The organism is Nonomuraea sp. NPDC049419, assembly GCF_040676995.1.
GTDB classification, from domain to species: Bacteria; Actinomycetota; Actinomycetes; order Streptosporangiales; family Streptosporangiaceae; genus Nonomuraea; species Nonomuraea salmonea.
In genome coordinates this window covers 1-50,259 of the sequence record NZ_JBFAQB010000036.1, presented here as the reverse complement: position 1 = coordinate 50,259, position 50,259 = coordinate 1, and the positions used below count along the sequence as shown (strand labels likewise).

The 50,259-nt window shown below is 71.7% G+C and carries 47 protein-coding genes; 26 read left to right on the top strand and 21 right to left on the bottom strand.

The genetic code is table 11. From position 1 onward, the window contains the following. Positions 1-140: 140 nt before the first annotated feature. The gene (locus AB0K12_RS47270; protein WP_364575722.1) at positions 141-1,700 is read right to left on the bottom strand and encodes an efflux RND transporter periplasmic adaptor subunit; all 1,560 of its coding nucleotides are present in this window, start codon (positions 1,698-1,700) and stop codon (positions 141-143) included. A gap of 146 nt (positions 1,701-1,846) precedes the next feature. Between AB0K12_RS47270 and AB0K12_RS47265 the strand changes: the two genes are divergently transcribed. The 6 genes from AB0K12_RS47265 to AB0K12_RS47240 are packed head-to-tail and all read left to right on the top strand — an operon-like array spanning position 1,847 to position 7,697. Beyond that, the gene (locus tag AB0K12_RS47265; RefSeq protein ID WP_364575720.1) at positions 1,847-2,950 is read left to right on the top strand and encodes a biotin/lipoyl-binding protein; all 1,104 of its coding nucleotides are present in this window, start codon (positions 1,847-1,849) and stop codon (positions 2,948-2,950) included. Next, on the top strand, positions 2,947-3,702 hold the full coding sequence (locus AB0K12_RS47260; RefSeq protein ID WP_364575718.1) for an ABC transporter ATP-binding protein: 756 nt from the start codon (positions 2,947-2,949) through the stop codon (positions 3,700-3,702). The genes AB0K12_RS47265 and AB0K12_RS47260 overlap by 4 nt, the downstream gene beginning before the upstream one ends. After that, the gene (locus AB0K12_RS47255) at positions 3,699-4,949 is read left to right on the top strand and encodes an ABC transporter permease (protein ID WP_364575716.1); all 1,251 of its coding nucleotides are present in this window, start codon (positions 3,699-3,701) and stop codon (positions 4,947-4,949) included. Before AB0K12_RS47260 ends, AB0K12_RS47255 begins: the two co-directional genes overlap by 4 nt. Positions 4,950-4,960: 11 nt before the next feature. Further along, the gene (locus tag AB0K12_RS47250; RefSeq protein ID WP_364575714.1) at positions 4,961-5,527 is read left to right on the top strand and encodes a hypothetical protein; all 567 of its coding nucleotides are present in this window, start codon (positions 4,961-4,963) and stop codon (positions 5,525-5,527) included. Next, positions 5,524-6,216, top strand: coding sequence for a response regulator transcription factor (locus AB0K12_RS47245; RefSeq protein WP_364575712.1), 693 nt, complete (start codon positions 5,524-5,526; stop codon positions 6,214-6,216). The genes AB0K12_RS47250 and AB0K12_RS47245 overlap by 4 nt, the downstream gene beginning before the upstream one ends. A gap of 5 nt (positions 6,217-6,221) precedes the next feature. Next, a complete protein-coding gene (locus tag AB0K12_RS47240) occupies positions 6,222-7,697 on the top strand; it encodes a HAMP domain-containing sensor histidine kinase (protein WP_364575710.1) in 1,476 nt (491 codons plus the stop codon). A gap of 28 nt (positions 7,698-7,725) precedes the next feature. On the opposite strand, the gene AB0K12_RS47235 is transcribed toward AB0K12_RS47240, so the two are convergent. Then, positions 7,726-9,108 (bottom strand): FG-GAP and VCBS repeat-containing protein, encoded by a 1,383-nt coding sequence (locus AB0K12_RS47235; RefSeq protein ID WP_364575708.1) that lies wholly within the window; start codon positions 9,106-9,108, stop codon positions 7,726-7,728. A 163-nt stretch (positions 9,109-9,271) separates the two neighbouring features. Between AB0K12_RS47235 and AB0K12_RS47230 the strand changes: the two genes are divergently transcribed. Continuing rightward, positions 9,272-10,504 (top strand): cytochrome P450, encoded by a 1,233-nt coding sequence (locus tag AB0K12_RS47230; protein ID WP_364575706.1) that lies wholly within the window; start codon positions 9,272-9,274, stop codon positions 10,502-10,504. Positions 10,505-10,513: 9 nt separating this feature from the next. On the opposite strand, the gene AB0K12_RS47225 is transcribed toward AB0K12_RS47230, so the two are convergent. From AB0K12_RS47225 to AB0K12_RS47205, 5 genes are all read right to left on the bottom strand, one after another. Beyond that, positions 10,514-11,929: an MFS transporter gene (locus AB0K12_RS47225; RefSeq protein WP_364575704.1), complete on the bottom strand. Its 1,416-nt coding sequence runs from the start codon at positions 11,927-11,929 to the stop codon at positions 10,514-10,516. 18 nt (positions 11,930-11,947) lie between these two features. Next, positions 11,948-12,544 carry a TetR/AcrR family transcriptional regulator gene (locus AB0K12_RS47220; protein ID WP_364575702.1) on the bottom strand — a complete coding sequence of 199 codons (597 nt, stop codon included), beginning with the start codon at positions 12,542-12,544 and terminating at the stop codon, positions 11,948-11,950. 149 nt (positions 12,545-12,693) lie between these two features. Next, positions 12,694-13,374 carry a biliverdin-producing heme oxygenase gene (locus tag AB0K12_RS47215; protein ID WP_364575700.1) on the bottom strand — a complete coding sequence of 227 codons (681 nt, stop codon included), beginning with the start codon at positions 13,372-13,374 and terminating at the stop codon, positions 12,694-12,696. 99 nt (positions 13,375-13,473) lie between these two features. Continuing rightward, positions 13,474-14,484 (bottom strand): oligopeptide/dipeptide ABC transporter ATP-binding protein, encoded by a 1,011-nt coding sequence (locus tag AB0K12_RS47210; RefSeq protein ID WP_364366573.1) that lies wholly within the window; start codon positions 14,482-14,484, stop codon positions 13,474-13,476. Next, positions 14,468-15,466, bottom strand: a complete 999-nt coding sequence (locus AB0K12_RS47205; protein WP_364575697.1) for an ABC transporter ATP-binding protein — start codon at positions 15,464-15,466, stop codon at positions 14,468-14,470. The genes AB0K12_RS47210 and AB0K12_RS47205 overlap by 17 nt, the downstream gene beginning before the upstream one ends. A 129-nt stretch (positions 15,467-15,595) precedes the next feature. Here AB0K12_RS47205 and AB0K12_RS47200 point away from each other — a divergent pair, with 129 nt between their 5' ends. From AB0K12_RS47200 to AB0K12_RS47170, 7 genes are read left to right on the top strand one after another with little or no spacing between them, the layout of a single operon-like run. Next, the gene (locus tag AB0K12_RS47200; RefSeq protein WP_364575695.1) at positions 15,596-16,804 is read left to right on the top strand and encodes a membrane dipeptidase; all 1,209 of its coding nucleotides are present in this window, start codon (positions 15,596-15,598) and stop codon (positions 16,802-16,804) included. Next, on the top strand, positions 16,804-18,390 hold the full coding sequence (locus AB0K12_RS47195; protein WP_364575693.1) for an ABC transporter substrate-binding protein: 1,587 nt from the start codon (positions 16,804-16,806) through the stop codon (positions 18,388-18,390). The genes AB0K12_RS47200 and AB0K12_RS47195 overlap by 1 nt, the downstream gene beginning before the upstream one ends. A 4-nt stretch (positions 18,391-18,394) precedes the next feature. Continuing rightward, positions 18,395-19,348, top strand: a complete 954-nt coding sequence (locus tag AB0K12_RS47190; protein WP_345402048.1) for an ABC transporter permease — start codon at positions 18,395-18,397, stop codon at positions 19,346-19,348. Next, a complete protein-coding gene (locus AB0K12_RS47185) occupies positions 19,345-20,199 on the top strand; it encodes an ABC transporter permease (protein ID WP_345402051.1) in 855 nt (284 codons plus the stop codon). Before AB0K12_RS47190 ends, AB0K12_RS47185 begins: the two co-directional genes overlap by 4 nt. Next, entirely contained in the window at positions 20,196-21,365 is a 1,170-nt protein-coding gene (locus AB0K12_RS47180; protein ID WP_364575690.1) for a Xaa-Pro peptidase family protein, read from the top strand. Before AB0K12_RS47185 ends, AB0K12_RS47180 begins: the two co-directional genes overlap by 4 nt. A 21-nt stretch (positions 21,366-21,386) precedes the next feature. Beyond that, positions 21,387-22,250, top strand: coding sequence for an alpha/beta hydrolase (locus tag AB0K12_RS47175; RefSeq protein ID WP_364575688.1), 864 nt, complete (start codon positions 21,387-21,389; stop codon positions 22,248-22,250). A gap of 19 nt (positions 22,251-22,269) precedes the next feature. Beyond that, positions 22,270-23,262, top strand: a complete 993-nt coding sequence (locus AB0K12_RS47170) for an Lrp/AsnC family transcriptional regulator (protein ID WP_364575686.1) — start codon at positions 22,270-22,272, stop codon at positions 23,260-23,262. Positions 23,263-23,295: 33 nt separating this feature from the next. Here AB0K12_RS47170 and AB0K12_RS47165 read toward each other — a convergent pair whose 3' ends face one another. The 3 genes from AB0K12_RS47165 to AB0K12_RS47155 form a co-directional block, all read right to left on the bottom strand. After that, positions 23,296-24,654, bottom strand: coding sequence for a phenylacetate--CoA ligase family protein (locus tag AB0K12_RS47165; RefSeq protein ID WP_364575684.1), 1,359 nt, complete (start codon positions 24,652-24,654; stop codon positions 23,296-23,298). A 233-nt stretch (positions 24,655-24,887) separates the two neighbouring features. After that, complete coding sequence (locus AB0K12_RS47160) at positions 24,888-25,544, bottom strand: response regulator transcription factor (RefSeq protein WP_364575682.1); 657 nt, start codon at positions 25,542-25,544, stop codon at positions 24,888-24,890. After that, positions 25,541-27,121 (bottom strand): histidine kinase, encoded by a 1,581-nt coding sequence (locus AB0K12_RS47155; RefSeq protein WP_364575680.1) that lies wholly within the window; start codon positions 27,119-27,121, stop codon positions 25,541-25,543. Before AB0K12_RS47155 ends, AB0K12_RS47160 begins: the two co-directional genes overlap by 4 nt. A 237-nt stretch (positions 27,122-27,358) precedes the next feature. On the opposite strand from AB0K12_RS47155, the gene lon reads away from it, so the two are divergent. The 6 genes from lon (at position 27,359) to AB0K12_RS47125 (ending at position 35,636) form a co-directional block, all read left to right on the top strand. Continuing rightward, the gene (gene lon / locus AB0K12_RS47150) at positions 27,359-29,719 is read left to right on the top strand and encodes an endopeptidase La (protein ID WP_364575678.1); all 2,361 of its coding nucleotides are present in this window, start codon (positions 27,359-27,361) and stop codon (positions 29,717-29,719) included. A 425-nt stretch (positions 29,720-30,144) separates the two neighbouring features. Beyond that, a complete protein-coding gene (locus AB0K12_RS47145; protein WP_364575676.1) occupies positions 30,145-31,107 on the top strand; it encodes an ATP-binding cassette domain-containing protein in 963 nt (320 codons plus the stop codon). Then, on the top strand, positions 31,104-31,760 hold the full coding sequence (locus AB0K12_RS47140; RefSeq protein WP_364575674.1) for a methionine ABC transporter permease: 657 nt from the start codon (positions 31,104-31,106) through the stop codon (positions 31,758-31,760). The genes AB0K12_RS47145 and AB0K12_RS47140 overlap by 4 nt, the downstream gene beginning before the upstream one ends. Before the next feature lie 9 nt (positions 31,761-31,769). Then, the gene (locus tag AB0K12_RS47135; RefSeq protein ID WP_364366598.1) at positions 31,770-32,594 is read left to right on the top strand and encodes a MetQ/NlpA family ABC transporter substrate-binding protein; all 825 of its coding nucleotides are present in this window, start codon (positions 31,770-31,772) and stop codon (positions 32,592-32,594) included. 110 nt (positions 32,595-32,704) lie between these two features. After that, positions 32,705-34,240, top strand: coding sequence for an AMP-binding protein (locus tag AB0K12_RS47130; protein WP_364575672.1), 1,536 nt, complete (start codon positions 32,705-32,707; stop codon positions 34,238-34,240). Between the two features lie 157 nt (positions 34,241-34,397). Continuing rightward, complete coding sequence (locus AB0K12_RS47125) at positions 34,398-35,636, top strand: trypsin-like peptidase domain-containing protein (RefSeq protein WP_364575670.1); 1,239 nt, start codon at positions 34,398-34,400, stop codon at positions 35,634-35,636. Positions 35,637-35,719: 83 nt separating this feature from the next. Here the strand turns inward: AB0K12_RS47125 and AB0K12_RS47120 are convergent, their stop codons facing one another. The 8 genes from AB0K12_RS47120 to AB0K12_RS47085 all read right to left on the bottom strand — a co-directional run bounded on the left by AB0K12_RS47120 (position 35,720) and on the right by AB0K12_RS47085 (position 43,698). After that, positions 35,720-36,460 (bottom strand): ABC transporter permease, encoded by a 741-nt coding sequence (locus tag AB0K12_RS47120; RefSeq protein WP_364575668.1) that lies wholly within the window; start codon positions 36,458-36,460, stop codon positions 35,720-35,722. Then, positions 36,453-37,334 carry an ABC transporter ATP-binding protein gene (locus tag AB0K12_RS47115; protein ID WP_364575666.1) on the bottom strand — a complete coding sequence of 294 codons (882 nt, stop codon included), beginning with the start codon at positions 37,332-37,334 and terminating at the stop codon, positions 36,453-36,455. The genes AB0K12_RS47120 and AB0K12_RS47115 overlap by 8 nt, the downstream gene beginning before the upstream one ends. Further along, on the bottom strand, positions 37,331-37,669 hold the full coding sequence (locus AB0K12_RS47110; RefSeq protein ID WP_364575664.1) for a transcriptional regulator: 339 nt from the start codon (positions 37,667-37,669) through the stop codon (positions 37,331-37,333). Before AB0K12_RS47110 ends, AB0K12_RS47115 begins: the two co-directional genes overlap by 4 nt. Beyond that, positions 37,666-38,295: a hypothetical protein gene (locus AB0K12_RS47105; protein WP_364575662.1), complete on the bottom strand. Its 630-nt coding sequence runs from the start codon at positions 38,293-38,295 to the stop codon at positions 37,666-37,668. The genes AB0K12_RS47110 and AB0K12_RS47105 overlap by 4 nt, the downstream gene beginning before the upstream one ends. A 79-nt stretch (positions 38,296-38,374) precedes the next feature. Then, positions 38,375-40,057 carry a thiol reductant ABC exporter subunit CydC gene (cydC, locus tag AB0K12_RS47100; RefSeq protein ID WP_364575660.1) on the bottom strand — a complete coding sequence of 561 codons (1,683 nt, stop codon included), beginning with the start codon at positions 40,055-40,057 and terminating at the stop codon, positions 38,375-38,377. Beyond that, a complete protein-coding gene (cydD, locus tag AB0K12_RS47095; protein WP_364575658.1) occupies positions 40,054-41,697 on the bottom strand; it encodes a thiol reductant ABC exporter subunit CydD in 1,644 nt (547 codons plus the stop codon). Before cydD ends, cydC begins: the two co-directional genes overlap by 4 nt. A gap of 54 nt (positions 41,698-41,751) precedes the next feature. Beyond that, entirely contained in the window at positions 41,752-42,516 is a 765-nt protein-coding gene (locus AB0K12_RS47090) for a cytochrome d ubiquinol oxidase subunit II (protein WP_364575724.1), read from the bottom strand. Positions 42,517-42,528: 12 nt separating this feature from the next. Further along, positions 42,529-43,698 (bottom strand): cytochrome ubiquinol oxidase subunit I, encoded by a 1,170-nt coding sequence (locus AB0K12_RS47085; protein WP_364575656.1) that lies wholly within the window; start codon positions 43,696-43,698, stop codon positions 42,529-42,531. Between the two features lie 99 nt (positions 43,699-43,797). On the opposite strand from AB0K12_RS47085, the gene AB0K12_RS47080 reads away from it, so the two are divergent. After that, positions 43,798-44,145, top strand: a complete 348-nt coding sequence (locus AB0K12_RS47080; RefSeq protein ID WP_364575654.1) for a helix-turn-helix transcriptional regulator — start codon at positions 43,798-43,800, stop codon at positions 44,143-44,145. Positions 44,146-44,176: 31 nt separating this feature from the next. On the opposite strand, the gene AB0K12_RS47075 is transcribed toward AB0K12_RS47080, so the two are convergent. After that, on the bottom strand, positions 44,177-44,830 hold the full coding sequence (locus AB0K12_RS47075; protein ID WP_364575652.1) for a permease prefix domain 1-containing protein: 654 nt from the start codon (positions 44,828-44,830) through the stop codon (positions 44,177-44,179). Positions 44,831-44,938: 108 nt separating this feature from the next. Between AB0K12_RS47075 and AB0K12_RS47070 the strand changes: the two genes are divergently transcribed. Genes AB0K12_RS47070 through AB0K12_RS47060 form a run of 3 tightly spaced genes read left to right on the top strand, consistent with a single transcriptional unit; the run spans position 44,939 to position 46,072 of the window. Then, positions 44,939-45,292, top strand: a complete 354-nt coding sequence (locus AB0K12_RS47070) for a VOC family protein (protein ID WP_364575650.1) — start codon at positions 44,939-44,941, stop codon at positions 45,290-45,292. Continuing rightward, a complete protein-coding gene (locus AB0K12_RS47065; protein WP_364575648.1) occupies positions 45,289-45,651 on the top strand; it encodes a metalloregulator ArsR/SmtB family transcription factor in 363 nt (120 codons plus the stop codon). The genes AB0K12_RS47070 and AB0K12_RS47065 overlap by 4 nt, the downstream gene beginning before the upstream one ends. After that, on the top strand, positions 45,608-46,072 hold the full coding sequence (locus tag AB0K12_RS47060; RefSeq protein WP_364575646.1) for an SRPBCC domain-containing protein: 465 nt from the start codon (positions 45,608-45,610) through the stop codon (positions 46,070-46,072). The genes AB0K12_RS47065 and AB0K12_RS47060 overlap by 44 nt, the downstream gene beginning before the upstream one ends. Positions 46,073-46,132: 60 nt before the next feature. On the opposite strand, the gene AB0K12_RS47055 is transcribed toward AB0K12_RS47060, so the two are convergent. Continuing rightward, positions 46,133-47,527: a pentapeptide repeat-containing protein gene (locus AB0K12_RS47055; RefSeq protein ID WP_364575644.1), complete on the bottom strand. Its 1,395-nt coding sequence runs from the start codon at positions 47,525-47,527 to the stop codon at positions 46,133-46,135. A gap of 105 nt (positions 47,528-47,632) precedes the next feature. Here AB0K12_RS47055 and AB0K12_RS47050 point away from each other — a divergent pair, with 105 nt between their 5' ends. Beyond that, complete coding sequence (locus tag AB0K12_RS47050) at positions 47,633-49,429, top strand: ExeM/NucH family extracellular endonuclease (protein ID WP_364575642.1); 1,797 nt, start codon at positions 47,633-47,635, stop codon at positions 49,427-49,429. A gap of 118 nt (positions 49,430-49,547) precedes the next feature. Beyond that, complete coding sequence (locus AB0K12_RS47045) at positions 49,548-49,922, top strand: thioredoxin family protein (protein WP_345402140.1); 375 nt, start codon at positions 49,548-49,550, stop codon at positions 49,920-49,922. Positions 49,923-49,994: 72 nt separating this feature from the next. Here the strand turns inward: AB0K12_RS47045 and AB0K12_RS47040 are convergent. Further along, positions 49,995-50,259 (bottom strand): SAM-dependent methyltransferase (locus AB0K12_RS47040; protein WP_364575639.1); only part of this gene is annotated, 265 nt, incomplete at its 5' end.

The window sequence follows — 50,259 nt, the reverse complement described above, 5'->3', positions numbered from 1 at the left end:
GGTGCGGGGGGGTTCGCATGACGGGAGCTCTCCTACCGGATTCGGGTGGGTTTTTCCGGGCGACCACTCGCCGTTGAGCGGTTCGGGATCACCGGTGACCGGGCCGGGCGCGCGGGTGGCGGGCGCCCGGCCCGGCCGGCTCATGCGCCGGGCCAGCTCGCGTCGGGGAACTCGCCCGACGGGCCGCCCGACATGACCACCCGGTCCTGTTCACTCAGCCCCGAGGTGACCTGCACGTACTGGTCGCCGCGTACGCCCGTGCGGACGACCTTCGCCGAGTCCCTGCCGCCGGCGCGCACGGTGACGACCTGCGTCCCGTCGGGACGGCTGCGCACCGCGGACGCCGGCACATAGAGGGCGTCCCTGGCCTCGTCCGTGGTGATCGTCACCGACGCGGTCTGCCCGAGCATGAGCCGGGCGGGCGGCTTGTCGAAGGCCAGCGTCACCCCGTACCTGACCAGCCGGTCCGACACGGTGGCGGTCGGCGCGATGGCCGTGACCGTGCCCGTGTACCGCTCGCCCGCGCGGGTCGCCAGCGTGATCGCGGCGTGCTGGCCGACCTTCAGCCGGTTCACGTCGGACTCGGTGACCATGGCCTGGACCTGCAGCTCGTCCAGGTCGCCCAGGGTGATGAAGGTGCCGGTGCCCGCCTTGTCGCCGCTCGCGCCGGCGACCGACAGCACCGTGCCCGCCACCGGGGCGACGATCCTGGTCGCCCGTACGGCGTCCGCGGCCTGCTCGACGGCGGCCTCGGCGCGGTCCACGTTCACGGCGGCCTGCTCGGCGCTGAGCCCGCCCTTGCCCGTCGAGCCCTTGGTGCCGCCCGTCCTGGCCTGCCGGGTCCCGGTCCTGGCGCACTCGCCCGGCCTGGACGTCTTGGGCTGCCTCGCTACCGTCGGCCTCGCGGTGGTGGCGGGCTTCCTTGACGGCTTCGGGGAAGCGGTCGGCGAAGGCTCCGGGGTGTCGTCCACACCGACCATCCCCGGGGTGTCGTCACCAGGAAGGCCCCGCAAGCCGCCGCCGGACGGGTCAGGCGTGGGCACGGCGGGCGGGGGAGCAGCGGGGACGGTCGCGGTCACGGTCGCGGTGACCGTGGCCGTCACCGTGGCCGTCACCGTCGCGGTGGCCGTCGTGGTGGCCGTCGCGGTGACGGTGACGGTCGGCCGCGGCTCCGGGAGATCGGTCGGCTCAGGGGCGGGCGTGCGGGTCGGATGCGGGGTGAACGGCGCTTCGGGGCCGAGGACGGCACCGGCGGCGGGCACGCAGCCTGTCCCCGCGGTCCCGCCGCCGGTGGCTTCAGGGGCGGCCTCGGCGGCCGCGGTGGTCGCCGGGGCGCCGGTGGCTGATGAGGCTTGGTCCAGGGCCTCTTGGGCGGCGGCCAGGTCGGCCCTGGCCGCCTCGTACGCCTCCCGCGCCGCCCGCCCGTCGATCCTGGCCAGCACCTGGCCCTCGCGCACCCTGGCCCCGGCCTTGACGTACACCTTCGTCACCGTCCCAGCCGAGCCGAACGCCAGGTCGCGGCGGGAGCCGTCCACGGTGTTGCCCGCCGCGCTGACCGAGGCCGTGACCTGCCCGCGCTGCGCGGCGGCCAGCCGTACCTGGGCGGCCGGCCGGGGATCGTCGCGCGGCGCCAGCGCGAGGCCGGACCCGGCCACGAGCACGGCGAGCGCGAGCCCGCCCAGCACGAATCTCGGTCTCATGAGGGGACATCCTGGCCGAGCAGGTTGGCGGCAGCCTGCGCGCACCCTCAGAGTTTCCTGGACGCCGGATGGGCGCCGCCGCCGTCCAGCGAACGTTCAGCTTGCTCGCGGCTGCGTCGCAGCCTGGTGTGCGAGGGTCACCGCTCGTGAAGGTGTCGATCAGGCGCAGGGCGCTGTTGACCAACGGGGTGCTGACGGTGCTCCTGCTGGGCGGTGCCGGCCTCGTGTACGCGCAGCTCGGCACGGACCAGGCGGCGGGCGAGACGGCGGTGCGCACGGTGACAGCGGGACGCGGCTCGGTGACCGCGTCGGTGTCGGCGTCGGGCGCGGTGGAGAGCTCGCGGTCGCGCGCGCTGTCGTTCGGTACGAACGGGACCGTCGAGAAGATCTACGTCAAGGCCGGGGACAAGGTCGCCAAGGGCGACATCCTGGCCAGGCTGGACGACGCGGCGGCCCAGGAGAGCCTGACGGCGGCGAAGGCCGCGTACGACAGCGCCGTGTCGGACGGAACGGGCACGGCGCAGCTCTACGCCGCTTACATCAAGGCCCGCAACGCCTACCGCGAGGCCCAGCGCACGGTGGCGGCCACGGTCCTCAAGGCCCCGTTCAAGGGCACGATCACCGCGGTGAACGGCTCGGTGGGCGGCACGAGCACCGGCACCGGCACCGGCACCGGCACTGGCACCGGCAAGACACAGAACGGACAAGGGGCGGGCGCGAGCGTCGGCTTCATCGAGCTGGCCGACACCACGAAGCTCCAGCTCGTCGGCACCTTCACCGAGTCGGACGCGGGCCGGCTGAAGGAGGGCAGGCAGGCGGCGATCACGTTCGACGCGCTGCCCGGCGTGACCGCGACCGGCAAGGTGACGCAGATCGAGCCGGTCGCCGCCACCAGCGACAACGTCGTGCGCTACCCGGTGACGATCACGTTCACGAAAGTGCCGGACCAGGTCAGGCTGGGACAGACCGCCACGGTCGAGGTCGTCACCGGCCGGGCGGAGAACGTGGTCACCGTCCCCTCCACGGCGATCTCCACGAGCGGCGGCCGGACCACGGTCACCGTGCTGCGGGACGGCCGCCGGGTCAGGACCCCGGTCGAGGTCGGCGTCCAGGGCGCCGCGCTCACCGAGATCACCTCCGGCGTGTCCGAGGGGGACGAGATCGTGCCGCCGTCCACCCCGGCCACCGGCCAGGGGACCGGCGGCGGCCAGCGCTTCGGCGGCGGCTTCCCGGGCGGGGGCCGGCGGTGACAGCGGAGGGAAGGGCTGAGGGGACGGTCCCGGTCCTGCGGGTGCGGAACCTGGTCAAGGAGTACGGCGCGGGCGAGGCGAGGGTGCGCGCGCTGCGCGGCATCAGCCTGGACGTCGAGCGCGGCGACTACGTGGCCATCATGGGCGCGTCGGGCTCCGGCAAGTCCACGCTGATGAACATCCTCGGCTGCCTCGACGTCCCGACCTCGGGCACGTACCTGATCGACGGCGCCGACGTCGGCCACCTCGACGAGCACCGGCTCGCGCTGCTGCGCAACCGCCGCGTCGGCTTCGTCTTCCAGTCGTTCAACCTGATCCCGCGCATGAGCGCCCTCGCCAACGTGGAGCTGCCCCTCGTCTACGGCGGCGTGCGCCCGGCGGAGCGGCGCGCCCGCGCGCTGGCCGCGCTGGAGCAGGTCGGCCTGACCGACCGGGTGCACCACCAGCCGAACCAGCTCTCCGGCGGCCAGCAGCAGCGGGTCGCCGTGGCCAGAGCCCTGGTGACCGCGCCCGCGCTGCTGCTGGCGGACGAGCCGACCGGCAACCTCGACACCGCCTCGACCCGCGACGTCCTGGAGATCCTCGACCGGCTCAGCGCGTTGGGCCGCACGATCGTGCTCATCACCCACGAGGACGACGTGGCCGAGCACGCCAAGCGGGTGATCCGGCTGGTGGACGGCGAGATGGTGGACGACCGCCGTCAGGCTCCGGTGGACGGCCCGCCGCCCCGCCTGCTGGAGGCCGCCCCGTGAACCAGGTCGAGATCCTCCGCTTCGCCCTGCGCGGCCTGCTGGCCAACAAGATGCGCAGCGCGCTCACCACGCTCGGCATCCTCATCGGGGTGGCCGCCGTGATCATGCTGGTCGCCGTCGGCGAGGGCTCGTCACGCAGCATCCAGCAGAACATCCAGCGGCTCGGCGCGAACACGCTGACCATCTCGCCGTCCTTCTCCGGCGGCGGCGGTGGCGCCCAGCGTGGCCCTGGCAGGGGCGGCAACACCGGGCCGCGCACGCAGGCCAGGCAGCTCAGCCTGGCCGACGCCAAGGCGCTGGCGGACGCGACGCCGGCCCCGTCCGTGCGCAGCGTCTCGCCGGTGGTGACGATCTCGGCGGCCCCCGCCTCGTACGGCGCCGCCGCCCACCCGATCGCCCAGCTCGTCGGCACCTACCCGAGCTACTTCGAGGCCGTCAACAAGCCGGTCGCGAAGGGCGCCTACTTCTACAACGACGACGTACTGGCCGCCAGGAAGGTCATGGTGATCGGCCAGACCGTGGCGGACGAGCTGTTCGGCGCCGTCGACCCGATCGGCAGACAGGTGAGCGTGTCCGGGGTGCCGTTCACGGTGGTCGGGGTGCTCAAGGCGGCCGGGTCGAGCGGCGCGCAGGACGCCGACGACGTGGCCGTGGCGCCGCTGCCCGCCGTGCAGCAGAGCCTGAGCGGGTTCGGCTCGCTGGACCAGATCGTCGTGCAGGCGACGGGAGCGGGCACCACCTCGACGGCGCAGGCCGAGGTCACCGCTATCCTCAACCAACGACACGGCATCACGAACACCACCAACCCCGACTACCGCATCCTCAACCAGGCGACATTGCAGGAGACCGTCAGCGAGGCCACCGGCACCTTCACCGTGCTGCTCGCCGCGGTCGCCGCGATCTCGCTGCTCGTGGGCGGCATCGGCATCACCAACATCATGCTGGTGACGGTCACCGAGCGCACCCGCGAGATCGGCATCCGCAAGGCGCTGGGCGCGCCCAGGAGCGCCATCCTGGGCCAGTTCCTGATGGAGGCCACGCTGCTCAGCCTGGTCGGCGGCCTGTCGGGGGTGCTGGTGGCGTTCGCGGGGACCAGGTTCAGCATCGCCGGCATCGAGCCGGTCCTCGTGCCGTCGTCGGTCGCGCTGGCGCTGGGCGTCTCGGTGGGGATCGGGCTGTTCTTCGGCGGCTACCCGGCCAACCGGGCGGCCAAGCTCAGGCCGATCGAGGCCCTGCGCCACGAGTAAGGAGAGGGACATTGGACAAGCTGGACTCCTCGCCGTTCCCCGGCGACCTGCGGGAGGAGCTCGCCGTCCGGCCGGCGAGGGGCCTGTCGAAGGTCACGCTCGCGCTGGGCGCCGGGGTCGTGCTGGTGGCCGGGATCCTCGTCGGCATCCAGGCGCACAGCGCGTTCGGCTCGTCGGGCGGCTCGTCGGACCGGCCGCTGGACCGGCCGCTGGGCCGGTCGCTGGGCCGGTCGCTGGGCACGCCCCAGGCGGGCCCGTCACGACAGGCCGCGCCCGGCGAGCGGCCGGGCGGCATGGGCCGGGAGGGCCGCCGGCCGGGCGGCGCCGGCGGCGGCACGACCGGCACGGTCGAGAAGGTCGAGGACGGCACCGTGCACCTGAAGACCGTGACCGGCGAGAGCGTCACCGTCGCCACCACCGGCGAGACCACCGTGCAGATCTCCAAGCCGGGCAAGGTCGCCGACCTGAAGCCGGGCGCCACGGTCGTGGTGCGCGGCACGCCGGGCGAGGACGGCACGGTGACCGCCACCTCCATCACGCAGGGCGGCCCCGCCGCCCGGGGAGGCGGCCCGCGATGAGCGAACCAGAGGCCAGGCTGCTGGTGGTCGACGACGAGCCCAACATCAGGGAGTTGTTCTCGGCCAGCCTGCGCATGGCCGGGTTCGAGGTGCTGACGGCGGCCGACGGCAAGGAGGCGCTGCGGGTGGCCGAGGAGAGCACGCCTGACCTGGTGATGCTCGACGTGATGCTGCCCGATCTGGACGGCCTGGCGGTCGCGGGAAGGCTGCGGTCCCGCGGCCGCCGGGTTCCAGTGCTGTTCGTGACCGCCAAGGACACGCCCGAGGACCGCCTGGCCGGGCTGGGGCTCGGCGAGGACTACGTGACCAAGCCGTTCAGCCTGGAGGAGGTCATCGCGCGCATCAGGGCCGTGCTGCGCAGGACCCGCCGCGGCGCCCCGCCGCCGAACCGGTTCAGGGTCGCCGACGTTGAGCTGGACGACGAGACGCACGAGGTCTGGCGCGACGGCGTCCTCGTCCGGCTCTCGCCCACCGAGTTCCGCCTGCTGCGCTACTTCATGCTCAACGTCGGCCGGGTGCTGTCGAAGAAGCAGATCCTCGACCACGTCTGGAACGGCGACTGGCGCACCGACGTCGGGCTCGTCGAGTCGTACGTCTCCTACCTCCGCCGCAAGATCGACACCGGCGAGCAGAAATACCTGCACACCCTGCGCGGCGTCGGCTACATCCTGCGCCCGCCCCGCATATGAGGAAGATGCGCAAACACCTGTCCAGGGCGCCGCTCTGGCTGCGGCTCGTGTCGGCAACCCTGCTGCTGGTCACCCTCGCGATCACGCTCACCGGCCTGTTCGCCGTGCGGCTGCTGCGCAACTACCTCGTCGAACGCGTCGACCGCCAGCTCCACGTGGCCGCCGTGCCGCGCGAGACGCTGCCGCCGGTCGAGCCGCGCCCCGACGGGCGGCCGCAGCGCTTCTTCGGCCTGTTCCACGGCGTCGTCCTGGACCCGGGCGGCGAGCTGGTGCGCACCTTCAGCGAGTCCACCGAGGAGTACACGCCCGCCCTGCCCCGCCTGACCGGCCCCGAGGTGCGCGTCCGCGACGGGCGCCCCTTCACCGTCGAGTCGACCGTCGCGGGCGGCCCGAACTGGCGGGTCATCGCCGTGCCCACCCGCGCGGGCCAGACCAGGATGATGGCCATCAGCCTCGGCGAGGTGGACGCCACCGTCTCCCAGCTCGCCCTCATCGTGGCGGTGGGCGGCGGCGGCACGCTGGCCGTGCTCGGGCTCCTCTGCTATGGGCTGGTACGCAGGAGCCTGCGCCCGCTGGGCGAGATCGCGCGTACCGCGAACGACATCGCCGGCGGCGACCTGTCGCGCCGCGTGCCGCTCTGGGCCGGCACCACCGAGGTCGGCAAGCTCGGCCGCTCGCTCAACACCATGCTCGCCCGCATCGAGAGCGCGGTGCGCGAGCGCGAGGAGGCCGCCGAGTCGGCCCGCGCGTCCGCCACCGCCGCCCGCCGCTCGGAGGAGCTGATGCGCCGGTTCATGGCCGACGCCTCCCACGAGCTGCGCACGCCGCTCACCTCGATCAGGGGGTTCGCCGAGCTGTACCGGCTGGGGGAGACCAAGGACCTGGACGAGGCCGTACGGCTGCTCGGCCGCATCGAGGGCCAGGCCGCCAGGATGGGGCTGCTGGTGGAGGACATGCTGCTGCTGGCCAGGCTCGACCAGCGGCGCGAGCTGGCGATGCGGCCCGTGGACCTGCTGAGCCTGTGCGCCACCGCCGTCATCGACGCCCAGACCCTCGCCCCCGACCGGCGGATCGAGCTGGTACGCCTGTTCGGCGGCGACGGCGAGGTCGTCGTCACCGGCGACGAGACCCGGCTCGGGCAGGTGCTCAACAACCTCGTCACCAACGCGCTCACCCACACCCCGCCGGGCACCCCGTTCCAGGTGCGGGTGGGGGCCGACGGCGACCACGCCGTGGTGGAGGTGGCCGATGAGGGGCCGGGGTTCGCGCCCGAGGTGGCGGAGCGCGTGTTCGAACGCTTCTACCGGGCCGATCCGGCGCGCAGCGCGGGCGGGTCGGGGCTGGGGTTGTCGATCGCGGCGACGCTGGTGGAGGCGCACGGCGGGATCGTCATGGCCGAAGCGGAGCCGGGCAAGGGCGCGTTGTTCCGCGTCCTGCTGCCCCTCGACGCCCGCCCGCGCACCGGCGACGCCCGCCCCTGACCCCCTCCGGCTCTCGCCTGCCCCCAGGTCAGCCGAAGGCGTAGCCGTACAGGCCGGTGCCCTCGGCGAGGCGGCGGAGCTTGCCGAGCCTGACCCGGTCCGGGCCGCGCCGGCCCGGTGCGTACATGACCAGGCCCTGGTCGGGGGAGGCGATCACGAGCCCGTACACGGGACGGCGCTTCGCCGACAACGACCGGTACCGCTCCCATCCGGGCAGCGCCGACACCGACGCGCCGAAGTCCTGCCCCTTGCCCTTCACCAGCAGGTTCCCCTCGCGCGTCAGCCCGCCCGACCGGCGCCCGGCCAGCACCTGCACGGCCTTCTCTCCCGGCACGCCGATGGCCAGTTCGTCCACGCCGTCGCCGTTGAGGTCCGCGGCGGCGAGCGCCGTCCCGAACCGGTCGTAGTAGCGGGGGCGGCCGTCGAGGCTGTTCTGCGACCACGCCTCGGTCCTGTCCGTACGCAGCCCGCCGCCCGACCCGTAGAGCACGTCCACGACGCCGTCCCCGTAGTCCATGGCCCGCTGGTTCTCGGTGAGGCCCTCACCGGGCACGCCGACGGCGAGGTCGGCCCTGCCGTCGCCGTTGAAGTCGCCGGTGGCCAGGGCGGCGCCGAACCCGTCCCACTTCTCCTCGGCCCCATGGATGCCGGGCGTGGCCTGGGTGAGCAGGCGCGCCCGCCGCGCCCGTACGTCGACGACGGTGACCGAGCCCTGCCCGTCCTGCCGCACGCTGTCGGCGGGCGCCCCCACGACCAGCTCGTCCTTGCCGTCGCCGTCGAAGTCGCCGGTGGCCAGGGCGGCGCCCCACTGGTCGGTGACGGAGGCGCGCTGCCGTACCCAGGAGGTCTTCTGGCTGATCGCGACCGGCTTGCGGCCCTTGAGCCCGTACACCGTGACCTGGCCGCCCGAGCGGTGGCTGGGCGCGCCCACGACCAGCTCGTCCCTGCCGTCGCCGTCGAGGTCGCCGGCCGCCAGCGCCGCGCCGAACCGGTCGCTGGACGGCTTGGCCAGTGCCAGCTCCCGCCCCGGTACGAGCCCCCGAGGCGAGCCGTCGTACACCTGCACGACCCCGTTGCCGTCGCCGCCCGGCACCCGCTCGCCGGTGAACTCCTCCGACACCCCCACCGCCAGGTCGGCGCAGCGGTCCCCGTTGAAGTCGCCGACGGCCAGCGCCGACCCGAACGCGTCGCCCGGCTCCGCGCCGTCCTGGGTCAGCTCGGCGCGCTCACCCGACCCGTACATGACGGTCACGGAACCGGCCCTGTCGTGGGCGTAGGGGGCGGCCACGGCGAGGTCGGGGCGGCCGTCGGCGTCGAAGTCCAGCGGGTGCCCGCCGCACGCGCGGGCGGCGGCGGGAGCCGTACCTGTGGCGAGGGGAAGGACCAGGAGAGCGGCGAGCAGCGCGTTCATACCGCCAGTAAGACCAGACGGCGCGAATTGGGGCTTAACACCGCGAGAACGCGCCAGAAGGGCAGGATGCACATCCGTGTCCGGATCGCGCGGGCCCGTGACGGCAGGGGGTTCCGGTACGGCCGTCGATGGCCGGAGCGCCGTGGGACCGTGCCAGGATAGGATGGTGGACATCGACCTCGCTGATCTGGATTTCTGGCGCAAGCCGCTGAAAGAGCGGAATGAGGCTTTCGCCCGGCTCCGGCAACGGGAACACCCGGTGTTCTTCCCCGAGAAGAAGGTGCCGTTCCTGCGCTCCGGCAAGGGCTTCTACGCCCTCGTCCGCCACGCCGACGTCGTCGAGGCCAGCCGCAACGCGAAGGTCTTCTCCAGCGAGCCGGCCGTCACCAACCCCGAGCCGCCCGGCTGGGTCAAGCAGGTGTTCGGCGAGTCGATGGTCAACATGGACGACCCGCGCCACGCCCGCCTGCGCCGCATCGTGACCCGTTCGTTCAGCCCGAAGATGCTGGCCGGCCTGCAGAGCGACATCGAGGCCGCGTGCGCCCGCATCGTCGACGACGTCGTGAAGGACGGCCCGCGCGACTTCGTCTCCCAGGTGGCCGCCCGGCTGCCCATCCACGTCATCTGCGACATGCTCGACATCCCGCAGGAGCTGCGCGAGCAGGTGCACCGCCACGTCGACATCTCCACCGCCTACACCGGGGTGCGCCCCAGCCTGGCCCGTACCGTCCAGATGGCCGGCCAGAACATGATGGCGCTGTTCGCCCTCCAGCGCATGGTCATCAAGCTCGGCCACGAGCGCGCCGCCGCCCCCAAGGGCGACCTGGTGTCCCTGCTGGTCAACGCCAACCCCGACGGGGAGAAGCTCACCGACAAGGAGCTCGGCTCGTTCTTCTCGCTGCTGCTGGTGGCCGGCAACGAGACCGCGCGCAACACGATGGCCCACGGCATCAGGCTGCTCACCGAGCACCCCGCGCAGCGCGAGCTGCTCATGAGCGACTTCGACAGCCACGTCAACGGCGCCATCGAGGAGATGGTCCGCTACGTCTCGCCCATCATGCAGTTCCGCCGCACGGTCACCCAGGACTACTCGCTGCGCGGCCTGGAGCTGAAGAAGGGCGACAAGGTCGTGCTCTTCTACGGCTCCGCCAACCGCGACGAGACGGTCTTCCCCGACCCCGACACGTTCGACATCACCCGCGACACCAAGCCCCACGTCGGCTTCGGCGGCCCAGGCCCGCACTTCTGCCTGGGCGCCAACCTCGCGCGGCAGGAGATGCGGACGATGTTCCGCGAGCTGCTCACCCGGCTGCCGGGCATCCGCACGGTGGGTGAGCCCGAGCTGCTGTTGTCGAACTTCGACAACAGCGTCCGCAGCCAGCGCTTCACCTTCTAGCGCGGGGGGTCAGTCGGCGGCCAGCACGTTCGACCTGATCGTCACCCACGTGAGCACCGCCGCGACGACCATCATCGCCCCCGAGATCAGCATCGCCGTCCTGAACCCCGCGTCGAACACCGGCGGGTTCTGGAAGGCGTCGCCCACCAGCCCCACCAGCGGCGGCACCGCGGCCACCGCCAGCAGCCCGCCGGTACGCGCGACCGCGTTGTTGACACCGCTGGCCATGCCCGCGTGCCGCTCGTCGGCCGAGGCCAGCACGGTCGCGGTCAGCGGCGCGACCGTCGCCGACAGGCCCAGCCCGAACAAGGTGACCGCGGGCAGCACCTGGAAGGCGTAGGAGGCGCCGAACCCGATCGTGCTCATCGCCAGGAAGCCGCCGCCCGCCGCGAGCAGCCCGATCGTCATGGGGCGGCGCGGGCCGTACCGTTTGGCGAGCTCGCCGGCCCTGGCCGACAGCAGCATCATCAGGATCGTCGCCGGCAGCATCGCCATCCCGGCCGCGATGGGCGAGAACCCGGACACCACCTGGAGCTGCACCACCAGCAGGAAGAACACCACGCTCATGGCGGCGTACATGACGAGCGTCACGATGTTCACCGCCGTGAACACCCGGTCGCGGAAGATGCCCACCGGCACCAGCGCGGCCGGCGACCTGCGCACCTCGACGACCACGAACGCCGCCGCCAGCACCAGCCCTGCCACGAGCGGCACCGCCGCGCCCTTCTGGATCAGCCCGTACGTGATGCCGGCCAGCGCCAGCGCCGCCAGCACGGAACCGAGCACGTCGAACCGCCCTGCCGCCTCCTCGTCCCGGCTCTCCGGCACGTGCCGCAGCGTGACGATCACGATGAGCACCGCGAACGGCAGGTTGATGAGGAACGCCCACCGCCAGCCGGCCGCCTGCACCACCCAGCCGCCGAGCAGCGGCCCGACCGCGCTCGCCACGCCGCCCAGCCCGGACCACACGCCCACCGCGCGCGGCCGGTCGTGGCGCACGAAGCTGGCCTGGATGATCGCCAGCGACCCCGGCGTCAGCAGCGCCCCGCCGACACCCTGCAGGGCGCGCGCCGCGATGAGGGCCTCGATGTTCGGCGACAGGCCGCACAGCGCCGAGGCGATCGCGAACCAGACGACGCCGACCAGGAAGATCCGCCGTCGGCCGTACCGGTCACCGAGCGACCCGCCCAGGAGGATGAGCCCGGCCAGCGTCAGCGTGTACGCGTTGACCGTCCACTGCAGCCCGTCCATCTGCGCGCCGAGCTCGCGGCCGAGGAACGGCAACGCCACGTTCACCACCGTGCCGTCGAGCAGCGCCAGCCCCGACCCGAGCACCGTGGCCCCGAGAATCCACCGCCCCCGCGCCGACTTGACGGCGACCTGCCCGTTGACCTGCCCGTTGACCTGCCCGGCCGAATCACTCATGCGACCATGATCTCGCTGTCACCGAGGGGCCAAAGCCCTCAGGACGAACTCGGAGACCAGCTCCCCGGCCGCCTCCACCGTCACCTCACCACTGATCAGCGGCACCCGCTCAGCCCCGATGACCGCGAGCACCATCCGGGCGGTGGCCGCGACGTCGAGCACCCGGAACTCACCGGCCTCGACCCCGCTCTCCAGGATGTCCACCAGCACCCGCTGCATTGGCGCGACATGCTCGGCCAGCCGCTGGTAGGCATCGGGCCCCAGAGCCGCACTGAGATCAGCGGCTCCAGGATGCGGATGAGCAACGAGCCCGGCCAGCTGCAGCCGCACGAACCCCCGCAACCGCTCGGACGGCGACGCCCCGACCGGCAGCTCCCGCTCGTAACTCTCGATGAAGTAGTGCGTCACCCGCTCGGTGAAGGCCAGCAGCAGCGCCGCCTTGTCGGGAAAATAGTTGTACAGAACAGTCCGGGTGATCCCGGCCTCGTTGGCGACGTCGGTCATGGAGATCGCATCGATGCCCTGCACCCGCGACAGCCGCGACACGGCCTGCAGGATGCGGTCGCGCGTCTGAGCACGATGCTCACCGATGGTGGCGGCCTTGATCCGGGGCATACCCCCATCGTAGGCCGCCCCAAGCCCCCGCTCCCGCCCAACGCGGCCACCCATGACACGCGGAAACGACATAATGGATGAATCATTCATGCCTTTGACCGAATGATTCGTTCATGCGTTCATGGCGGGATCCGTACGCCTGACCGGGGTCAGGCGGCGGTTTTGACGAGGTGGCGGAGGTCGCTCAGGACTTCGGTGTTGAGCTGGTACGCCAGGCGGACCTCGGCGATCATGCGCTGCTGCTCGCGGTCGTCCAGATCCTGGCCGAGGGCGTCGAGGCGGGAGCGGTACTCCGTCTTGAAACGGGGGAGGCTGCCCAGGTCGTCGAAGATGTAGAAGTCGACGCCCCCGCCCTTGGCGTAGCCGTAGATCTTCTGCAGCTCCATGCGGATGAACTGGCCGCCGGACAGGTCGCCGAGGTAGCGGGTGTAGTGGTGGGCGACGTAGCCGCCCGGCCAGTCGGCGACCTGGTGGATGCGGGCCACGAGGGTGCGGGTGGCCTTCGACGGGGTGATGCGCTCGCGCCAGCCGGGGCCGTAGATGGTGGCGAGGTCGCGTTCGAGCGCCTGCTCGCGGTACAGCTCGGGGAAGACGAAGCGGCCCGCCACCGGGTGGCCGGCCAGCTCGCGGGAGACGCCGTCGAGCGCGGCGTACGCGAAGTAGTGCTGGGCCACCATCTCGCCGTAGTCGTGCTCGGTCAGGCGGCCGGCCATCAGCGCGGAGAGGTAGCCGTCGGACTCGGCGGACTCGTGGTCGGCCCACGTGGCGTTCCGCAGGGTTTCTGAGAAGGACGAGGTCACGGCCCACCTCTGCTCGTGCTGGTATTTCATGACGAAGTGTCACAAACGACGGCGGGCGGCGTCAAGCCGATGGCGACAGTGTGTCAGCAAAGCTTGCTCCCCTTCTCAGGTACCCCGGGAAAGGCCACGTCAAGACGGGCGTTCCGGGTAATGGCAGGCCGCGTAGTGCCCGGAGACGTCCTCCAGCACCGGCTCCACCTCCGCGCACCGGTCGGTGGCCTTCCAGCAGCGGGTGTGGAAGCGGCAGCCCGGGGGCGGCGCCACCGGGCTCGGCGGGTCGCCGGCCAGCATGATGCGGGAGCGGCCGCGCAGCGCCGGCTTCGGCACGGGCGCCGCCGACAGCAGCGCCATCGTGTACGGATGCGCCGGCGCCGAGTAGACGTCGGCCGCCGCGCCCAGCTCCGCCACCCGGCCCAGATACATCACGCCCACCCGGTGCGAGACGTGCCGGACCACGGCCAGGTCGTGCGCGATGAACACCAGGGCCACCCCGAGCGTACGCTGCAGCTCGGCGAAGAGGTTGACCACCTGCGCCTGCACCGACATGTCGAGCGCCGACACCGGCTCGTCGCAGACGATCACGTCGGGCTCGGTGGCCAGGGCGCGGGCGATGCCGATGCGCTGCCGCTGGCCGCCGGAGAACTCGTAAGGAAAGCGGCTCATCCGGTCGGGCGACAGGCCGACCAGGGTCAGCAGCTCGGCGACGCGGTCGCGCATGGCGCGGGAGTTCGGCGCGAGGCGGTGCACCCGCAGCGGCTCGGCCACGATGTCGTGCACGGTCATGCGCGGGTTGAGCGAGGTCAGCGGGTCCTGGAAGACCATCTGGACGCGGCGCCTGATGTCGCGCGGCACGCCGCCCCTGGTGAAGAACGGCCGGCCGCGGAAGGTGACCTCGCCCTGGTCGGGGCGTTCCAGGCCGACGAGCATCCGGGCCAGGGTGGACTTCCCGCAGCCGGACTCGCCGACGATGCCCAGCGTCTCGCCGGGGTGGAGGTCGAGGTCCACGCCGGCCACCGCGCGTACGGCGCCGCCCCTGGACAGCAGGCCGCCGCGGTACGTCTTGTGCAGGTTCGTGGCCCGCAGCACCGGCTCGCCCCGCTGTTCGAGGGGCTTGGGGGCGGCGTCAGGTGAGAGCGCCATCGAGCATCTCCTCCGCGTGGTGGCAGGCGACGGAACGGTCAGAGCCGGGCAGGACGGTCAGCGGCGGCCGGGTCGTGCCGCACACCTCGCTCGCCCGCGCGCACCGCGGCGCGAACGAGCAGCCCGGCGGCACCTCGGCGGGGCTGGGCGGCGCGCCGGGAATGGCGCGCAGCTCCGAGGCCGGGCTGTCCAGGTCGGGGATGGCGGCGAGCAGCGCCTCCGTGTACGGGTGCGCGGGCCGGTCGTACAGCTCGCCGACCTCGCCGCGTTCCACGATGCGCCCGGCGTACATGACCGCGATCCGGTCGCTGACCTCGGCCGCGACGCCGAGGTCGTGCGTGATGAGCAGGACCGCGGTGCCGAGCTCGCGCCGCAGCCGGTCGATGAGCTCCAGGATCTGCGCCTGGACGGTCACGTCGAGCGCGGTCGTCGGCTCGTCGGCGATGATCAGGTCCGGTTCGAGCGCCACCGCCATGGCGACGAGGATGCGCTGCCGCATGCCGCCGGAGAACTGGTGCGGGTAGTCGTCGATGCGCTTGGCGGCGGCGGGGATGCCGACCAGGTCGAGCATCTCGATCGAGCGGGCCCGTGCCTCCTTGCGTGACAGGCGGCGGTGCACGCGGTACAGCTCGCCGATCTGGTCGCCGATGCTGAGCACGGGGTTGAGTGCGGACAGCGCGTCCTGGAAGACCAGCGTCATCTCGCTGCCGCGCAGGGCTCTGAGCTGCTCGGCGTTCATGGCGAGCAGGTCGCGTCCGCCGAGCCTGGCCGTCTCGAAGCGTACGTGGGCGTTCGGCTGGTCGAGCAGCCCCATGACGGCTTTGGCGGTGACGGATTTGCCCGAGCCCGACTCGCCGAGCAGCGCGAGCGTCTGGCCGCGCTCGATGGTCAGGTCCACCCCGCGGACCGCCGGGATCTCGCGTCCCTGGGCGGTGAAGGTGACGTGGAGGCCGCGGATCTCCAGGGCCGGTGGTTCGCTCACCGCACCCCCTTCTCGATTGTGACGAATGCTGGCGCTGACTGGACTTCTGTTGCCGAAAAACAACTCGGATATTGTCTTTAGCGCCTGATCCTGGCAAACTTCCGGCAATCGGACAAGAGGGGATACCAGATGCTGGAAGCTGCGAAGAGCTACAAGGGCTACCGTTCGTACGAATACTTGGAGGAGGGCGTCGACTACCGGCACTTCGACCTGGCGCCTGAGATCGGCCGCGTCCCCGCGTACCAGGGCCCCGAGCTCACCACCGAGCAGACCGAGCGCGTCCGCCGCCTGCTCACCGACAGCCTGGTCGTCTCCCTGCACGACCACCCGTCGATCTTCCCCGACGACATCAGCCAGACCGTCGACTACAACAGGACCGCCCGCCACCGCACCGGCTACGAGGGCCTGGCCCGCTCCGGCATGACGGTCGTCTTCGACAACCTCATGGACGGCACCTGCTGCGTCACCAGCCAGGCCGGCTGGAAGTGGAACGACGTGATCGCCGACATCGGCATGCGCCTGTCGGACATCGCCCACCAGGACTACCTCATCAAGGTCGAGCGCCTGGCCGACGTGCACGAGGCGCACAGCAGCGGCCGCATGGGCCTCGTGCTCGCCCTGGAGGCGGCCACGATGATCGAGAACGAGGTCGACAGGATCGACATGCTGTACGGCTTCGGCGTACGGCAGATGGGCATCGCCTACAGCGAGGCCAACACGCTCGGCAGCGGCCTGAAGGAGCGCGGCGACGGCGGCCTGACCCTGTTCGGCGAGAGAGCCGTACGCCGCATGAACAAGCTCGGCATCGCCATCGACGTCTCCCACTCCGGCGACCAGACCTCGCTCGACACGATCAAGCACTCCACCAAGCCGATCCTCATCACCCACGCCGGCGCCCGCTCGGTCTGGCCCACGAACCGCATGAAGCCGGACTCCGTCATCAAGGCGGCGGCCGAGCGCGGCGGCGTCATCGGCCTGGAGGCGGCCCCGCACACCACGCTGTCGCCCGACCACCCCAGGCACACCCTGGAGTCGGTCATGGACCACTTCACGTACTGTGTGGACCTGGTCGGCATCGACCACGTGGCCTTCGGCCCCGACACGTTGTTCGGCGACCACGTCGGGCTGCACGAGACGTTCGCCGACCACCTGTCGATCAGGGAGGCGCACGCCGGGATCGACTACGACAAGGTCGCGTACGTGGACGGCCTGGAGAACCCGGCCGAATGCTTCTGGAACATCATCTCCTGGCTCGTCGCCCACGGATACTCCGACGACGAGATCACCAAGGTCGTCGGCGGCAACGTCATGCGGGTGCTGGAAGAGGTCTGGATCTGATGAGACGTGTCACCCTCGCCGCGGCGCTGGCCGCCGCACTTACCGCCATCTCCGCCTGCGCCCCGAGCGTCCCCGGCCAGTCGGGCTCCTCGTCGTCCGCCGAGCAGGACGCCCCGGCCTCGGCCGACCGGCTGACCATCGGCACGACCGCCGACGTCGTCAACTACAACCCGCTGGTCGGCAACAGCCGTACGGACTCCTGGGTCACCAGCCTCATGTACCCGCACCTCATGCAGATGGACGAGGCCGGCAAGCGCACGCCGTACCTGGCGACCGAGTGGTCGTACGCGGAGGACGGCAAGAGCGCCACCGTCAAGCTGCGCGACGACATGAAGTGGTCCGACGGCAAGCCGGTCAGCGCCGACGACGTGGTGTTCGCGGTGACCGCGGTGCAGAAGGAGAAGTTCGGCGTCGTCGCGGGGCTCATCACCGCCCTCGACGAGGCCGAGGCCGTCTCGCCCACCGAGGTGCGCTTCAAGCTGAGCCGCCCCGACGGGACGTTCCTCGACAACGTCGGCTTCTGGCTGCCGATCGTGCCCAAGCACGTGTTCGAGAAGGCGCCGAGCGTGCAGAAGTTCGCCAACGACAAGGACTGGGTGAGCGCGGGGCCGTACAAGCTGACCAAGGTCGAGCGCGGCCAGCGCTACATCATGGACCGCGTCGACGACTTCGGACCCGGCCAGCCGACCGTCAAGCAGGTCGTCTTCCGCGTCTTCCCCGACGTCAACACCGAGGTGCTGGCGCTGCGCAACGGCGAGATCGACATGATCGGCAACGTGCTGCCGCCCGCCACCGCGGCCGAGCTGAAGAACGACGCCAAGGTCAAGCTGCAGGAGATCCCGTCGCTCGGCTGGGCCCACCTGCAGTACAACACCAAGCGCAAGCCGCTGGACGACGTCCGCGTGCGGCAGGCGCTGGCCCACGCCGTGGACTACGAGGCCATCAGGAACATCGCGCTCAAGGGCTTCGCCAAGTCCTCCAACTCCAGCGTCCTGACCCCGACGCTGCCCGACTACGCCGACCCGAGCTCGAAGGAGTACGCCTTCGACCCCGAGCAGTCCAAGAAGCTGCTGGCCCAGGCCGGGCAGACGAACCTGAAGCTCGGCATGATCTACGACCAGGCCGACCCGAACATCGCCCGCTGGGCGCCCATGGTGCGCGACGCGGCGAAGAAGGCCGGGATCACGATCGAGCTGCAGGGCCTGGAGCGCAACACCTACCTCGACAAGACGACCAAGCGGGACTTCGACATCTACGCCGGGTCGTGGGCGGTCATGGACAACCCGCCCGCCAACCTGGGGCTGGCCTTCAAGAGCGGCGGGTTCATCAACTACGCCCAGGTCGAGGACCCCAAGCTGGACGACCTCATCGACAAGGCGCAGCGCGCGCTGACCGTCGAGGAGGCCAGGACCCCGATCCAGGAGGCCGCCCGCATCATCCACGACCAGGTCTACGACAACGTCCTGTACGTGGAGACGTTCAACATCGCGTACTCCGCGAAGTGGACCGGCTTCAAGCCGATGCCGAGCGAGCTGCTGTCCATCCTCAACCCGCTCTCCCTCGCCTCGGCGAAGCCGGCCGGATGATCGCATGAGGTTCATCGGCCTCCGGCTGGCCCGCGGCCTGCTCACCCTGTGGTTCGCGGTCACGGTGACGTTCTTCCTGGTCCGCCTGCTGCCGGGCGACCCGGTGCTGGCCGTGGCCGACCCGAACATGACCGAGGAGCTGCGCCAGAAGCTGCTCGCGGACTTCGGCCTGGACAAACCCCTCGCCGCACAGTACGTCGACTACCTCGGCCAGCTCCTGCACGGCAACCTCGGCATGTCGTTCCGCCAGTCGGTCCCCGTGACGACCGTGCTGATGGAACGGCTGCCGTGGACGCTGATCCTCACCATCTCGGCCATGGCGGTGACGATCGTGCTGGGCATCCCGCTCGGCGTGCTCGCCGCCACCAGGGCCAAGGGCTGGCTCGACCGCGTCATCCAGCTCACCGGCGTCACCGCGCAGTCGCTGTTCGTGCCCAGCGTCGGCATCTTCCTCATGTACGTGCTGGGCGTCTGGCTCGGCTGGTTCCCCATCGGCGGCGCGGTGGACCTCGACGCCACCGGCATCGGCGCCACCGTCAGCATGGTGCACCACCTGGTGCTGCCCTGCCTGTCGCTGGTGCTCATCCAGCTCGGCGGCTACGTGCTGACCATGCGGACCACGCTCATCGACGCGCTCGGCGAGGACTACGTCTCGCTGGCCAAGGCCAAGGGCGTACGGCCCGGCAAGGTCGTGTGGAAGCACGCGCTGCGCAACGCGCTGCTGCCCACCACGACCATCGCCGGCCTGCAGCTCGGCACCCTGGTCGGCGGCGCGGTGCTGACCGAGACCATCTACGCCTACCCGGGCATCGGCCGCGCCATCTACGAGGCGGTCGGCCAGCTCGACTTCCCCGTGCTGCAGGGCGCGTTCGTGCTGCTGGCGGCCGCCGTCGTGGTGGCCAACCTGATCACGGACGTGGCCTACGGCATCCTCGACCCGAGAGTGCGCACCTCATGACCGCCATCGCAGCGGAGCTCACCCCCCGCGCGCGGACCTGGAGTTCCTTCCGCCGCAACCCGCTCGGCATGGCCAGCGCCGTCGTGCTGCTCCTCATGCTCCTGGTCGCGATCTTCGCGCCGCTCATCGCGCCCTTCCCCGAAGGGTACGGCGCCGACACCTCCCAGCCACCGTCCGCGGCCCACTGGTTCGGCACCGACGACATCGGCCAGGACGTGTTCGCCCAGGTCGTCTGGGGTACGCGGGTCAGCATGGCGGTCGGGGTCAGCGCCTCGGTCCTCGCCATCGTCATCGGCCTGCTCATCGGCGTCAGCGCCGCGTACTTCCGCCGCCTGGACACCCCGCTCGGCGTCCTGGTCGACCTGTCGCTGTCGCTGCCCGTGCTGCCGCTGATGATCCTGGTCGCGGCGCTGGCCGGGCCCAGCGTGCGCACGCTGGCCGTGGTGATCGCGCTGTTCAGCTGGCCCGAGGTGGCCCGCGTGGTGCGCTCGCAGGCGCTGGCGATCGTGCCCATGCCGTTCGTGTCGGCGGCCAAGGTCGTCGGCGGCTCGTCGCTGTGGATCGTGCGCAAACACCTGCTGCCCGGCGTCGTCCCCGTCGTCGGCGTGTCCGTCGTGCTCACCACCTCCCGCGCCGTGCTGTCGGAGGCCGGGCTGTCCTTCCTGGGCCTGGGCGACCCCAACAGCTGGTCGTGGGGCACGATCCTGCACAAGGCGCAGCAGTCGGGCGCGCTCGCCTCCGCCTGGTGGACCACGCTGTTCCCGTCGCTGGCGATCCTGCTGCTGGTCCTGTCCACGACGCTGCTGTCCGTGGCCTACAACGACGCCCGCAACCACAGGAGCGACACATGACCTTCTCCCAGAAGCTGCCCGCCTCCTTCTACGCGGGCGCCCTCGACCGGGTACGCGCCCGCATGGCCGCGGACGGGCTGTCGGCGCTCCTGCTCGACGATCCGCTCGACGTCGCCTACCTCACCGGGTTCCACCACTTCCCGAACGAGCGGCCGGTCGCCTGCTGGCTGCCGCTCGACGGCGACCCGGTGCTGCTGGTGCCCGACCTCGAACGCGAGTACGCCGCCGACCAGGACGCCAGGGCCGAGATCCGCGCCTACCCCGAGTTCCCCGGCGTGCGCTCGCCGTTCGCGGTGCTCGCCGCGCACGTACCGGCCCCCGCCACGGCCGCCTACGCGCCCTCCACCTCCATCGGCCGTACGGCGGCGCTCGCGGCGGCGTTCCCCGGGACCCGGTGGAGCGTCTCCGACGCCGTCGGCCAGGTGCGGCTGCGCAAGCTCCCCGAGGAGATCGCGCTGCACGAGGAGGCCGCCCGCATCGCCGACCGGATGATCGAGGCCGGCGTCGAGCTGGTCAGGCAGGCCGTCGAGGACGGCGGCGAACTGCCCACCGAGACCGAGCTGGCCGGGCACGTCATCGCCTACGGCTCCCGCCTCATGTACGCCTCCCACGAGGACGTCGTGGTCGTCCCCATGCTGACCGGCGGCCTCGTCTACGGCGGCCCCAACTCCGCCCAGCCCCACCGCCTGCCCGGCGGCGACCGGCTCAAGGCGGGGGAGACGTTCATGCTCTCCCTCGGCTGCGCCGTCGGCGGCCGGTTCGTCGAGAGCGAGCGCACGTTCGTCATCGGCGAGCCCACCCCCGAGCAGGCCCGCTACTACGAGGCCGTACGCGAGGCGCAGGAGATCGGCACCGAGGCGCTCGTCCCCGGCGCCACCTGCGAGGAGGTCAACCGCCGCTGCCTGGCCGTCATCGAGGAGGCCGGCTACGGCGAGCACCTGCGCCACCGCCAGGGGCACGGCATCGGGCTCGGCTTCCACGAGCCGCCGTGGCTGTCCGACGGCGACGCCACCGAACTCGCCCCCGGCATGATCCTGTCCAGCGAGCCCGGCGTCTACGTGCCGGGCCACGCCGGCTACCGCATCTCCGACACCGTGCTCGTCACCGCGTCGGGGCCACGCCGGCTCACCGCGTACCCCCGAGAGCTCACCGACATCGTCATCTGACGGTCATCCGAGAGGACCCCTGTGCACGTCGACATCAACGGCAACCGCCTCAACGTCGAAATACTCGGCGACGGCGAGAACGTCGTCATCGCCCACCACGGCGCCCCAGGCCTCGGCTCGCTCGCCGAGCCCAAGGCCGGCTTCGGCCGCCTCGCCGACGCCTACCGGGTGGTCGTCTTCGACGCCAGAGGCTCCGGCGCGAGCGGCCTGACCGGGCCGTTCACCCACGAGCAGTGGGTGGCCGACGTCGAGGCGCTGCGCGAGTGGATCGGCGCCGAGCAGGTCGTCATCGCCGGCGGCTCGTACGGCGGCTTCATCGCCATGGAGTACGCCGCCCGCCACCCCGACCGCGTCTCCGCCGTCGTGCTGCGCGACACCTCGGCCGACAACGGCAACCAGGACCTCGCCATCCGCAACGCCGCCGCCTCCTCCCGCGTGGCGATCGACCGCGACAAGCTCGACCGCATCATGGCGGGCACCGTGCGCGACGACGACGACCTGCGCGACTGCTGGCGGGAGATCCTCCCCCTGTACGACCACGACTACGACCCCGCCAAGGTCGAGCAGCGCGTGGCCGCCACCCCGTACCACTACGAGACGCACAACTACGCCTTCGCTTACAACCAGCCGAACTACGACATCAAGCACCTGCTGCCCGGTATCACCGCGCCGACCCTCATCACCGTCGGCCGGCACGACTGGATCACGCCGCCCGAGTGCAGCGAGACCATCGCCCGCCTCATCCCCGGCTCCGAGCTGCGGATCTTCGAGAAGTCCGGCCACTCGCCGCAGGTCGAGGAGGCCGAGCTGTGGGAGGCCACCGTCCGCGACTTCCTCGCCCGGGCCCTGACCGGTGGCTCAGGACAGGTGCGAGAACGGCCCTGATCGCGCGATGATGCCCCCGATGGAAGATCTCGACGACCTCGACCGCAAGATCCTCGCCGCGCTCCACGTGAACGGCCGGGCGAGCTGGACCGACATCGCCCAGCTCATCGGCACCTCCACCACGACGGTGGCGCGGCGGGCCCAGCACCTGTTCGGCGCCGGCCTGGCCCGGGTCGCGGTGCTGCCGCACCTGGAGCACGAAGGGCCGGTCCACGTGTTCCTCGTCCGGCTGACCTGCGCGCCCGGCAGCCAGCTCAGGGTGGCGGGGCTGCTCGCCGCCAACCCCGACATCCGGTACGTCACCATCGTCACCGGGGGCTACGACATCGTGTTCGAGCTGGTCGCGCCCAAGCACCGCGACCTCTACTCGATGCTGGTCGACTTCGTCCAGACCATCCCGGGGGCGCAGCAGAGCAACGCCGACCTGGTGCTGCACACGTACAAGGTGAGCTACGACTGGAGCGCGCCCCTGCTCGGGCCCCAGGCGGCCGCGTTCGCCACGCCCAGGCCGCTCCACACCTGCGAGCGCGGGCACCTCGACGACGTCGACCGCGAGGTGCTGGCCGCGCTGCGCGACGACGGCCGGGCCGGTTTCCAGTCCGTCGGCCGCCGCGTCGGCATCAGCGAGAGCACCGCAAGGCGGCGCCTGGAGGCCATGCTCGACCGGGGGTGCGCCAGCGTCACCGCGTTCATCCCGGCCGCCGCGCTCGGCTACGAGGCCGAGATCCTGTTCTGGCTGTCGGTCGAGCCGAGCATGCAGGACAGCGTGGCCGAGCGGCTGTCCGGCGAGCGCGGCGTCCGCATGATCGCGTCCGTGCTGGGGCAGGCCTCGCTCATCTGCGAGGTCATCGTCCCCACCACCGCCGACCTCCACCACTTCACCTCCCGCACCCTGGCCTCCGTACCGGGCATCCAGTCGTGGACGGCCGGGGTGCAGGTGCTGACGGTCAAGCGCGGCTTCCTCATGGTCCCGTGGGCCGAGAACCGCATCGCCGCCGCCCTGGTGAACTGACCCGCGTGGGGGCGCTCCGGCTCCTCCCGGCGGTCAGCGGGTATAGCGGTGTTTGGCACCTGGAGGGAAGTACTCCGGGTCGCCGGCCTCCCGCAACCGGACGAACGGGCGCTGCCGGTCAGCCGGCACGTAGGCGGCGAACTCGCTGTTCAGCCGGAGCAGCTGACCCAGGATCGCCTCGCCCGCCGCGTCGGCGAACTCGTCCGACGGCCGCTCGCCCGGCATCAGCTCCACCGTGACCGTCAGGAACCGGTCGCGCCGCTCGTCCTCGCCCACCTCCACCACGAACTTGCCGGTCACCGCCCCGCTCACCTCCGGCTGCTCCAGACCGACCGCGACGTTCTCCGGGTAGACGTTCGCGCCGTAGAAGGAGACCGTGAAGTGGCTGCGGCCGAACACGTACGCGAACGGCCGCTCCGGGCCGCTCACCGACGGCGTGAACCCACGCTCCCCGACGAACGACAGGAGCCTGTCGTACGGCAGCACGCCACCCTCATCCGCGATGTGATACCGGATCAGCGGCACACCGTTGTCCCCCGAGAACAGCAGCGTCCCCTCGTGCTCCTCGAAGTACCGCACCCCGGGGTCGTACTGGACGAGGGTCGGCAACCGCGACTCGCCGAACAACTCCCGCGCCGTCTCCGGCCTGGCCGCCAGGAACCGCCGGATTTCCGCCGACAGCGGCGTCTCGTTGCCCAGGACGCCCGCGTCGGCGGTGCCGTACAGGGAGGCGATGCCCCGCAACGGGTCGGCGATGCCCGCCCGCTCGGCCACCAGCGCCCGCCACTCCTCGCTGAACACCTCGCCCGCCGTCACCAGCTTGAGGTCCCACGCGTGCCACGGCAGGTCCTCGGTGTCGATCACGTTCTTGAGAAACGGCGGGTAACCCAGCAGCACGACCTGGTCGAAGTGCGGGGCCAGCTCGGGCAGCACCCGCCGGATCTCCCGCCGGTCGGTCCCCGGCGCCACCACCGTGACCGGATAGCCGCGCTCGGCCAGATGCCGGCAGCAGCTCACCGTGAACAGCCCGCCCACCCAGGTGCCGAGAGCGAAGCACACGACCGCCAGCGTCCGCCGCTCCCGCGCACCGAACGCGTCGAACACCTCCGCGAACCGATCCGCGATCACCCGCTCATCCGCCACCGACCGCGGCCAGAACGACGGCTCCCCGGTGGACCCCGACGACACCGCGATCATGTCCCCGATCACCCCGCCCCTGCACAGATCGGGGAGTGGATACCGACGGGTATAACCATCCTTGGTCGTCATCGGCAACGCCGCGAACGCGGTCGGCGTCGTCACCTTCGCCGGATCGACGTGATGCTCGGCAAGAAACGCGCCGTAGGCAGGCACGGTGGCCGCCACCTGATGAAAAAGCTCAACAGGATCCACCCGCCGACTGTACGACCTGACCCCGCCCTGGAAAACACCCGACCCGCCCTGGCAACCACTCGACCCGGCCTGGTGACCGCCCGACCCGGCCTGGTGACCGCCCGACCCCGCCTGCTCTCCCAGAGCTCCCACCCGGATCCCCTCGGCAGCGGCCACGGTGTTCGCCTCTCGGGGTCGGCTCAGGCCGGTGTCAGCGCCTGGAGGTCGCGCGGTTCTGCCGTCCGTCCCAGGAGTTACTCGCCGGGGCGGACCAGGCCGCTCTCGTAGGCGAAGACGATGGCCTGGGCGCGGTCGCGCAGGCCGAGTTTCATCAGGACGCGGCCCACGTGCGTCTTGACCGTCTGTTCGGCCACGAACAGCTTCTCCGCGATCTCCTGGTTGGACAGCGCCTGGGCGACCAGCAGGAGCACCTCGGTCTCCCGTTCGGTCAGCTCGTCGAGCCGCCGGCCCGGCACCGGGCGAGGGGAGCCGAGCCGGGCGAACTCGGTGATGAGCCGCTTGGTGATGGCCGGCGCGATGAGCGCCTCACCGGCGGCGACCACGCGGACGGCCTCCGCGAGCTGAGCCGCCGACGCGTCCTTGAGCAGGAACCCGCTCGCCCCCGCCCGCAGCGCCTCGTAGACGTAGTCGTCGAGGTCGAACGTGGTCAGGATGAGCACCTTGGTCGCGCCGCCCCGGGCCATCAGCTCCCTGGTGGCCTCCAGGCCGTTCATGTGCGGCATGCGGACGTCCATCAGCACCACGTCGGGCTTGAGCTCGGCGGCCCGCTCGACGGCCTCGCGCCCGTCGGCCGCCTCGCCCACCACCTCGATGTCCGGCTGGCCGCTCAGGAACACCGTGAACCCGGTGCGCACCATGCCCTGGTCGTCCGCGATCAGCACCCTGATCACGCGCTCTCCCTCCCCGCGATCGGTAACGTGGCCCGCACCTCGAACCCGCCACCGGGCACCGGACCCGCCTCCAGCGTCCCACCCAGCAACGCCGCCCGCTCCCGCATCCCGACGAGCCCCTGCCCACCCCCGCTCGCAGCCACCCGCGCAACCTCACCGCCCCGACCGTCCCCGCTGTTCCTCTGGCCCGCTGCGCTCGTGTGGTCCAGGCCGGCGGTGTCGCCCAGGCCACCCGCGCCGCCCGGTTCGCCGCCGCCGAGTGTGTCGTCCAGGGCGCCCGTTCTGCCCGATGCGCCCGTGGCGGGGCCGCCTTCACTTCCGGGCTCGCGGTCCCCGCCATCCCCGCCATCCACTTCGTCCTCCGTGGCCGGCGATGTGGGGCGCGGTGGCTTGTGGGTCGCGTTGCGGCGGGTTGGGCTGGGGCCGTTCGCGATGGTGAGGTGGAGTGCGTCCGGGTCTGTGGTGATGTCCAGTGCGACGGCGGCGCCTGGGGCGTGGCGCATGACGTTCGACAGCGATTCCTGCACGATCCGGTACGCCGACAGCTCCACCGCCGACGGCAGCCCACCGAGCTCCCCGCTCCGCCTGACCAGCACCGCCAGCCCGGCCGCGCGGGCGTTGGCGATCAGCTCGTCGACGCGGTCGAGGCCCGGCTGCGGCGCGGTGTCGGCCCGCCCTGAGGGGTCGCGTAGTACGCCCAGGACCTGGCGCAGCTGCGCGATCGCCTCGAGAGAGAGCCCTCGGATCTCGGCCAGCCCCGCCTCCAGCCGGGCCGGGTCGCCCGCGGCCTTGAGCGGCACCGCCTCGGCCTGGATGGCGATCACCGACATGTGGTGGGCGACCACGTCGTGCAGCTCGCGGGCGATGCGGGCCCGCTCCTCCAGCACCGCCTGCGCGCTCTCGGCCGCCTTGACGCGCCGCTCCTCCTCGAGGAGCTTGGCCGTGGCGCTGCGCCGCACGCGTACGTTGTAGCCGAACGCCGCCGCGATCGTCACGAACACGCCAGCCAGTGGCATCGAGTCGGGGTGGATGATCCACGCGGCCGGCATCGTGACCACCCACACGCCCACCGTGATCCGCCGCTCGCAGCGCACGGCGACCGAGTAGAGCACCACCAGGTAGCCGACCACCGTCGTCCACGGGTAGGGCGGCGGGCCGGAGTCGAGGCCGCCGTCGACCCACACCACGAGCGGCATCGCCCCGGCGGCCACCCGCCAGGCGGCCAGCGGCCACCGGTCGCGCAGCGCCACGGGGAGCGCGACGCCGAGCGCGGCCAGGTAGGCATAGGCGTCGAGGATGGGCGCCCGGGTGCCGCCGTGCGGCCAGAGCAAGGCGGCCTCGGCGTTCCAGTCGAGCATCATGGAGACGGTCAGCGCGTAGAGAGCGAGCGCCAGCACCAGGTCCGCGACCTGCACCAGGTTGAAGGTGCGCGCCGGGATCGCCGGCCACAGCCACTCCGGCACCCGGAAGGTAAGCCTGCGCCGGGCGGGCGGCGCATCGGCGTCGCCTCGGTAGAGGGCGAGCTTGAGCGGCCGCACCACCGCCCCCGTCGCCCGCCGCACCACCCCTTCGCTCACGACACCCCCCGCCTGGTCCGGCCCCGCCCTCCGGTGAGCAACGAAGAGGCAGGGAAAACGCCTGCTCAAGAGTAGAAGAGGGGGTTGCCGGGCGTCGTCACACCAGGGTTTGATCCTTGGTCACCCTAAGGTATGGCTTACACCATTACGATCGCCGTGAGCGAACATCGGCAAGGAAGGGAACAATGCGCGGCTCCGATGAATTGAGTCGGTATAACTCAACCCTTTGGAGTTCGCATGAGTGAGAGCTTGATCCTCCCGGTCCTGCCGCTCGACGACGCCGTCGTCCTGCCGGGCATGGTGGTTCCGCTGGACCTGTCCGACTCCGAGGTGCGCGCTGCGATAGAGGCGGCCCGTGCATCCGGTGGCAACAAGCCACGGGTCCTCCTCGTTCCCCGCATAGACGGCCGCTACGGCGCGATCGGCGTCAGGGCCGTCGTCGAGCAGGTCGGGAGGCTGCCGGGCGGTGAGCCCGCCGCCGTCGTACGCGGCGTCGACCGCGTCCGCGTGGGCACCGGCACCACCGGCCCAGGCGCCGCACTGTGGGTCGAGGCCGAGAGCATCGACACCGTCGCCGCCGGCGAGCGCGCCCAGGAGCTGGCCAAGGAGTACAAGGCGCTGGCCACCACCATCCTGCAGAAGCGCGGCGCCTGGCAGGTGGTCGACCAGGTCAACCAGATCGACGACCCCTCCGTGCTGGCCGACAGCTCCGGCTACACCCCTTGGCTCACCACCGCGCAGAAGGTCGAGCTGCTGGAGCAGGCCGACCCGGCCGAGCGGCTGGCCCGGCTCATCGAGTGGTCCCGCGAGCACCTGGCCGAGCTCGACGTCGCCGAGACGATCCGCAAGGACGTCCAGGAGGGCATGGAGAAGCAGCAGCGCGAGTTCCTGCTGCGCCAGCAGATGAGCGCCATCCGCAAGGAGCTGAAGGAGCTCAACGGCGACGCCGCCGAGAGCGAGGAGGAGGACTACCGCGCCCGCGTCGAGGCCGCCGACCTGCCCGGCAAGGTACGCGAAGCCGCGCTCAAGGAGGTCGACAAGCTCGAGCGCACCTCCGAGCAGTCGCCCGAGACCGGCTGGATCCGCACCTGGCTCGACACCGTGCTGGACATCCCGTGGAACGAGCGCACCGAGGACAACTACGACCTGACCGGCGCGCGCGCCGTGCTCGACGCCGACCACACCGGTCTCGCCGACGTCAAGGACCGCATCATCGAGCACCTGGCCGTGCGCAAGCGCCGCCAGGACAAGGGGCTCGGCGTGGTGGGCGGCCGGCGCAGCGGCGCCGTGCTGGCGCTGGCCGGCCCTCCCGGAGTCGGCAAGACGTCGCTGGGCGAGTCCGTGGCGCGCGCGATGGGCCGCAAGTTCGTCCGGGTGGCGCTCGGCGGCGTACGCGACGAGGCCGAGATCCGCGGCCACCGCCGCACCTACGTCGGTGCCCTGCCCGGCCGCGTCGTCCGCGCCATCCGCGAGGCCGGCTCGATGAACCCGGTCGTGCTGCTCGACGAGGTCGACAAGGTCGGCGCCGACTACCGCGGCGACCCCACGGCCGCGCTGCTGGAGGTCCTCGACCCGGCTCAAAACCACACGTTCCGCGACCATTACCTCGAGGTCGAGCTCGACCTGTCCGACGTGCTGTTCCTGGCCACCGCCAACGTCCTGGAGGCCATCCCCGGGCCGCTGCTCGACCGCATGGAGGTCGTCACGCTCGACGGCTACACCGAGGACGAGAAGGTCGCCATCGCCCGCGACCACCTGCTGCCCAGGCAGCGCGAGCTGGCCGGGCTGACGGCCGAGGAGGTCACGGTCGAGGAGGCGGCGCTGCGCAGGCTGGCCGCCGAGTACACGCGCGAGGCGGGCGTGCGCTCGCTGGAGCGGTCGGTGGCGCGCATCCTGCGCAAGGTCGCGGCCAAGGACGAGCTGCCCGTCACCGTGGGCGGTGACGACCTGGTGGGCTACCTCGGGCGGCCGAGGTTCGTGCCCGAGTCGTCGCTGCCCGAGGCCAAGCAGCGCACGTCCGTGCCCGGCGTGGCGACCGGCCTGGCCGTGACCGGAGCCGGGGGAGACGTCCTCTACGTCGAGGCGTCCCTCGCCGACCCCGAGACCGGCGAGACGGGGCTCACGCTCACCGGCCAGCTCGGCGACGTGATGAAGGAGTCGGCCCGCATCGCGCTGTCCTACCTGCGCTCCCACGGCGCGGAGCTGGAGCTGCCGGTCACCGCGCTGAAGGACCGCTCGGTCCACGTGCACTTCCCGGCCGGCGCCGTGCCGAAGGACGGCCCGTCCGCCGGCGTGACGCTGACCACGGCGCTGGCCTCGCTGCTGTCCGGGCGGCTGGTCCGCAACGACGTCGCGATGACCGGCGAGATCTCGCTGACCGGGCGGGTGCTGCCGATCGGCGGCGTCAAGCAGAAGCTGCTCGCGGCCCACCGGGCCGGCATCACGACCGTGCTCATCCCGGCCCGCAACGAGCCCGACCTGGACGACGTGCCGCAGGAGGTCCGCGACGAGCTGACCATCCACACGGTGAGCGACGTGCGCGAGGTCCTCGACATCGCGCTCAGCCCGGCCGAGGTGGCCACCACGGTCGCCGCCTGACAGCGGCGTCCCCCGCCACGAGCGGCCGTCCCGCCGTACCCGGCCTCCTGGGGTACGGCGGGACGGTCATGTTCGCAGGTCGTGACGTATCTCACTCAGGAGACGGGGAATAGCGGAAAATGTCACCATCGTTAGGACGGGCGTGAACGAGGCATACGCGACCGCTCGCTGCGTCCCCATGGGCGCCGCGTGTCGCGGCATGCGTATGGGGCGAATGCCGGCCCGCTAGAACAGACCCACCGCCCGTTCCTCGATGTCTCGAAGGTCGTCATGATCACACCCGGTTTCGTGCTGCGCAGGCTGAGCCACCTGCCCTTCCACCCCGGCACGCGCTGACCTCTCGAAGCGCCGACCCGCGCTGCCTTCCCAAGGATGTCCGTTTCCGCGGCCCGCCACGCGGCCGCCCTCAGTCGTGGGGATTCTCCGTGATCCAGGCTTCCGGCCTGCGCAAGCAGTACGGCGAGACCGTCGCGCTCGACGGCGTCGACCTGCACGTGCGCGAAGGCGAGATCTACGGCGTGCTCGGCCAGAGCGGCGCCGGCAAGAGCACGCTGCTGCGCTGCGTCAACCTGCTCGAACGCCCCACAGCGGGCACCGTCACCGTCGCGGGGCAGGACATGACCGCGCTCGGCGACCGCGACCTGAACCGCGCCAGGCAGCGCATCGGCATGATCCACCAGCACTTCGCGCTGCTGTCCTCGCGCACGGTCGCCGGGAACGTGGCCTTCCCGCTGGAGGTCATGGGCGTGCCCAGGGACGAGCGCGAGCGCCGGGTGACCGAGCTGCTCGAGCTGGTCGGCCTGGCGGGGCGCGGCAAGGACCGCCCGCACCAGCTGTCGGGCGGCCAGAAGCAGCGCGTCGGCATCGCCAGGGCCCTGGCGGGCAACCCGTCGGTGCTGCTGTCGGACGAGGCCACCTCGGCCCTCGACCCGGCCACCACGCAGTCGATCCTCGCCCTGCTCAAGCGGCTCAACGCGGAGCTGGGCCTGACGATCCTGCTCATCACCCACGAGATGAACGTGGTCAAGAGCGTCTGCGACTCGGTCGCCATCATGGCGCAGGGCCGCATCGAGGAGTCCGGCGTCATCGCGGACCTCATCAGGACCCCCGGCTCCCGGCTGACCAGGGAGATCTTCCCGCTGCCCGAGCCCGCCCCGGCCGGCTCGGTGACGCTGACGTTCACCGGCGACCCGCGCCAGCCCGTGGTGTCGGAGGTCGTGCGCAAGTTCGAGGTGGACCTCAGCATCCTCGGCGGCTCCATCGAGGACCTCGCGGGCGGCTCGGTGGGCCGGCTTCGGGTGGCGCTCGACGGCGCCGACCGGCGGGCGGCGCTGGCGTACCTGAGCGACTGCGGGCTGATCGTGGAGGAAGCGGGGGAGGCCGCGTGACCTGGGAAGAGATGCTGCCGCTGCTGTGGCCGGCGACGGTGGAAACGGGCCTGATGGTCGGCTGGGCGACGCTGTTCACGTTGCTGCTCGGGCTGCCGCTGGGCGTGGCGCTGGTGGTGTTCGACCGTGACGGGCTGCGGCCGCTGCCGGCGCTGAAGTCCGCGCTCGGGTTCGTGGTGAACGTGGGGCGCTCGCTGCCGTTCATCGTGCTGATGATCGCGATCATCCCGTTCACCCGGCTCGTCGTCGGGACCACCATCGGGACGGCCGCGTTCGTGGTGCCGCTGACCGCCGGCGCGGTGCCGTTCTTCGCCCGGCTGGTCGAGACCGCACTGCGCGAGGTCGGCACGGACGTCGTGCAGGCCGCGCAGGCCATGGGCGCGAGCAGGACCGCGATCGTGCGCAAGGTCCTGCTGCCCGAGGCGCTGCCCGGCCTGGTCGCGGGCCTGACCGTGACCGTGGTGGCGCTCATCGGCTACAGCGCCATGGCCGGCACGCTCGGTGGCGGCGGGCTGGGCGACCTGGCCGTCCGGTACGGCTACCAGCGGTTCGAGACGCTCCTGATGATCGTCACGGTCGTGCTGCTGCTCGTCATCGTGCAACTCCTGCAGAGCCTGGGCGACTGGGTCGCTCGGCGCCTATCGCACAAGTAAGGAAAAATCATGAAAATTCACCGCTTTGTGGGTGCTGTCGCGCTGGCTCTGTCGCTCGCCGCATGCGGCACGTCGCAGTCCGCGACGAACGACACGGCCGAGTCAGCGGACACGGTGCTCAAGGTCGGCGTGAACCCGGTGCCGCACGCGGAGATCCTGAACTTCGTCAAGGACAACCTCGCCCCGGCCGCCGGACTCAAGCTGGAAGTCGTCGAGTTCACCGACTACGTGCAGCCGAACGTGCAGCTCGAAGAGGGCAAGCTGACCGCCAACTACTTCCAGCACCGGCCGTACCTCGACGACTTCAACAAGAGCAAGGGCACGAACCTGACCTTCGTCGCCGGCGTCCACCTGGAGCCGCTCGGCCTGTACTCCAAGAAGATCACCGACGTGTCGGCGCTGGCGAGCGGCGCCACCGTGGCGCTGCCCAACGACGCCACCAACCTGGGCCGCGCGCTCAAGCTGCTCGCCGACAACGGCGTGATCACCCTCAAGGAGGGCGCCGGCACCGCCGCGACCGAGCGCGACGTCGCGCAGAACCCGAAGAACCTGCAGTTCAAGCCGCTGGAGGCGGCGCAGCTCCCGCGCTCGCTCGAGGACGTGGACGCCGCGGTCATCAACGGCAACTACGCCCTGGAGGCCGGTCTCAAGCCCGCCTCCGACGCGCTGGTGCTGGAGAAGACCGAGGGCAACCCGTACGTCAACGGCCTGGTCGTCCCGAATGGCCATGAGAAGGACGCGAACATCGTCACCCTCGGCAAGCTGCTGCAGGACCAGAAGGTCAAGGACTTCATCAAGGAGAAGTACCAGGGCTCGGTCCTCCCAGCCGAGTGACGGCCGGGTGACGGCCGGGTGACGGCCGGGTGAGGCCGCTCGCGGCCCCCGCGACAGGGGGCCGCGCCGGTTCTGGCGCGCCGGGCGAGTGACCGAATACTGTTCTGTTCATGTACCCGGGAGCCATCGCAGCAGTCACCCCCGACAAGCCCGCTGTGATCATGGCGGGCTCCGGGCAGGTCGTCACCTACCGCGAGCTGGACGAGGAGTCGAACCGGCTGGCCCACCTCTTCCGCGCCGCCGGCCTGCGTCCCGGCGACCACGTCGCCTTCATGCTGGCCAACCACCCGCTCTTCCTGGCCGTCGCCTGGGCCGCGCACCGCGCGGGCCTGTACTACACGCCGATCAGCTCCCGGCTGCAGGCCGACGAGCTGGCCTACATCGTCTCCAACTGCGGCGCCCGGGTCTTCATCTCCAGCGCGGACCTGGCCGCCGTCGCCGCCTCCGTCGCCGCGGGCACGCCGGGCGTCGAGCTGCGGCTCATGCTCGGCGGCGAGGCCGAGGGCTTCACCTCGTACGAGCAGGCCGTCGCCGAGCACCCCGCCACCCCCATCGAGGACGAGTGCACGGGCGCCGACATGCTCTACTCCTCCGGCACCACCGGCCGCCCCAAGGGTGTCAAGGTGCCCGCCTCGCACGGCCCGCTGGAGGAGCCCGGCATGCTGCTGAGGCTCATCCAGGGCCTGTTCGCGCCGTCGTCCGGCAGCGTCTACCTCTCGCCGGCCCCGCTCTACCACGCGGCGCCGCTGCGCTACTGCATGTCCTTCCAGCGGCTCGGCGCGACCGTGGTGGTCATGGAGCGCTTCGACCCCGAGCGGTACCTGGCGGCGGTCGAGCAGTACGCGGTCACGCACTCGCAGCTCGTGCCGACGATGTTCATCAAGATGCTCAAGCTGCCGCAGGAGGTCAGGGACAAGTACGACGTCTCCTCCCTCCGGTACGCCATCCACGCCGCCGCCCCCTGCCCCGTCCCGGTCAAGGAGCAGATGATGGAGTGGTGGGGCCCGATCGTCCACGAGTACTACGCGGGCACCGAAGGCAACGGCTTCCTTTATGCCGGCCCCGATGACTGGCTGGCCCACAAGGGCACGGTCGGCCGCTCGCTGCTCGGCGTCGTGCACATCTGCGACGAGAACGGCGACGACCTGCCGCCCGGCGAGCACGGCACCATCTACTTCGAGAACGGCGGCCGCTTCGAGTACCACGGCGACCCCGACAAGACCCGCTCCGCCCAGGACCCGCAGGGCAGGGGCTGGACCACGCTGGGCGACATCGGCTATCTCGACGAGGACGGCTTCCTCTACCTGACCGACCGCCGCTCGTACATGATCATTTCGGGCGGCGTGAACATCTACCCGCAGGAGGCCGAGAACGTGCTGTCGGTGCACCCGAAGGTGGCCGACGTGGCGGTGTTCGGCGTGCCGGACGAGGAGATGGGCGAGCAGGTCAAGGCCGTGGTCGAGCCGGTTTCCATGGCGGAGGCGGGGCCGGAGCTGGAGGCGGAGCTGATCGCGTACTGCCGCGAGCACCTCGCCCACTACAAGTGCCCCAAGTCGGTGGACTTCCGTGCCGAGCTGCCCCGCCATCCGACCGGCAAGCTCTACAAGCGGCTGCTCAAGGACGAGTACTGGCCCGCGAAGCGGTAGAAATCTCAAATATTTTTCTGCGAGCCCCACGCCCGGCGCGACCTCGATCGATAAGGGTCGCATCAGGGCGTGGCGTGCCCCCGCAATCCGCCCCTTAACCTGCTCTTACGACAGTCTTGACACCCTTGAGGCAGAGGGATTCGAGGGAGATGACAGGATGAACGCGAACGAGCCTCACGAGCAGGGTCCCGAGCAGCGGGACACCGGTGGGTGGAGCCAGTTCGGCGCCACCCCACCGGCCGCCGGGGGCTTCCCCCGGCGGGAGACGATCGTCATGGAGGTGCCGCCACCGCCGGCGCAACCCAAGAAGCAGCGCTTCACCGTCGGCCAGAAGGCCATCGCGGCTCTCGCCATGGCCGCCATGGCCGTCGGCGGCGGTGTCGTCGGGGCCGTCGTCGCCACCTCGTTCCAGCCGGAGCCGGTCGCCAGCAGCGGCCCCAGCGCCCCGAGCCCGGTCTTCAAGTCGGCGTCCGACCAGCTCACGGTGGCGGAAGTGGCGGCCAAGGTGCAGCCCACGGTCGTGATGATCCAGGGGCAGAGCGGTGAGGGCTCCGGCGTGGTGCTGTCGGAGGACGGCCTGATCCTGACCAACAACCACGTGGCCGTGGGGGCGGGCCAGGGTGGCCAGATGAGCGTCAAGTTCAGCGACGGCAAGACCGCCAAGGCCACCGTCGTCGGCACCGACCCGGCCACCGACCTGGCCGTCATCAGGGCGGAGGGCGTCTCGGGGCTGACCAAGGCCACGCTGGGCGACAGCGACCAGCTCAAGGTGGGCGACCCGGTGCTGGCCATCGGCAGCCCGCTCGGCCTCGACGGGTCGGTCACGGCCGGCATCGTCAGCGCGCTCGACCGTACGCTGAACCTCGGCGACGACCAGCGCAGGCAGCTGCCGCCCGGCTGGCCGCAGGACAACCAGAGCGCGCCCACCACGATCGGCGGCGCGATCCAGACCGACGCCTCGATCAACCCGGGCAACTCCGGCGGCGCGCTGGTCAACGCGGCCGGGGAGCTGGTCGGCATCAACACCGCCATCGCCTCCGACGCGGCGGGCGGCGGCGTCGGCTTCGCGATCCCGGTCAACACCGCCAAGCAGGTCTCCGAGCAGCTCATCAGCAGCGGCAAGGTCACCCACGCCTGGCTCGGCGTGAGCGTCACCGACGCCACCGGCGACGTGGCAGGGGCGCTGGTCAGGCAGGTCTCGCCGGGCAGCCCGGCGGAGAAGGCCGGACTGCAGCAAGGCGACCTGATCACGAAGATCGGCGACAAGACGGTTGACGGAGGCGATACGGTTGTCGGGCAGGTCAGAGGTTTCAAACCGGGCCAAGAGGTCAAGATCACATATATGAGGGACGGCGAGAGCCACGAGGTCGACGTCACCCTTGCGGAGAACGCGTAACATCAGGACCCCCTCATGAGCGGGTGTGCCGTCGAGATCGCTGCGGACTCGGCGGCACACCCCCTTTTCCGCGACATTTCCCCTTAGGCGAAGCGCCGGCCCTCGTCCCGCCGGTACGCCCACACGGCCCCCGCCGCCGCCAGCACCGTCCAGGCGGCCAGCGAGACCAGCGGCACCACGCCGGGCGTGGTGCCCGCCGTCACCGCCCACAGGAGCTCGGCCACCCCGCGCGCCGGCGTGAACGGCGAGACCGCCTCCAGGAAGCCGGGCAGGATCTGGGGCGGCAGCAGCAGCCCGCCGAGCACGCCCATCGGGAAGAACAGCAGCTGCGACACCGCGATCGTCGCCTTCGCGGTCAGCAGGAAGCCGATGAACAACCCCATCAGCATGAACGGCACCACGCCGGCGAGCAGCGTCGCCAGGCCCGCGAGGAGCCCCAGCGGCGTGATGGCGGCCGCGGTGAACAGCGCCGCCACCAGCAGCACCGGCACCACCGCGAGCACCATCTGGGCGAGCATCGCGAGGATGCGCCCGGCGAAGCGGGGGAACGGGCCGGCGGGCAGCGTGCGGACGTAGGGGTTCCAGGGCTGCTCGCGGTCCTGCGCCACCGTGACGGACAGCCCGATGATCGCCTGCGACATCGCGCCGAAGAGCGTCAGCGACGCCGTCGCCATCGTGGCCGCCCGCGGGTCGTCGCCCGCGAACGGCACGACGAACGCCGCCAGCGCGACCGCGGGGAACAACGCGCCCGCCGCGAGGCCGATGGGGACCCGCAGCTGTTCGAGCAGCAGGATCCTGGTGTGCGCGGCGACCAGGCTAGACATGGGCCGACTCCTTCGCGGTGATGGTGAGGAACGCCTCTTCGAGGGTGGTCGGCCTGATCTCCAGGCCGGAGAACGGCGCGCCGCTGCGTACGAGCTCGATCACCAGCCGGTCGGGGTCGGTGGTGACCAGCGTGGTGCGGCCGTCCACCAGTTCGCTGCCGAGCACGCCGGGCAGCTCGGGCAGCCGCTCGGCCACCAGCGAGACCTGGCGCACGCCCACCATGCCGCGGATCGCGCTCACGGTGTCGTCGGCGAGCACCCGGCCGCCGCCCATCACCACCACCCGCTGGGCCAGCGCCTCGATCTCCTCCAAGTAGTGGCTGGTCAGCAGCACCGTGCCGCCGTCCTCGTGGTACGCCCTGACGCCCGCCCACAGGGCGTGCCTGGCCTCCACGTCGAGCCCGGTGGTCGGCTCGTCGAGGACGACCAGCCGCGGGTCGCCCGCGAACGCCAGCGCCACCGCCAGCCGCCGCCGCTGCCCGCCCGACAGGCCGCCCACCTGCCGCTTCGCGAGGTCGCCGAGCCCGAAGCGGTCGAGCAGCTCAGGCCCGCCGACCGGGTGGGGGTAGTGCGCGCGGACGAAGTCGACCACCTCGCCGACCCGCAGCGACTCGGGCAGCCCCGTCTCCTGCGGGGTCACGCCGATGCGGCGCCGCGTCACCGGGTCGAGCGGCGAGCCGCCGAGCAGCTCGACCGTGCCGGACGTCGGCCGGCGCAGCCCGACCAGCAGGTTGATCAGGGTGGACTTGCCGGCGCCGTTGGGGCCCAGCAGGCCGACCAGCTCACCTGCCCCGATGTCGAGTGAGACGCCGTCGAGCGCCACCACGTCGCCGTAGCGGCGGGTGACCTCGGACGCGCGGGCCAGGACCGTCATCGCACTCCTCCAGCGTTGTCCAGCAGGGCGCGGATCGCCGCGGTGTACTCCTCGAAGGCCAGCCGTCCGCGCTTGGTCAGCGCCACGTACGTGACGGGGGTGCGGCCCTTGTGCGTCTTGGTGATGCGGACGTAGCCGGCGTCCTCCAGCTTGGTGAGGTGCACCGACAGGTTGCCCGCCGTCATGCCGAGCAGCTCCTTCATCGAGTTGAAGGCCATCTCGTCGCCGTCGGCCAGCACGTTGAGCGCGGCCACCACGCGCAGCCGTGCCTGGGCGTGGATCACCGGATCGAGTTCGGGCAGCCCGCCGGGGCCCCGGGGCGTGTCCTCGCTCACCCGCGCTGCCTCCGCCACAGCCACAGCCCCGCCGCGATGAACCCGCCGCCCAGCAGGACCGCCGTCAGCAGCGCGTGCAGGCCCGTGCCGAGCAGCACGCCGAGCGCGTTGACGCCGGCCGTCCAGCCGCCGATGAAGAACATCGGCCAGTTGAGCCAGATCGCGCCGCCGAGCATGTAGAGCAGCGCCACCACCAGGAGCGAGCCGCCCGCCCACAGCAGGCCGCGCTCCGCCGCGGGCAGCTGCGGGCTCAGCCGGATCGCGATGATCGTCACCAGCACCATGCCGGCCAGCCAGGCGTAGCCGTACATCACGCCTCTGGCCGAGGTGTCGCCGCGCACCAGCTTGTTCATCTTGACGATCCCGTACGCGGAGACCGCGCCGGCGACGAGCATGGCCGCCAGCAGCACGCCCACCGCCTGCATCTGCGTGATCGCCACGTAGGGGCGGCCGTCGAGCCCGTAGTGCAGGAAGAGGGCGGCGAAGCCGAGCAGCCAGGCGACCCCCCACGGGACGTAGAGCAGGCGCGGATCGCCGTGCAGCCACTTCGTCGTGGCGTGGCTCTGCTCCTCGATGACCCGCAGCATCTCCTCGGGCGTGGGGACGCGCTCCTCGTCGTCGACCATGCAAACTCCTCGATTATGTAGAGTGGTTTGCATCGTAAACTTGATTGCGTCGCCAACACAACCCGCGGGCACGGGTACGTCACCGCCGGGTGAGGACCTCCGCCTCCCAGAGGTCGCGGTAATAGCCGGGCACGCGCACCAGCTCGTCGTGCCGGCCGCGCTGCGTCACCCTGCCGTCCTCCAGCACGATCACCTCGTCGACCGACTCCAGGCCCTTGAGCCGGTGGGTCACCAGGAGGGTCGTGCGGTCGCGGGTGACGTCCAGCAGATCGTCCATCAGCCGGTCGGCCGTCTCCTCGTCGAGCGCCTCGGCGGGCTCGTCGAGCAGCAGCACGGGCGGGTCGTAGAGCAGGGCCCTGGCCAGCGCCAGCCGCTGCAGCTGGCCACCCGACACCGTCCTGCCGTCCTCGCCCAGCTCGGTCTCCCAGCCGGTCCGCTCGACCCAGCCGTCCAGCCGGGCGTCGCGCACCGCCCGCAGCAGCCGCTCGTCGTCCGCACCGGGGCCGGCCAGGCGCAGGTTGTCGCGCAGGCTGGCGCGGAAGATGTACGGGTCCTGGGTGAGGCCCGTCATGAGCTCCCGTACGTCGTCGCCCGCCAGGTCGCGCAGGTCCACGCCGTTGACCCGGATGCTGCCCGACTCGGGCTCGGCCAGGCGCATGAGGGCGGCCAGCAGCGTGCTCTTGCCCGCGCCGCTGGGCCCGACGATCGCCACCCGCCGCCCAGGCGCGACCCGCAGCGACACCCCGTCCAGCGCCGCCCGCTCCCCGCTCGCCGGGTGGCGGACCACCAGGTCGTCGATCTCGATGGTGAGCGGGGCCTCGGGGCGGGGCGCGGGGGCGGCGGGCTCGGTGACGGCGGGGGCCGAGGAGCGCACCTCGCGCAGGCGCCGCAGCGCGGCCGTGATGCCCGCCATCCGCTCGCCCGCCGCCGCGAGGGGCAGCACGGGTTCGAACGCCACCAGGCCGGTCAGGGCCAGCACCGCCGTGCCGACGGAGCCGACGCCCGCCGCCTGGGCCAGCAGCACCACCGCGGCCACCGTGAGGCCCTGCAGCAGGGTGCCGCCGGCCAGGGCGGCGGCGTGCACGCGGGACTGGCGGCGTTCGAGCGCGGCCAGGGCTTCGTCGGCCGCCCGCGCCCGGTCCAGGGCGGCGTCGTCGGCCCCGTACGCGGCCAGGTCGGCCGAGCCGTGCACCAGGTCGGCCACCCGGCCCGCCAGCGCCGCCCGCGCCGGCGCGATCCGCGCCGACCAGCGGCGGGCCGCGGCGGCCGTGCCTGCGGGCAGCAGCACCCCGGCCAGCACCAGGCCCGCCACCAGCACCAGCGCCGCCACCGGCAGGATCGTCAGGCCGATGACCACGGCCGCGAGCCCGGCCATCGCCGCCGCGGCGGCCGGCAGGAGGCAGCGGACCAGCAGGTCCTGCACGGCCTCTGTGTCGTCCACCATCCGGCTCAGCAGGTCGGCGCCGCCGTGGCGGGGACGCTGGGGCGGGATGAGGGCCTCGTACAGGTCCTCCCTGGTGCCCGCCTGGGCGCGCAGGGCGACGTCGTGGCCGGTGAGGCGTTCTGCGTAGCGGAAGACGCCCTTGCCGGTGGCGAACGCCCGCGTCGCCACGATCGCCACGCTCAGCGCGGCCAGCGGCGGCTGCTCGGCCGCCCGCGTGATGAGCCAGGCGGCGGCGGCGATGAGCCCGAGCCCGGCGAGGTCGGCCGCCGACCCGGCCAGCACCGCCCACCACACGCGCAACCCGATGCGCCGCTTCACGGCCTGCTCCCTTCCACGCGGAGCCCAGTGTCGGAGACTATGCGGCCGTCGTGGACGCGGATGACGCGGTCGGCCAGATCGATCATGGCGGGCCGGTGCGCGACGATGACGGCCGTACGGTCCTGAGCCAGCTCGGCGGTGGCCGTCACCACCGCGGCCTCGCTGCGGCCGTCGAGGCGGGCCGTGGGCTCGTCCAGGAGCAGCACGGAGGCGGCGGGGCGGCAGAAGGCGCGGGCCAGGGCGACGCGCTGGCGCTGGCCGGCGGACAGGTTCGTGCCGCGCTCGCCCAGCACCGTGTCGAACCCCTCAGGCAGGTCCTCGACGAAGTCGGCGTGCGCCGCCGCGGCGGCCCTGCGGACGTCGTCCAGGGACGCCGTGGGGGCGCCGAGCCGGATGTTGTCGGCCACCGACGTGGCGAACAGGTGCGGGCGTTGCGCCACGAACGCCAGCCGCGCCCGCCACCGCGCCAGGTCGAGCTCCCGCAGGTCGGTCCCGTCGATGAGGATCCGGCCGGAGGACGGCTGGACGAATCCGAGCACGAGGTGCAGCAGCGTGCTCTTGCCGCCGCCGCTCTCGCCGACCAGGGCGACGCGCTCGCCGGGGGAGATGGTGAGCGAGACGTCCTCCAGCGCCGCCGTTTCGCGGCCCGGATAGCGCACGGTGACGTTCTCCAGCCGGATCTCGGGCGCGCCGCCGGCGGGCACCGCACGGGTGCCGCCGCCGGCGTGGTCAGGCTCGTCGTCCAGGACGGCGAAGGCGGCGTCGGCCGCCGCCACCCCCTCCATGGAGGCGTGGAAGCGGGTCCCCATGGCCCGCAGCGGCAGGTACGCCTCCGGCGCCAGCAGCAGCACCAGCAGCGCCATCGTCAGGTCGAGCGACCCCCCGAGCAGCCGCAGCCCGATCGGCACCGCCACCAGCGCCAGCGACAGCGACGCGCACAGTTCGAGCACGAGCGACGACAGGAACGCCACCCGAAGGGTCCGCATGGTGGCGCTGCGGTGGGCGTCGGCGACCTGCTTGATGACGCCGGCCTGGTAGCGGGCCCGGCCGAAGGCGCGCAGCGTGGGCAGCCCGCGCACGACGTCGAGGAAGTGGCCGCCGAGCCGCGACAGGGCGTGGAACCGCCGCTCGGTGACGGCCTTGGTGGTCATGCCGACGAGCGCGCCGAAGATGGGGATGAGCGGCAGCGTGACCAGGACGATCACGGCGCTGGCGAGGTCGGCGGCGAACAACCGGATGAGCACGGCCACCGGCACCACCCCGGCCACGGCGATGGAGGGCAGGTAGCCGGTCAGGTAGTTGTCGAGCCCGTCGAGCCCGCGCCCCGCGAGCGTGACCAGCTCGCCTGAGCGGTGGGCGGCGAGCCGGGCGGGGCCCAGCTCGCGCAGCCGTTCCAGCAGCCGGTGGCGCAGCGCCGACTTGACGCCGGTCGCCGTGCGCCCGGCGAAGACGCCCTGTGTCCAGGCGAGCAGCGCCCGCACCCCGACCACCGCCGCCAGCACGCCGAGCGCCGCCGCGGTGAAGCGCCCGGACAGCACGCCCGCGAGCAGCTCGGCCTGCACCAGCACGAGCAGCCCTGCGAGCACCGCGGCGGCCATGGTGACGCCGAGGTGCATGCGGACCGCACGCTCGGCCCGCATGAGCGAAAGCAAACCCTTGTGCACAGAGCCCCTCAGATCGCGCCCAGTAAGCCCTCAGAAGAACGAAGGGAGCAACGTGGCGGTCTTGCCTGGCCGGAAAGTCCGCCATACCCATACTTGCGCCCCCACCAGGATGGGTGCGACAGGCAGGACCATGAAACTCAGCACATTCAGCGTGGCCGGAGGAGCGGTGTGCGCCAGCAGGTACGGCATCGCGCCCGCCAGCACCCCGATCGCGGGCAGCGCGGCCACCAGCCCCGACACCAGCACCGCCCGTCCCGACCTGACGGCTCCGAACACGCCCGGCACGCGCCAGGCCAGGAACGTCCAGCCGTGGAAGGCGAACAGCAGCGTCACCACGACGCCGAGCAGCAGGCCCAATGGGTGCACGACGGGGGCCTGGAAGCCGGTGGCGGCGGCGTACAGGGCCATGCCCCACCCGGCGGACAGGCCGAGCGAGCCGAACGCGACGGCGCCGTCCCAGAAGCCCCGCCACAGCGACCCGCCCAGCCTGCGGCGGAACCACAGCCCGGCGTCGCGCAGCACCCAGCTCATCAGCATGGCCACGACCAGCGGATAGAGCCCGACCAGCACCTCGCCCTCCAGCAGCGGGTAGACCCCGGCCAGGGTCCCGGCGACGGCCACCAGCCACACCTCGTTGGCCAGCACGTACGGGGCGATCGCGGCCACCAGGCGGTCACGGTCGGGGCGCGTCCTGCCGAGCACCGGCAGCAGCAGCCCCACGCCGAGGTCGAAGCCCTCGAGCGCGAAGTATCCGGCGAGCAGCACGGCGAAGATGGCGAACCACAGCAGGTCCATCGTCAGCACCTCTCAGAAGGTCAGGGCGGGGGAGCGGGGCTCATCGGCGGCGGCGCCGAGGTCGAGCCCGCGCGGCCCGCGCCTGATCACCTTGGCGATGAGCACGTAGTCGACGACGGCGAGCAGCCCGAGCACGGCCGTGAAGGCGGCCAGCGAGCCCATCACCATGCCAGGGGTCAGGCCCGGCGTCATGGCGTCGGCGACGCTGAGCCGCTCCCAGATCATCCACGGCTGCCTGCCGACCTCCCTGGCGATCCAGCCGAGTACCGACAGGACGAACGGCAGCGGCGTCATCAGCATGAGGATCGGATGCGCCCAGCGGGCCCGCGGCAGCACGCGGATCAGCGGCAGCATCACGAACAGCACGACCAGCGCCAGGAGCTGGCCGATCTCGATCATGAAGCCGAGCGCGGTGGCGGCCACCGGGTTGTGCGCGCCGAACTTGTTCTCGGTGACGCCGCCGAACTGGGCGTAGCCGAAGGCGATGGTCACGACGATGCCGACGGCGGCGGTGAGCACGCCGGTGCGCAGCGAGCGGCCGAAGAACTCGGTCTCTGGAGCACGCCGCCACAGCCGGTACGCGCTCGCGCCCACCAGCACCATCCCGCCGGTGAACAGCCCGGCCCCGATGACGTGCGGGAAGGAGAAGATGAGCGCCTTGTTGGCGAGCAGCGCGCCGAAGTCGGCCAGGCGCAGGCGCGCACCGTCGGCGACGGCGCCCGCCGGGTTCTGCAGGAACGAGTTGGCGACCATGATGAAGAACGCGCTGGCGTACGCGGTGAGCGTCACGACCCAGATGCAGGCCACGTGCGCCCACTTGGGCAGCCGGCCCCAGCCGAAGATCCACAGACCGAGGAAGGTGGACTCCAGGAAGAAGGCCAGCAGCGTCTCCATGGCGAGGGGAGCCCCGAAGACGTCGCCGGCGTAGTCGGTCAGCCCGCTCCACGCCAGCCCGAACTGGAACTCCATCACGAGCCCGGTCACGATGCCGAGCGCGTAGTTGATGACGTAGACCTGCCCCCAGAAGCGCGTCATGCCTTCGTGCAGGGGCTGCCCCGACCGTGCCCACCTGGTGTGCATGATCGCCACCAGCGGCGCCAGGCCCAGCGTGAGCACCACGAACAGGAAGTGCAGGCTGCCGGTCACCGCGAACTGCGTGCGTGCCAGATCCAGTACGTCCATTCACCGCTCCGAAGTCGTGTCAATACGTAGGTAGCCTACATGTAGAAAGCCTACCTGTAGATTGCCTACATGCCTGAACCGGTGTCTAGGATCGATGTCATGAACCCGGATGCGCTGCGCGGCCACATGGACGCTCTCCTCCTCTCCGTGCTGGAGGAGAAGCCGCTGCACGGCTACGCCATCATCGAGGCGCTGCAGGAACGCAGCGGAGGAGCGCTCAGCGTGCCCACCGGCACCGTCTATCCGGCGCTGCGCAGGCTCGAGCGCATCGGCCACCTGTCGAGCGAGTGGGCGACCGTGGGCGGCCGCAAGCGCCGCACCTACCGGCTCACCGATTCGGGCAGGAAGCAGCTGCAGGGGGAGCGCTCGGCCTGGCGGGAGTTCTCCACCGTGATCGGCAGCGTGCTGCGGGCCGAGTCGGCGGCGGTGTCGCGAGGGGTGTCGTGAGCTGCGTCGTGAGGGGTGTCGTGAGCTGGGCTCAGGCGCGCGTCACGCGTACGCACCTGGCGGCGCCGTAGAGCTGCAGGCCCCACATCGCCGAGGTGACCAGGTTCGCCAGCAGGGCCGGCAGCGATGCGAGTGAGTTGGGTGCGTCGACGGCGAACGACAGCACCATCGCCAGCACACCCGTGACCGGCAGCGCCGTCCACACCATGATGCCCATCGACCGGACGGCCAGCCTGGGCCGCCGGATCCAGCGGGCGCCCCTGCTCAATGCGAAGACCACGAGGCCGCCGTACAGGCCGGTGCCGAGCTGGAGCACGTCGAGCAGCCGGGAGAGCGGGACGTACCAGCCGGGCCTGTTGAGCCAGGTGCCGGCGTCGGCCGGATAGAGGCGCCACAACATCGACCACATCGCGACCGTGATCGGCACGCTGACGAACAGCAGCATGCCGAGCCGCCGCCCCGACGCGGCGGTCAGCTCGAGCTGGAAGCCCGGAGCGATCTCGGCGACCTCGCCGAACTCCTCGACCGCGCGCCGCTCGGCCTCCGCCCGGTCGAGCCCCTCTGCCTCGAACGCCTCGGCGGTGTCGAGCAGGCTGTCACGTGCCTCGACGACCAGGTCGTGCTTGGGTCCTGGCGGCCCGCAGACGGCTCTGTCCAGCTCGGCCACGTAGTCGTCGATGAGCATGGCTCAAGTGTAAAGAGACCGGCCGCCGGTCTCATCGGGGAATCCCCTGATATCCGGCGCGGGGCCGGGGCTTGTCATGTAGGAAATTTCCTACGTATAGTGTCCGACATGCCCATCTCCTCCATCCTCACCATCACCGTGCCGGTCGCCGATCAGAGCGCGGCACACGACTTCTACACGCGGGTGCTCGGCTTCGAGGTACGCACCGACAATCCCTTCCCCATGGGCCGCTGGCTCACCGTGGCTCCCAAGGGCGGCACGACGACGCTGCTGCTGGCCTCGTGGTTCCCCGGCATGGCGCCGATCGGCGGCCTGGTCGTCGGCGCGCCCGACCTCGACGCGCTGGCCGCCCGGCTGGGCGAGCACGGCGTCGCCTTCGACGGGCCCAGCGAGCAGGCGTGGGGGCGGCAACTGCTCTTCCACGACCCCGACGGCAACGGTTTCGTGGTCAGCCAGGCGTGAGCGCCGACCACGTCTTCGCGGCGCTGGCCAGCCCCGCGCGGCGGGAGCTGCTGCGCCTGCTGCTCGACGAGGGCGCACAGCCCGCCGGCCGGCTGGCCGAGCGGTTCGACATGAGCAGGCCCAGCGTGTCCGAGCATCTCAAGGTGCTCAGGGACGCGGGGCTGGTGTCGGAGACCCGCAAGGGCCGCGAACGCCACTACCGCCTGGAGGCGGGGCCGCTGATGGAGATCCGCGACTGGCTCAGCCCGTACGAACGCTTCTGGCGAGAGCGCCTCGCCGCACTGACCACCCTGCTCGACGACCTGGAGGACGACGATGCCGCAGATCCCGCCACCCGCCGGACCGCCGGAGACCGCTGAGGAGCGCACGGCCATCAGGCTCGACCAGTTCCTCGCCCACCCGCCGGCCAAGGTGTGGCGCGCGCTCACCGAGCCGGAGCTGCTGGCCCGCTGGCTCATGCCGAACGACTTCAAGCCCGAGGTCGGCCACCGCTTCACCTTCACCACCACGCCCAAGAAGGCGGTCGGCTTCGACGGGGTCGTCCACTGCGAGGTGCTGGCGATCGAGCCGGAGAAGCTGCTGCGGCTGGCCTGGAGCGACGGGCGGGTGGACTGGACCGTGACCTGGCGGCTGGAGCCCGAGGGCAAGGGCACGAGGCTCTTCCTCGACCACGAGGGCTTCGACCCGGACGACGAGCTGCAGCAGATGTCGCGGCGCATCATGGGCGGCGGCTGGCACCGCCACTTCACCACCATCGAGGCGCTCGCCGCCGAACTCTGAGCCCCGCACGCCCGCCGCCCCGGCCGGCACTGTGGTCGGAGGGCAGGGCACGGGGTGTCGTCAGCGGGGGACGGCCTGGTTCGTCGGGGTGTGGTGCCGGCCGGCGTGGGAGGCCGTGCTCCACAGGAGGGCCGCCGCCGTCAGCGCCGCCACCAGGGCCAGCCAGAGCGCCGCCCGGCCGAGGCGCATGCCGTACCCGCACAGCAGCCACGACACCGACAGCCACCAGCCGTGACCGGCCTGGCGGCGCATCTCCATGGCGGCGAACGCGAAGTCGGCCGAGGTGGCGCGGTCGCTGGGGCGCAGGCCCGCGTAAAGGGCGGCGAGCCCGTCGGGTGTGGCGCCCGGGTCGCCTGGATCGTCATGGCGGCCTCCATGGCCACCCCCGCGACGGCCGCCGCGCAGGGTGTGCTCGTCGGCCAGCGCCCGGCGGCGGGAGAACCAGCGCAGCATCGGCCAGCGCAGGCTGAGCTGCACGCCGCGCGGCGTCAGCGCGAACGTGCAGTCCTTGACCCGCACTCCTGACGGGTGCGCCAGACCCGCGAAGCGGCACGTCGTCAGGTCGAGCCCGTGCAGCGCGAGGTCGCCGGCGTCGACCTGGCGCAGCGAGGTGAGCGTGGAGCGGCCGCGCCCGGTCACGGTGGCCGGGCCGTGCAGCACCGCGCCCTCCAGGTCGGCCTGGGAGTCGGTGAGCCGCACGGTGGTGGGGCCGGTCACCTCGACGCCGCGCAGGTTCACGCCGCAGCAGGCCACCGCGACGTCGAGCAGCCCGTCGGCGCGCGCCCTGGCCGCCGACAGCCGGCCGGTGGCCGACAGGTACGCGTCGGCGGCGAAGTGGGCGGCCTCGAACCCGGCGTGCCCCCTGACCTTGCGGAACGACAGCGTACGGCCGAAGCGCGCGCCCCTGAAGACCGCGCCGCCGCCCAGGTGGGCACCGTCGAAGGTGGCGTACCCGTCGAACCTGGCGCGCTCGCACGACAGCCCGTGCCCGAACTCGGCCTGGCTGAACAGCGCGTCGCGCGACATCACGGCCTGGTCGAGCGAGACGTGCCCGCGTGCGGTGACGCCGTGGAAGGACAGCTCGCGGGCGAACCTGACGCCCGCCAGCGACACGTTGCCCTCGAACCTGGCGCCGAAGAACGAGGCCAGCCGGTCGAACCTGGCGCCGTCGAGCGACACGTCGCCGCAGAACGTCACCCCTGACAGCCGCACGTCGCCGGTGAAGGTGACCCGGTCGAGCCTGGCCCGTCCTGGACGGCCGCCCATGGCGTCGAGGATGCGGGCGAGCAGGGCGCTGGTGACGGTGGTGCCGCGCAGGTCGAGCAGGCGGCCGGGGGAGAGCTCGGCGAGCGCCGCGCTCAGGTGCTCGGGATCGAGGTGGGCGAGACAGAGCCCGGTCGGACGGCTAGCGATTCCGGTGCAAGCAGCAGAATACGCGCAGGTGACCCAGTCCATGCTCAGGTGATACCCGCCGCCGCCGATGTCAAGGTTCGGCGATTTAATGTTCTATCCATCTTTATGTGGAAATGTGCGGGTGTTGTTGGCCGTAAAGTGCCGGACATGCACGCTTTATCACGAGCATCCCTGGCGGCCTTGGTCGCGGTGGTGATCCCGGTGGCGGTTCCGGGCGCTTCCGCCGCCGCCGTCAACACCGCCGACCCCGCCTCAGAGCCCTGCGCCACCCCGGCCTCGCACCGCATCGCGCAGGTGCAGGGCGCCGGAGACGCCAGCCCCCTCGCCGGCCAGACGGTACGCGTCGAGGGCGTCGTGACCGCCGACTTCCAGCGGACCGACCAGCTCAGCGGCTTCTTCGTCCAGGACCCCAGGCCGGACGCCGACCCGGCGACGTCGGAAGGGCTGTTCGCGTACGCCCGCGAGTCGGTCAAGGACGTCAAGGCCGGCGACCGGGTCCTGGTGACGGGCACGGTCACCGAGTTCAACGGCTGGACCGAGCTGTCGCCGGTCACCGTCGTGGACGTGTGCGGCAAGGGCAAGGTGGCGGCGCTGCCGTACCGGCTGCCGGTGGTCCCCGGCAAGAGCCTGGAGCCGGTCGAGAACATGCTGCTGACCTTCCCGCAGCCGCTCACCGTCAGCGAGCACTACAACCTGGGCCGCTACGGCGAGGTCACGCTCTCCTCCCAGGGCCGGCTGTTCCAGCCGACCGACCGGCGCGGCGTGGACGCCGGGCTCAACGAGCGCCGCTCCCTGCTCGTGGACGACGCCTCCACCCGCGAGAACCCCGCCACGCTGCCACCCATCGTGCGGACCGGCGACGTGGCGCTCGGCGTCACCGGCGTGCTCGGCTACGGCTTCGGCTCCTACCGGCTGCAGCCCACCAAGCCCATCGCGTACGCGAACGCCAACCCGCGCACGCCCAAGCCGTTCCCGGTGATCGGGAACGTCAAGGTGGCCTCGTTCAACACCCTCAACTGGTTCACCACGCTCGGCTCGCGCGGCGCGAACAACGCCGCAGAGCAGGAGCGCCAGCTCGCCAAGCTGGTGGCCGCGCTCAAGGGCCTCGACGCCGACGCGGTCGCCCTCATGGAGGTCGAGAACAACGGCCAGACCGCCCTCCAGGCGCTCGTGGACGCGGTCAACGCCCAGCTCGGAGCCGGTACGTACGCCGCGCTCGCGCACCCGTACCCCGGCACCGACGCCATCCAGGTCGGCCTCATCTACAAGCCCGCCAAGCTCACCCCGGTCGGCGCGGCACAGGCGTCGGACGACCCCGTCTTCAGCCGGCCCCCGCTGATCCAGACCTTCCGCAGGAAGGGCGGCGGCCAGCCGTTCACGATGCTCGTCAACCACCTCAAGTCGAAGGGCAGCTGCCCGTCCGGCGGCCCCGACGCCGACCAGGGTGACGGCCAGAGCTGCTGGAACGCCACCCGCGTCGCCCAGGCCCAGGCCCTGCTCGGCCTCATAGAGGACCGGGACCTGCCCAACCCGATCGTGCTCGGCGACCTCAACGCCTACGGCGAGGAGGACCCCATCGACACCCTCGAGGCGGGCGGCCTGACCAGCGTCACCAAGCGGTTCGTGCCCGCCGCGCAGCGCTACAGCTACCTGTTCGACGGGCTGGCGGGCGAGCTCGACCACGCCCTGGTCGGCAGGCAGCTGCTCAAGCGGGTCACCAGCGCCGCGATCTGGCACATCAACGCCGACGAGCCGCGCATCCGCGACTACAACACCGAGTTCAACCCGCCTGACCTCTACCGGCCGGACGCCTACCGCTCATCCGACCACGACCCGCTGGTCATCGGCCTGACCCTGCCCAGCGGAGGGCCCAGCGGAGGGCCCAGCGGAGGGCCCAGCGGAGGGCCCGGCGGAGGGCGCGGCGGAGGGCCCGGCGGACGCTGAGCCCCGGCGGGCGCGGCCGATCCGAAGGGCCGCGCCCGCCGCCGGAGCATGGAATGCTGGGTGTGGGTACGTGGTTGAGACGGATGCACTGCTAGCGACAACGAGCAAGGAGCCACTTGTGGCGACCATCGAAGTAACCGAGAAGAACTTCAACGACATCGCCGACAAGGGGATCGTGCTGCTCGACTTCTGGGCCGAGTGGTGCCCGCCGTGCAAGAAGTTCGGGCCGATCTTCGAGCAGGCGTCGGACAAGCACGAGGACATCACCTTCGGCAAGATCGACACAGACGCGGAGCAGGGCCTCGCCCAGGGGTTCGACATCACCTCGATCCCCACGCTGATGGCCATCCGCGACGGCATCGTCGTCTTCGCGCAGGCCGGCGCCATCCCGGCGCCCGCGCTCGAAGACCTCATCAGGCAGGTCAGGGCCCTCGACATGGACGCCATCAGGGCCGAGCTCAGCGAAGAGCTGAAGAACGCCCAGCAGAACTGACCGCCGACACGTCGAGGCCCCGCCGGTTCACGGCGGGGCCTTTCTCATTGACGGGTCAGAGCCATTGACGGGTCAGAGCTTGCGCGCGACACCGACGTACCCGAAGGTGATGTGGTCGCCCAGCATCATCTCCTGGTCGGGACGCCACCTGGCGGGGAACGTCAGCCCCGGCTCGGCCAGCTCATAGCCCTCGAAGAAGCGCTCGATCTGCTCCCGCGTGCGCAGGTTCAGCGCGGCCGTCGACTTCTTGTAGATCTCCAGCGCCTGCGGGGTCTCGTCCGGCGTCGGGTCCACCGCGTGGCTGATCACGAGGTGGCTGCCCGGCACGCTCGCCGCG

Excerpts from the sequence above, each read along its gene's own strand:
- AB0K12_RS47270 (WP_364575722.1), bottom strand. The coding sequence starts at position 1,700 with ATGAGACCGAGATTCGTGCTGGGCGGGCTCGCGCTCGCCGTGCTCGTG.
- AB0K12_RS47245 (WP_364575712.1), top strand. The coding sequence starts at position 5,524 with ATGAGCGAACCAGAGGCCAGGCTGCTGGTGGTCGACGACGAGCCCAAC.
- AB0K12_RS47240 (WP_364575710.1), top strand. The coding sequence starts at position 6,222 with ATGCGCAAACACCTGTCCAGGGCGCCGCTCTGGCTGCGGCTCGTGTCG.
- AB0K12_RS47235 (WP_364575708.1), bottom strand. The coding sequence starts at position 9,108 with ATGAACGCGCTGCTCGCCGCTCTCCTGGTCCTTCCCCTCGCCACAGGT.
- AB0K12_RS47230 (WP_364575706.1), top strand. The coding sequence starts at position 9,272 with ATGGTGGACATCGACCTCGCTGATCTGGATTTCTGGCGCAAGCCGCTG.
- AB0K12_RS47225 (WP_364575704.1), bottom strand. The coding sequence starts at position 11,929 with ATGAGTGATTCGGCCGGGCAGGTCAACGGGCAGGTCAACGGGCAGGTC.
- AB0K12_RS47220 (WP_364575702.1), bottom strand. The coding sequence starts at position 12,544 with ATGCCCCGGATCAAGGCCGCCACCATCGGTGAGCATCGTGCTCAGACG.
- AB0K12_RS47215 (WP_364575700.1), bottom strand. The coding sequence starts at position 13,374 with ATGAAATACCAGCACGAGCAGAGGTGGGCCGTGACCTCGTCCTTCTCA.
- AB0K12_RS47210 (WP_364366573.1), bottom strand. The coding sequence starts at position 14,484 with ATGGCGCTCTCACCTGACGCCGCCCCCAAGCCCCTCGAACAGCGGGGC.
- AB0K12_RS47200 (WP_364575695.1), top strand. The coding sequence starts at position 15,596 with ATGCTGGAAGCTGCGAAGAGCTACAAGGGCTACCGTTCGTACGAATAC.
- AB0K12_RS47195 (WP_364575693.1), top strand. The coding sequence starts at position 16,804 with ATGAGACGTGTCACCCTCGCCGCGGCGCTGGCCGCCGCACTTACCGCC.
- AB0K12_RS47190 (WP_345402048.1), top strand. The coding sequence starts at position 18,395 with ATGAGGTTCATCGGCCTCCGGCTGGCCCGCGGCCTGCTCACCCTGTGG.
- AB0K12_RS47185 (WP_345402051.1), top strand. The coding sequence starts at position 19,345 with ATGACCGCCATCGCAGCGGAGCTCACCCCCCGCGCGCGGACCTGGAGT.
- AB0K12_RS47180 (WP_364575690.1), top strand. The coding sequence starts at position 20,196 with ATGACCTTCTCCCAGAAGCTGCCCGCCTCCTTCTACGCGGGCGCCCTC.
- AB0K12_RS47170 (WP_364575686.1), top strand. The coding sequence starts at position 22,270 with ATGGAAGATCTCGACGACCTCGACCGCAAGATCCTCGCCGCGCTCCAC.
- lon (WP_364575678.1), top strand. The coding sequence starts at position 27,359 with ATGAGTGAGAGCTTGATCCTCCCGGTCCTGCCGCTCGACGACGCCGTC.
- AB0K12_RS47135 (WP_364366598.1), top strand. The coding sequence starts at position 31,770 with ATGAAAATTCACCGCTTTGTGGGTGCTGTCGCGCTGGCTCTGTCGCTC.
- AB0K12_RS47130 (WP_364575672.1), top strand. The coding sequence starts at position 32,705 with ATGTACCCGGGAGCCATCGCAGCAGTCACCCCCGACAAGCCCGCTGTG.
- AB0K12_RS47125 (WP_364575670.1), top strand. The coding sequence starts at position 34,398 with ATGAACGCGAACGAGCCTCACGAGCAGGGTCCCGAGCAGCGGGACACC.
- AB0K12_RS47120 (WP_364575668.1), bottom strand. The coding sequence starts at position 36,460 with ATGTCTAGCCTGGTCGCCGCGCACACCAGGATCCTGCTGCTCGAACAG.
- AB0K12_RS47115 (WP_364575666.1), bottom strand. The coding sequence starts at position 37,334 with ATGACGGTCCTGGCCCGCGCGTCCGAGGTCACCCGCCGCTACGGCGAC.
- AB0K12_RS47105 (WP_364575662.1), bottom strand. The coding sequence starts at position 38,295 with ATGGTCGACGACGAGGAGCGCGTCCCCACGCCCGAGGAGATGCTGCGG.
- cydD (WP_364575658.1), bottom strand. The coding sequence starts at position 41,697 with ATGCGGGCCGAGCGTGCGGTCCGCATGCACCTCGGCGTCACCATGGCC.
- AB0K12_RS47090 (WP_364575724.1), bottom strand. The coding sequence starts at position 42,516 with ATGGACCTGCTGTGGTTCGCCATCTTCGCCGTGCTGCTCGCCGGATAC.
- AB0K12_RS47085 (WP_364575656.1), bottom strand. The coding sequence starts at position 43,698 with ATGGACGTACTGGATCTGGCACGCACGCAGTTCGCGGTGACCGGCAGC.
- AB0K12_RS47080 (WP_364575654.1), top strand. The coding sequence starts at position 43,798 with ATGAACCCGGATGCGCTGCGCGGCCACATGGACGCTCTCCTCCTCTCC.
- AB0K12_RS47075 (WP_364575652.1), bottom strand. The coding sequence starts at position 44,830 with ATGCTCATCGACGACTACGTGGCCGAGCTGGACAGAGCCGTCTGCGGG.
- AB0K12_RS47070 (WP_364575650.1), top strand. The coding sequence starts at position 44,939 with ATGCCCATCTCCTCCATCCTCACCATCACCGTGCCGGTCGCCGATCAG.
- AB0K12_RS47060 (WP_364575646.1), top strand. The coding sequence starts at position 45,608 with ATGCCGCAGATCCCGCCACCCGCCGGACCGCCGGAGACCGCTGAGGAG.
- AB0K12_RS47055 (WP_364575644.1), bottom strand. The coding sequence starts at position 47,527 with ATGGACTGGGTCACCTGCGCGTATTCTGCTGCTTGCACCGGAATCGCT.
- AB0K12_RS47050 (WP_364575642.1), top strand. The coding sequence starts at position 47,633 with ATGCACGCTTTATCACGAGCATCCCTGGCGGCCTTGGTCGCGGTGGTG.